Source organism: Kordia sp. (assembly GCF_965283645.1).
Taxonomy (GTDB): domain Bacteria; phylum Bacteroidota; class Bacteroidia; order Flavobacteriales; family Flavobacteriaceae; genus Kordia.
Map to the genome: position 1 here is coordinate 4,137,881 of NZ_CBDIPG010000001.1, position 57,671 is coordinate 4,195,551.

Consider the following 57,671-nt stretch of genomic DNA (forward strand, 5'->3'; position numbering starts at 1 on the left):
GGCATACAGAAGTTCAAGGATGTGGTGTTCCAAACACATATCAAGTAGATCCGGATACGGTTGCTCTTTGTTAATCGTTAGCATAAAATACATTTAGTAAAAACGAACTTCGGTTCAGTCATGGTCGAAAGAAATTCCGACTATGACTGACTTCGGTTCGTTTTTTTGTGTAAAAACTGTTATATATTTAGTGTATGAAAATAAAATTTACAAGAGTTCTATATTATCTAGGAATGTTTGCATTAATTATTGGATATTTCTTCAGGATCCAGCATTGGCCGTATGGCACAGAAATCATATATAGCGGACTTGGAATCGTGATCTTCTCAGGAATTATCTCAGCAATTCAATATCAAAAACAAAACAAATAGAAACATAGTTTTATCACACTTATCCAATCAATGCAATACCATCCGCAATCAATTCTGCGATTTCAGGACGCACTTCTTGTAAATGTTGTAAACGAGTTTGAATGTTTTTGTGTAGATCTTCGCTATTTTTTGTCAATTCGTACAATTCAATCAACAATAACCAATCTTTTGAATGATTCTTGGTAAGCTTTTCAAAAACGACGTTCAATGAAATAGCTGTATCTTTTCCTGTTCTAAAATCGCGAACTTTCGCATACAAAACTTCCAAATCTTGATTTTCTTTAGAAATAGCAATTTTAACAGTTTGCGTGTTCGAAATAAAATGAGTTGTATCAAACGATCGGTAATCAGCCGCGCCAGCATATGCAGAAACAATCTTTTTACCCAACGCTAAATCAAACGTTCCGTATTCAGGTTTAAACAATACTTCATCTTTATATGTAACAGTGCAATCGGTAAATTGAATTAAAATCAATTTTCCGTTAATATTTCGAATTCCGGTAACATTTAAACCTTCTACTTTAATGCCACTTTCATATTCAAAAGCAATGCGTTCGCCATCGTAAAAATTATACGCTTTCAAATCTCGTGGACTCATATCTTCAATCGCCAAATTAATTCCTTTCAATTTTCCTAAAGGAGAACTAAAACCATGCGGATGTGTCAACACGCCATGCCCAATTAATTCCTTCTCACGATTTGACAAAGCTGTTGGTCCTTCTGTTCTAAAAAACACAACTTCATTATCTTCATTCGTAATCATTTCTGTGAAAACTCCTGAAACTTGCAGCCCTGTACTCAATTCAATTGTTCCAATCTTTTTAGATTCAATCAACTTTCGCAAACCTCTAAAACCACCTTTTCGCAATGCCATGGTGGTTGTAAATTCTTCCAAAACCTGCATCAAATATGAAAAATCAGGTGTAACATACAATTGTGGTTGTGGTTTGGTAATATCAAACTCTTGATAAGCGGCATCAACGGAATACGGAATTTTTTTTACTTCAATTGTCATGCACCATTTGCTTTCACCAATAGAAGAAAGCAACCCTGCGCCATAAATTTTTGGGTCATTTACATCACCAATCAAACCATATTCAACTGTCCACCAATGTAGATTTCGAACCATTGCCATTTCGGACAATTCTACTTTCTTAGCTTGCAATTCGTTTACACGTGCTTCAGCGGTTTCAATTTCAATTTCTGTACTTCCTGGTGCTTCCTTCACGATAGAAAGTTTCCGAACAGCTTCATACATATCATTATCATGCGCAGACAAAATTGCTTTGGCGCCAATTTCTCCAAAACGACGTAAATACTCAGCATAATCAGGATTTGCAATAATAGGAGCATGCCCAGCCGCTTCATGTATAATATCAGGAGCTGGTGTATATGAAATATGTTCCAACTGACGAATATCACTTGCAATAACCAATACTTTATATGCTTGAAACTCCATAAATGCATTAGGCGGAATAAATCCGTCAACAGCAACTGCCGCCCAACCGATTTCTTTCAAAATACGATTCATACCATACATACTTGGAATTTCATCGATAGAAATCCCCGTTTTCTGTAAACCATCCAAATATGAATCATGTGCAACTGTACTTAAATATGAAACACTCTTTCGCATTACATAACGCCAAACTGCTTGATTTATAGCGGTATAATCGTTATAATTCTGTGGTTTAATGTATTGTTGCAAATGTGGTGGAAGTCTATCCAACAAAGGATTTGTTTCAATATGCTGATTCATGGAGTAATTTTTCACAAAGCTATTAAAATAACTCATAATAATTGCGCTTAAAATTGTGATGTATAAACAGGTAAAATCAAATCTCTTATCTTAGCAAAAAAGTACTATGCGATTTCCCATATTCTCAACTTTCATTTCGCTTTTTCGTGGTGCTAAACCGTTGTTGTCAAAAAATGTGATGCCTTTTTTAAAAAATGATTCCTTTAATCATTTTAAAATAAATAGCTTTCTTGATAAAATTTACATCTACGATTATTATTTTGAGATTGATCACGAGCCAGAAAATTTCCTGTTATATAATGATCGTTTCAATGAAAAAGTAAAAACTATCAAGACGCTTGTTTACAAACTATCTGAGCATACTTCCGAAAAGAAAATCATTGGCAAAAGAACGGATGAGTACAATGAAGAAAAATTATTAATAAAAAGAAAAGATGCGGCTACTAATAGTCAAAAAGAGTATTGCTACACCTACAATCAAAAAAAGCAATTGACAGAAGTATATGAAAAAAAAGTATTTGATAACAATGATGAGGTTAAAGAAAAATTCATTGAAATTAAGTATAAAAAAAGTGTAATAAAAATGTATGAGAAATTTGAAAAAGAACATCTTTTTAAGCGATTAATGACGTATTACATTAAAAATGGATTAGTTGTGAGATCAGAAGATAATTTACAAATGTTCAATGCTTACAATACCACAAACAGTATAGTTTATAAAAAAAATGGTTATAAAATAAAAAACTCAATTGCTAGATCAGTATATTTTAGAACGCTAAAACATGATGCATCGGAAAGGGAAATAGAAGTACGATACGAAAAAGATGAACTTGAATATACGAGAATTTTATACAAATACAACGCAAACAATGATATTACAGGAGTAAAAGTACTTTCGTTGGAAGAAGATGGAATATACTTTAAAGAACCTAAATTGGCATTCGAATATGTCATAAATTACGAATATGATGCATATGGAAACTGGATATCTATGCGTTATGATAGACTAAATGAAGACAGAAAATTCTTATTCCTAAGAACTATAAGTTATTACTAGAAATATGACACAAAAAACTGAAACTCGAAAAGAAGAAATTGTACGTATTGCTGAAATGCTTTTCAAAAAAAAAGGATACAGCGCGGTAACCATGCGCGACATTGCACAAGCAATGGGAATTAAAGCGGCAAGCTTATACAACCATATCCAATCCAAACAACAAATACTATCTGAAATCATCATTGCTATTGGTGAAGAATTTACACAAGGAATGGCAAAAATTGTTACAGCCGAACTCTCAAGTATTCAAAAACTAGAACAAATCATAGGCTTGCATGTTCACATCACCATGAAAAATCCTTCCAGAATGGCAACTATGAACAACGATTGGATGCATCTTGAAGAAAAGATTGAATACTACCTAACATTACGAAGAAACTACGAAGAAAGCTTCCGTCAAATCTTAAAAATAGGAATCACAAAAGGTGAACTAAAAGAAGTGAATCCTGAAATCATACTATTCTCTATCATATCTACATTACGCTCTCTATATCTATGGATTCCAAAAAAGGAAGATATTGACAAACAAAATTTAATATCGTCATTAAGTAACGTATTGCTAAAAGGTGTAACGCTATGAAATACTGAAATTTATAAAAACACACACGAGTAAATTGCATTAAGAATACTGAGATTTTATGCAATATAATTCGTAAGTTTGTAGTACAAATCTTAAAAACCTACAACAATGAGAAAAGAATCAATGAGCAAAATTAGATTTAAAAAGAGAAAAATCTCAAATCTTAACCAAATTAAAGCTGGCGGACCACCACCGCCACCAGGAAGCAATTCTTGTGTACAAGAAATAACATGTGTAAGCTGTGAAGAGGCAAACATGTAATTGAATAAAAAGTCCTTATCGAATACTAAAAAGAGCGCAAATTGCGCTCTTTTTTACATATAAGCATTTGATTCATAATATTTAACATAACTTTAGTTGCAAGTCAAACTAACAATCGTTAGTTTTGTGTAAACAACTAAAAAAGTACATGGCAAAGTTTCATGAAATCGAAGTAGCTGAAGTATATAAAGAAACTTCAGACTGTACAGTAATCGCATTCAATATTCCTGAAAATATTCAGGAAGAATTCAAATATACACAAGGACAATACCTTACAGTTCGTAAAATGATCAACGACGAAGACATTCGCAGGTCATATTCACTCTGTTCAAGTCCTGTAGACAATCAATGGAAAGTTGCCGTAAAGCAAATTCCAGGCGGTATATTCTCAACCTATGCAAACACAGAATTAAAAGCAGGTGACAAGCTTGATTTAATGACGCCAGCAGGGCATTTCTATGTGGAAGTTGATCCAAGTGGAAAGAAAAACTACATTGCGTTTGCCGCAGGAAGCGGAATTACGCCAATGCTTTCCATCATAAAAACACACTTAGAACTTGAGCCACAAAGCACATTCAAGCTATTCTATTTGAATCGCACCGTAAAATCTATTATCTTTAAAGAAGAAATAGAACAACTGAAAAACAAATACTTACAGCGTTTCAATATCTTTTATTTTCTAACGAAAGAACAACGTGACATCGAATTTTTAAATGGACGATTCACACCAGAAAAAATTCAAACACTCACAAAAACGTTCATCGATATTACTGATACTGCCGATTGCTTTATTTGCGGACCAGAAGACATGATTTTTCTAATCAGAGACGAATTGGAAGCCGCAGGATTGCCAAAAGAAAACATTCACTACGAATTATTCTTCTCAGGCGACAATAAAGCATCAAACGCACACATCGCAGAAATATTAGAGCAAAAAGTAGACGGAACAGATGTAACAATTGTTGATGGTGGAAAAGAATTTCATTTCATCATGGAAGATGAATATGATAACATCTTAGACGGTGCATTAGCCGCAGGAGCCGACTTACCATTTGCCTGTAAAGGTGGCGTGTGTAGCACCTGCAAATGTAGAGTTGTAGAAGGTTCTGTAGAAATGAAAATCAACTACGCATTAGTAGAGTCAGAACTCGCGAGCGGATTGGTACTATCATGCCAAGCCGTTCCAACTACAGAAAAAGTTATTGTAGACTTTGATGTGTAGACAACTAATTTGGGCGTTACCCTTTGGGGGCAGGCTTTCGGTAGTCGCTTTTTGAAAACTGTCATTCCTGCGTAGGCAGGAATCCATTTCTCAAAAGAGCTCCAACAAAACCTCAATCCTTAACGTTGAAGTTCCTGACAAATCGGGAATCTCACGAAAGTGGAAACCAAAAAAAGTAGTAAAAGTGTCACATCAAGCGCAGTCGAGATGCCTTGTCAAAACAAGATGACTCAAATGCTTAAAAGTGATTAAGAAAAAAAGAAAAAGAAAAGAAAAGTAAAGTCTAAGTGAAAACTTCAAAAATTTACACCTAGCATCTTTAATTTAAAATTTAGAACTATGAGTGAAGCACAATTAAAGAATTTGGAAGAAATATTTGAGCAACGCATTGCAAATGACGAAAAGATTGAGCCAAAAGATTGGATGCCTGAAAAATACAGGAAAACTCACATCAGACAAATATCGCAACATGCGCATTCTGAAATTGTAGGAATGTTGCCAGAAGGAAACTGGATTACCAGAGCACCTTCATTACGTAGAAAAGTAGCCTTATTGGCAAAAGTACAAGATGAAGCTGGTCACGGATTATACTTATACAGCGCATGTGAAACCTTAGGAATCTCTCGCAACGAACTATACGACCAACTACACTCTGGAAAAGCAAAATACTCAAGTATTTTTAACTATCCAACGGTAACTTGGGCAGATATGGGTGCAATTGGTTGGTTGGTAGATGGTGCGGCAATCATCAATCAAGTACCATTATGCAACACTTCATACGGACCATATGCACGCGCAATGATTCGTGTATGTAAAGAAGAAAGCTTTCACCAACGTCAAGGATATGAAATCATGCTAAGTTTATGTAACGGAACGCCAGAACAAAAAGAAATGGCGCAAGATGCATTAAACCGCTGGTGGTGGCCATCACTAATGATGCTTGGGCCAACGGATGCAGAATCTGTGCATACAGAACAATCAATGAAATGGAAACTAAAACGTAAAACAAACGACGAATTACGCCAACAATTCATTGATCAGACGGTTCCACAAGCCGATATCTTAGGAATCACAGTTCCAGATCCAGACTTAAAATGGAATGAAGAAACTGGTCATTACGACTTCGGAGAAATCGATTGGGATGAATTTTGGCAAGTTGTAAAAGGACACGGACCTTGTAACAAAGAACGTATGAACGCACGTGTTGGCGCTTGGGAAGAAGGCGCTTGGGTGCGTGATGCGGCTATGAGTTACGCAGAAAAACAACAAAACAAAAAAGAAAATGCAGCGAAAGCTGTGTAGCTCTATTTATTGTTCCTGCGAAGACAGGAACCTAGGTGTATTTTAAATTTTTACTCAGATAGGAATCTAAAATACAAATAGTACAATACTAACTAAAAAGATACCCACTTTAGTGGGCAATAAATATGGAAAAAAAATGGCCCCTTTGGGAAATATTCGTCAGAAGTAAAAACGGATTAGAACACAGACACTTTGGAAGTCTTCATGCGGCAGATGCAGACATGGCGTTGGAAAATGCAAGAGACGTGTACACACGCAGAAGCGAAGGTGTAAGTATTTGGGTTGTAGAATCTAAAAACATTACAGCTTCAAATCCTGAAAACAACGGAGAATTGTTTGAACCGGCACACGATAAAATATATCGTCACCCAACGTTCTATACATTACCTGACGAAATAAAGCATATGTGATGCGAAGTGTACTTTGAAGTTTAACAACAAAATATTCCCGTTTTCACGGGAAATAAATATGAAAACAAATCTATACAACTACATACTAGAGTTGGCCGACAATTGCTTAATAGCTGGTCAACGATTAGGAGAATTATGTGGACACGGACCAAGTCTTGAAACAGACATTGCATGTACAAATATTTCACTAGATTTATTTGGACAAACGCGAAGCTATTTTCAATATGCGGCAGATATTAAAGGAGAAAACGCAACAGAAGATAGTATTGCATTCTTACGAAATGAACGCGAATACAAAAATGTATTGCTAGTAGAACAGCCAAATCGTGATTTTGCATATACAATTGCAAGACAATATTTATTTGATGTATATCATTTATTATTGCTTGAAAAATTGCAATTCAGTCAAGATATCACACTAAGCGCAATTGCGAAGAAATCAATCAAAGAAGTATCATATCACGTGCGTTTTACAGGTGATTGGGTCAAGCGTTTAGGTGACGGAACTGAAATTAGTCATGAAAAAATACAAACTGCTATTGACGGACTTTGGACCTATACCAACGAATTATTTGAAGTTACGGAAGAAGCAAAAACAGTGTCTGAAGAAGGAATTGGCGTAGATGTTTCTACACTAAAAGATGCATACTACGAAAAAGTAACTTCACTATTACAAGAAGCAACAATTCAAATTCCAGAATCGAAATACTTTCAAAAAGGAGGAAAATCAGGAATTCATACAGAACATATGGGATACTTGCTTTCTGATATGCAATACATGCAAAGAGCGTATCCAAATATGAAGTGGTAATATTTTTAAATTATCAAAAATATTACCACTTCATAGTGAACTTGATTCAAGATCTCATCAATATTAATTATGATTGCAACCAATCAACATATAGACAAAGCACTCATTCCAATCTTGGAAAAAGTATCGGATCCAGAAATTCCTGTACTATCCATTATGGATATGGGCGTTGTGCGTTCGGCAACTGTTATTAATGGAGTTGTAGAAGTAAATATTACACCAACATATTCAGGCTGTCCGGCTATGGATGTCATTGGTGATGATATTTCAAAAGCGCTCAAAGAAAATGGGTATGAATCTAAAGTAAAGTTAGTTTTAGTGCCAGCTTGGACAACGGATTGGATAACGGAACGCGGACGAAATGCACTTCGTGAATACGGAATTGCACCACCACTTAATGCTGATGCAGACAAAGAAGCATTATTGGGAGATAAGCGTATTGTAAAATGTACCAATTGCAATTCATCCAATACAAAACTAGTGAGTCAATTTGGTTCCACAGCTTGCAAAGCATTATTCAAATGCGAGGACTGTTTAGAACCGTTTGATTACTTTAAATGCTTGAAATAAATGATAATTCCCGAGCAATCGGGAATCTCTATATAATAATAGTAACAAGAAAAACATGAGTAACCAATCAATTACTACAACTCTTAAAAATAACGTAGCATATATAACGCTCAACCGCCCAGAAGTATTCAACAGTTTCAATCGTGAAATGGCATTGCGATTACAAGATACGCTAGATCAATGTGAGCAAAATGATGAAGTAAGAGCGATTGTACTAACAGGTGAAGGAAAAGCATTCTGTGCAGGACAAGACTTAAAAGAAGTTACACATCCAGAACTCAATCCAGGATTCAAAAAAATACTAGAAGAACATTACAATCCAATTATCAAGCGAATCCGAAATATTGAAAAACCAATTATTGGAGCAGTAAATGGAGTAGCGGCAGGCGCAGGCGCAAACATTGCATTGGCATGTGATATTGTAGTAGCACATGAAAAAGTAAGCTTTATTCAAGCATTTAGTAAAATCGGATTAATTCCAGACAGTGCAGGAACATTCTTTTTACCACGATTAATCGGGTTTCAAAAAGCAACGGCATTAATGATGTTAGGAGACAAAGTTGGTGCTGTAGAAGCAGAAAAACTTGGAATGTTGTATAAAATACTACCACTAGAAACCTTCAAGGAAGATGTAACAGCGCTGGCCGAAAAACTAGCAAAAATGCCAACGAAAGCATTAGGTTTAACGAAGAAAGTATTAAATCAATCACTTTCAAATGATTTAGAATCACAACTTGCGTTAGAATCAAAACACCAAATAGAAGCAAGTGAATCAGAAGATTACCGTGAAGGTGTAGCTTCGTTTGTTGAAAAACGAGTGCCTAATTTTAAAGGAAAATAAGTATCAAACCAGAAAATCTAAAACTTTAAATATTAAATGTAAAAGGTGAATAAATCAGCATTTAACATTTATAATTTAACATTTATAATTTATGATTAAAAACGTTGGAATAATAGGTTCAGGAACTATGGGAAGCGGAATTGCGCAAGTTGCCGCAACTGCTGGATGCATAGTAAAACTATACGACACAAAACAAGTCGCTTTAGACAAAAGTAAAGCCGCTTTAGAAAAAATATTAAATCGATTGGTCGAAAAAGGACGAATTGATACCGCAGAAAAAGAACGCATTCAAGGAAACATAATCTATGTAAATGCGCTCAAAGACTTAGGTGATTCAGACTTAACAATTGAAGCAATCATTGAAAATCTCGATATCAAACAAAAAGTATTTGTTGAGTTAGAAACCTATCTTTCTGATGATGCAATCATTGCTTCAAACACGTCTTCTTTATCAATTGCTTCCATCGCTTCTGCGTTGAAGAATCCAGCACGTTGTATTGGAATTCACTTTTTCAATCCAGCACCTTTAATGAAACTTGTTGAGGTAATTCCTGCGATTCAAACCTCAAAAGAAGTCTTAGACAAAACAATCAAAACTATTGGCGATTGGAAAAAAGTAGTCGCTGTGGCGAAAGATACACCTGGTTTCATCGTAAATCGAGTGGCACGACCTTTCTATGGAGAATCATTGCGAATCTATGAAGAAGGTTTAGCTGATTTTACTACGATTGATAACGCACTAAAAACACTTGGCGGCTTCCGTATGGGACCTTTTGAATTGATGGATTTTATTGGAAACGACGTCAACTACACTGTAACCGAAACCGTATTTACAGCATTCTATTTCGATTCAAGATACAAACCCTCATTCACACAAAAACGATTATCAGAAGCTGGTTACTTAGGTAGAAAAACAGGAAAAGGATACTACGACTATGATGAAAATGGAAAGAAAATTGAAAATTCGAATGTCACTTCGAACGCAGTCGATAAGTCTCTAAGTGAAACAATATTCAATCGCGTATTAGTCATGCTCATCAACGAAGCAGCAGATGCATTATTCCTAAATATTGCTTCCGCAGAAGATATAGATAATGCCATGACAAAAGGTGTAAACTACCCAAAAGGATTATTAGCTTGGGCAGATGAAAAAGGAATTGCCTGGTGTGTTGAAAAACTAGACGAATTATATGACGAATACCATGAAGACAGATATCGTTGTTCACCATTATTACGCAGAATGAAAAAGGATGGTGTGAGGTTTTTTAAAAATTAGGTTTTAGGTATGAGGAAGTCAAAGTATCATTTTAAATTCGAAGATTTAGGAATATATTCAAAAGCAATGGAATTTGGAGAGATCATAAATGATTTAGTAAGGAAATTTCCAAAAGAAGAGCGTTTTGAACTTACCTCACAATTCAAAAGAGCCGCCGATTCTATAGCTTTGAATATCGCTGAAGGTGCGTCAGGAACAGACAAACAATTTTGTAATTATTTAGCCAATGCTTGGCATAGTGCTCACGAATATATTTCATGTAGTTCAAAAGCTCAAATGAGGAATTATATTTCAAGTGAAGAAGATGAAGAAAATAGAAGATTGATAACAGAATTATCAAAAATGATGACGTCATTAAGAAGTAAGATTTTACAAAGAATAAAATGAATTTAAATGGAATCTAAAAGAAAACCTATTACTCCAAACCTCATCCCTAAAAAGATGCTCAGTCTCGATCCATTTAGTACATGGCTCGGAATTGAAATTTTAGAATGTGTAATAGGAAGATGCAAAGTTGGATTGACTGTCAAAAAAGACATGCTCAATAGCATGGGAAAAGCGCATGGCGGCATCAGTTATTCGTTAGCCGATACAGCTTTTGGGTTTGCTGCAAATACACATGGGAAATATGCAGTTTCAATAGAAACATCTATCAATCATATTGAAGCATTAGAAGAAGGAGACTTCATCGTTGCCGAATCTGTCATCGAAAAAGTAAAAAACAAACTCGGTTTCAATATCATCGAAGTCAAACGTGGTGATGAACTCATTGCGCTCTTCAAAGGTGTTGTATACCGAACTCAAAAAGAGTGGGAAGAATAAATAACGAATACTGAACCGCAGAATAAAGAATTCTGAAGTGAAGTCTAAAATATATAACAATACAGAATTTTGAATGCATGTAGAAAATAAAACTTCAACATTCAAAAGAAATAGAATCAAAATATATAATTAAAATAGAGACATAGATATCGAATCAATAAAGTGAATTAGAAGCTCAACTTCATCATTCAATATTTTATATTCGATATGCAATATTCAAAAAACATGGAAGCATACATCATAGACGGAGTTCGAACTCCAATAGGGAAATTCAAAGGAACACTAGCTACACAACGAGTTGACGACTTAGGAGCTTTGGTCATCAAAACAGTTACTGATCGAAACCCAAACATTCCAAAAGACGCCTACGACGATGTCATTATCGGATGCGCCAACCAAGCAGGAGAAGACAACCGAAATGTAGCACGTATGTCGTTGCTACTAGCGGGATTACCATACACAGTTCCTGGTGAAACAGTCAACAGACTATGTAGCTCAGGACTATCGGCAATCATTCACGCAAATCGTGCTATAAAAGCTGGCGACGGCGATCTATTCATTGCTGGTGGCGTGGAAAACATGACGCGCGGGCCTTACGCAATTGCAAAACCATCAAGCGCATTTGGTACAGATGCAAAAATGTATGATACAAGTTTTGGCTGGCGATTTGTCAATCCGAAAATGCATCAAGCCTACGGAACTGACGGAATGGGCGTAACAGCAGAAAATTTAGTAGAAAAATATAATATCTCCAGAGAAGATCAAGATGCATTTGCTTACAGAAGTCAAATGAAAGCAACAAAAGCACAAGAATCTGGACGACTAGCCAAAGAAATCGTCGCTGTAGAAATTCCACAACGTAAAAAAGATCCAATCATCTTCAATCAGGATGAATTCATAAAACCAACCACAACACCAGAAATCTTAGCCAAACTAAGAGCGGCTTTCAAAGCAGAAGGCGGAAGTGTCACAGCAGGAAATGCCTCTGGATTAAACGATGGCGCAGCGGCTACAATCGTAGCTTCCGAAGCGGCTGTCAAAAAATACAATCTAGAACCAATGGCGCGCATTGTAAGTTCGGCAGTTGTGGGCGTTGAGCCACGCATCATGGGAATTGGTCCTGTAAATGCATCCAACAAAGCATTACAAAAAGCAGGATTAACGATGGACGATATGGACATAATTGAACTCAACGAAGCGTTTGCGGTACAAAGTTTAGCCTGCATTCGCGAATGGGGATTGGCGGACGATGATGAACGAATCAACCCAAATGGTGGCGCAATCGCAATCGGTCATCCGCTTGGCGTTACAGGAACGCGCATTGCATATGCTGCGGCGTTGCAATTGCAGGAAACGGGCAAGCGTTACGCGCTCATTACCATGTGTATCGGTGTCGGACAAGGCTATGCGGCAATCATTGAAAATGTGAATATATAATATAATTTGGGCGTTACCTAAAGGTCGCGCTTTCGGCTATATCTTTTTTGAACTATTGTCATTGCGAAACAAATTTGTAATTTGTTGTAGCAATCTGCCAAAAAGAAGCAGATTACTTCGTCGCAAACTCCTTGTAATGACGTAACAAAACAAAAAAGGATGCCGCCTCAATCGCTAACGCAGAAAAGCTAGAATTGAGATATTAATATATAGAATTGAGAAAAATTTAGAAATTGATAAGTTTATAATTTAAAAGAAACAAATCAACAAAAAACACATAACTGATAACAGAGCGCAGCGACCAACCGACAACACACAACGGAGCGTAGCGACACAACAACAAGCATATGATCTTACAAAGCTATATCAACGGACAATGGACACAAGGAACTGGCGACGGTTCTCCAATGTTTGATGCCGTAACCGGAGAAACCATAGGGTTTGCAACTACAGAAGGACTCGATATTCCTGCAGCACTTGCGTATGGAAGAACAAAAGGAGGCGAAAAACTTCGAAAAATGACCTTTCAAGAACGTGGAAACATGCTCAAAAAGTTAGCAATGTATCTCAACAAACGAAAAGAACAATTCTATGATATCAGTTACAAAACTGGTGCAACGCGTGTAGACAGTTGGATTGATATCGAAGGTGGATTTGGAAACCTATTCGCAAATGCTTCGCTTCGTAAACTATTTCCAAATCAACCCTATCACGTAGAAGGCGATCCAATCGATTTGTCCCGTGGCGGACGATTTATGGCGCATCACATTCTAGTACCAAAACGTGGAGTTGCAGTACACATAAACGCATTCAACTTTCCAGTTTGGGGAATGTTAGAAAAATGTGCCGTAAACTGGATGGCAGGAATGGCGGCAGTAGTATTGCCAGCGCCACAAACAGCATACCTAACGGAAGCCGTTGTAAGAGTTATTGTAGATTCTGGAATCTTGCCAGAAGGCGCATTGCAACTACTAAGCGGAATGACAAAAAGTATTCTTGAAACTGTCGAATCGCAAGATGTCGTAACCTTTACAGGTTCTGCACATACAGGTCGCATCCTAAAAGCACATCCGCGATTGACACAAGAAGCAGTTCCATTCACAATGGAAGCAGATTCTTTAAACTGTTCTGTTTTAGGAGAAGATGCAGTGCCAGGAACACCAGAATTTGACTTATTCGTCAAAGAAGTTCGAAAAGAAATGACCGTAAAAACAGGTCAAAAATGTACAGCGATCCGAAGAATCATCGTTCCAGAAAACTTAGTGGAAGACGTGCAAATTGCTTTAGGAAAACAACTAAATAAAGTAACTATCGGTGACCCAAGACTCAAAGAAGTTCGCATGGGCGCATTGATCAACAAAGCACAAGTACAATCTGTAAAAGATCAGGTTTCTAAACTAGCACAAACTGCCGACATTGTCTACGGAACACTAGACACAATCGATGCTGTTGGTGCAGATGGCGAAAAAGGAGCTTTCTTAAGTCCAATCTTATTACGAGAAAACAATCCGTTCAAGAATACAAGCGTTCACGAAATTGAAGCATTCGGACCTGTAAGTACGATCATGCCATACAAAAACATGGACGAAGCTATTGAATTGGCACAAATGGGGAAAGGTTCTCTAGTATCATCTATTTTCACAAATGACGATACAAAAGCCAAAGAATACGTAGTTGGAGCAGCGTCGCATCACGGAAGAATCTTAGTTGGAAATCGTGACATGGCAAAACAAAGTACAGGACATGGTTCACCATTACCATTATTGGTTCACGGTGGTCCAGGACGTGCTGGTGGTGGAGAAGAAATGGGCGGAATGCGAGGCATCAAACATTACATGCAACGTTGCGCCATTCAAGGTTCACCGACGACATTAACCGAAGTTACAGGCATCTATCAGGCGAATGCCGAATACAAAGAAACTGAGAAACATCCATTTGCATATCATTGGGAAGATATCGAAGCTGGAATGTCGTTGAAAACACACAAACGTACCGTTACAGATACAGATATTATTAACTTCGCAAACTTAACGTGGGATCATTTCTATGCGCATACTGACATCACTTCGTTGGAAGGAAGTATTTTTGAAAAACGTACTGCACACGGATATTTCATTATTGCCGCTGCCGCAGGATTATTTGTGTATCCAAACAAAGGACCTGTTGCTGCAAATTATGGCTTAGAAGAATGTCGTTTCTTACGTCCAATCTATCATAATGATACCATTTACGTACGATTGACTTGTAAAGAAAGAATTGACAGAGATTCACGCGGAAAAGAATTACCAAGCGGAATTGTAAAATGGTTCGTTGAGGTATTTGATCAAGAAGATGAATTGGTCGCAATTGCTACGATTTTGACGATGGTTCAAAAGAAAAACCCATTCGCAACTATTAGCAAAAAGACTGTTCAAAACTACTTAGGAAAGTTGACAGAAGACACAAAACCAGTTTGGGGAACCATGTCGCCGCAACAAATGGTAGAGCATTTAGAATATTCTTTACGAGTAGCTTCTGGAGAAATCCAAGATTTTGAAATAGAAACACCGGAAAAGTATCTAGAAAAAGTTCAAGACAGTTTGTATACGCACGATAAAATGCCACGGAATTTTGATGCGCCAAAACTATTAGAAAAACTAATTGCAGAAGCACGTTACGAAAATCTGGCGGAAGCCAAAACGAAATTATTAGCAGCGTACGATGCATACGAAATGTATTTCAAAGAAAATCCAGAAGCAACCACGAAAAATGCTGTTTTTGGACATTTAGATAAATTTGAATGGAATTTGATGCATACGAAGCATTTCAATCATCATTTTGAACAATTCGGTTTGCTTTAGGCAAACCGAATTGTTCAAAGCTCCCGAGAAATCGGGAGTCTCACAAAGCTAATTGAAAAGTAAATTTGAAGTAAAATTCCCGAGAAATCGGGAGTCTCACAAAGCTAATTGAAAAGTAAATTTGAAGTAAAATTCCCGAGAAATCGGGAGTCTCACAAAGTTAATATAGGAATCAATTAATAGAAGCATTCCCGAGAAATCGAGAATTTAAAAATAAACAAAAGAAACAATCTGTGGAACAACATTCCGTATACATCATCACAAATAAACCAAAAGGTGTTTTATATATTGGAATTACTAAAGATTTAAAAAGAAGAATTAGGCAACATAAAAACAAAGTTCACCCAACTACATTCTCCGCAAGATATAACTTAAATGTATTGGTGTATTTTGAACATCATGAAACCAAAGAAAGTGCATTGTTACGAGAAAAGAGAATGAAAAAATGGAATCGTGATTGGAAAGTTGAACTAATTGAAAAAGAGAATCCAAATTGGGAAGATTTAGTATCTAAAATAAAATAGCGCTAACAAGAACAAGATTCCCGTTTTCACGGGAAATAAGTATAACTATTAACAAGATTCCCGTTTTCGCGGGAAATGAATATGACAGATCCATACGTAAAACAAAACATACAAAACGGTGTAGCAACCATCGAATTTTTTCATCCAGCGCACAACTCGTTGCCTGGTGATATCTTAGCCAAATTAGCACAAACCATTACGGATGCAGGAACGAATGACGAAATCAAGGTCATCATTTTAAAAAGTGGACGCGACAGAACATTTTGCGCAGGCGCAAGTTTTAAAGAACTCATTAATATCAACGATGCAGAAACGGGAAGAATCTTCTTTTCAGGATTTGCAAACGTGATCAATGCTATGCGTAAATGTCCAAAATTCATTATTGGACGTGTGCAAGGAAAAACTGTCGGTGGCGGTGTCGGATTGGCTTCTGCGGTAGATTATTGCATGGCGTCAAAATTCGCTTCTATCAAGCTAAGCGAACTCAATGTGGGAATCGGACCGTTTGTGGTTGGACCTGCTGTAGAACGCAAACTTGGTTTAAGTGGAATGTCGCAAATTGCCATTGACGCCAATAGTTTTTACGATGCAGAATGGGCGAGAAGCAAAGGCTTATACATGAAAGTCTACGAAACAAATGATGAGTTGGACGAAGCTGTAACTGCTTTTGCGAACCATTTATGTACGTATAATCCAGAAGCAATGGCAGAAATGAAAAAAGCATTTTGGACAGGAACCGAAGATTGGGACAACTTACTAGCGGAACGTGCTGTAATTTCGGGACGTTTGGTGTTGAGTGACTTTACAAAAGAGACGTTAAAGCGATTTGCTTAATGGTAGATTTTAAGTTTTAGTAATGAGAATTGAGATTTTCTCTCGTTACTAAATATGATTCCTCAAAACATCATTTCGATTTCTATGATAAAAGTAAGCGATTTTGATAATTACAACTAACTAAAAAAGATTCCCACTTTCACGGGAAATGAATATGATTTACGAATTCAAAGGATACATACCCGTTGTACACGAAAGTAGTTTTGTACATCCGTTAGCGGCAGTGACAGGAAATGTGATTATTGGAAAAGATTGTTACATTGGTCCAGGCGCGGCAATTCGTGGCGATTGGGGAGAAATTATCTTGGAAGATGGTGTAAATGTACAAGAAAATTGTACCGTACATATGTTTCCAGGAAAATCGATTGTGTTGAAAGAAAGTGCGCATATTGGTCATGGAGCTATTATTCACGGCGCAAATATTGGTAGAAATGTACTTGTTGGAATGAACACAGTAATCATGGACGATGCCGAAATTGGTGATGAAAGTATCATTGGCGCGATGGCGTTTGTGAAAGCAAAAACTGTGATTCTAAAACGCAGTTTGGTGGTTGGAAATCCTGCAAAAGTAATCAAGCAAGTCAGTGACGAAATGATTGCTTGGAAAACGAAAGGAACGCAGTTGTATCAAAAATTACCAAAAGATTGTCATGAAAGCCTCCGTGAAGTGGAGCCTTTACGCGAAGTTCCAAAAGAGCGTCCAACGCAAGAAGCGTTTTATAAAACGTTACGTGATTTTATGGAGTAAAATAGAAGTCTTTTACTCATAAAATTTAACAATTATTATAAAATATGCGCATCTACTTTAGCGTATATTTGAGTACCATGAAGTTTACCTTTTTTACCATATTATTAATTTTAGGAATCTTACAAGGTTCTATTTTCGTTATACTTTTATACAGAATTAAAGATAGAAACAAACAAGCAAATAAGTTTCTGTCTGTATTTATATTCATGCTTGTCATCACGATGTTGGGCAGAGTTCTTATTGATACGAATTTAATAAAGAAATTGCCAAATTTTTTAGCGTTACCGGATGCGATTATATTTTTATATGGTCCAATTTTGTATTTCTACTTTAAGAAACTCATCTCAACATATGTCTTCCGCAAAAAAGAATTCATAATTCATTTAATTCCAGTATGTATATTTTTACTATCGGAAATTCCATTGTTATTAGAAGAATCTAATCCGCTACGGATAGTATGGACAGAACATACTCGACTTCGGTATATTTTGATAGAAGGTAGCGCTGTTTTCTTGAATATATTTTACTTGGTATTAAATATCAGACAATTGCAACGTTACAAGAAAAGCTCTCAAAACAATTTCTCATTCAAACAATCTCCAACCTATCTTTCGGTAATTTTGATATTAATAGGAATATGTCTAACAGCTTGGTTTTTCTCGTATATATCTTGGATTTCAGGATATTACAATCCGTTGAGCATGTACGGATATATAGTTATATGGTTTACAATGGTTTTTTTGACGTATGTATTGGCATTTTTTGCAATGATTCAACCTAAATTATTCAAAATGCCTGTAGAAATTAAGAAGGAGAAACAAACATTGTTAAGTAGTGATGAATCGATGGTATTAAAGGAGAAGTTGACAACTTTGATGTTAGATAAAAAACCATATCTAAAACCTAGATTAACACTTCAAGAATTAGCAGAAATGATAGATGTTCGTATCAATATTGTTTCGTATGTGATTAATGAAGAATTCAAAAAAAATTTTAATGATTTTGTCAATGAATATCGCATTCAAGAATTTATACATCTTGCTAAAAAAGAAGAAAATAAAAAGTTGACAATTCTAGGATTAGCGTATGAAGCTGGATTTAATTCAAAAACAACGTTCAATACTACTTTTAAGAAGAAACTGGGGAAAACACCATTTCAGTTCGTGAAAGAACAGAAAAAACAGTAACTAATGAGTTCCAAATCATGATTTTGAACGATTTCCACTAGATGAGTTTATATAATTGCAATAGTAAAAACTATAAAAATGCAATTATGAAAAACGTATTAACAATCGTAAAAACCGTTATTTTAATCTTCATTTCTATACCTATGTTGAGTTGTTCAGACAGTTCTTCGGATACTATAGATATAATGTCTCCAAATCCTGATACAGGACAAAACCCAACTGATCCGACAGACCCAGTAGATCCGCCAACATCTTCTGTGCAAGTAACTACGCTTACTTCTCTTAAAGCAGCAGATGGATTAGCAATTGATAGTAATGATAATTTATTTGCAGCAAGTTATGGAACTTCCAAAGTGTATAAAATTGACGCCAATCAAGCGGTATCTGTATTTATTGAAAATCAACCTGGAGCTGCAGGAATGATTTTTAATGATCAAAATGAATTATGCTTGGCAAGATACAATGTGTCAGACATCGTTAAAATTTCAGATCAAGGAGTTGTGACAGGAACACTTGTTAGTAATGTTCCAGGAACAATTGCATTAGCATCTGATACTAATGGAAACTTATATACAAATAACAATACAATTGGTACCATCACTAAAATTGATACTAGTGGAAATAAAACGACCATCAATCATACAATAATCAATAATAGCAGTGTAACGCTAGATGGTGATAATAATATATATGTATCTGATTATGAATCTGGAAAAATCATTAAAATTGATGCACAAACCAATACGGTTTCAACATTTACCAATTTGCCTATAACTGGTGGCATAGGATTTATTATTTATTCTAATGGATATTTTTACGCAACGGCTATTACAGATAATGTTATTTTCAAAATAAATATGCAAGGAGTTGCTACAATTATTGCAGGAAAAAAAGGTGTTGCGGGAAGTGTCAACGGAAATGGTGATGTAGCAACATTTAATACGCCTAATGGTATTGTGACTTCCACAGATGGAAATACTTTATATGTGGCACAACACGGCGGATCGGGTGCGATACGCGTAATTACAGGGTTTTAAACTGAAAGAGCAAAAGCCGTTTCTTTTGAAATGGCTTTTGTGTTTTAATAAAAAGTATATTCATACGTAATTGTAAACTTTAATTTGTCTTTTTTAAAAACGGTTGCTTTACGCAATAATCCATTCGGTTTATAAAAATACTTAAAGGTAAAATGGTCGTCCAAACTCATGCAAGGATCACTGTGATAATCGTATTTTTCTTTAATTCTACCTTTTGCATCATAAGTGATTTTAGTTAAAAAATATTCAATAGGTTTTTTATATTCTGCATACTCTTTGTTTCTAAATACAATATACTTTGTATCGTATTCTTTTTTTTGAATTAAGCGTAATTTAGAGTCATATTCATAACAAATACTATTTACGACTTCATTATTTTCATAATGTATTTCATTTGTTAAATTATTATAAAAATCATGTTCGTAAGATTTAAAAGTAGTGTATGGAGTATCTGATTTGTTGTTTGAGTTTATCGAGATATGTTTGATCAAGCGATCTTTAGCATCATATAAATTTTTAAATCGATCACGCCCATCAAAAATAATCTCATTGAGTGAATCATACGTGAAAAGCAATGTATCTATTTTGGAAGTATCACTTTTATGTATCCAAAATGAAGCAATTTTTTGGTTTTTATCATTGTATTGATACTTGGAAAAACCACCCAAGCGTCCCATATTCCATTCTGTTACATTTCCTCTTTTATCAAAAGATTTAAAAAAAGTTGTACAGCTTTCGCTAGAATTATAAAAACAGTGCCTTTCTACAGAAGATTTGACCTTATTTTTTACGATTGCTTCTTTGTTGTTTTCAACTTGACCTTTTACAAAATGTATTGACAAAAAACTTAAAATGAATAAAAAACTAAATCTCATAGATATTTTTAATTAATAAAACTCCTTCTCCTCAACAACCAAAGTCGTCAATTCAACAGTATGTCCATCCAAATCTTTCGTATAAATGGAATGAAAATAATGATGATCTTGAAAAGAATACGTAAGTCCCAACTCTTGATAATGTTGTTGTGCTTGCGCGAATGCTTCCTGACTGACGTGAAACGCAAAGTGATCAATTTTTACATTCTTAGATGTTCTATCAAATTTCGGATCATTCGTATGTGCTGGAAACAAGGCAATTCCAGTTTTACCTGCCAACATAAAAATAGGAAACTCGCCCCATTTTGAAAGTTGATACCGTTTCAAACCTAACACTGTTGAATACCAAGCTACGGAAGCATTCAAATCTTTCACACGAATTGCAACATGATCTAAAAAATCTAATTTAAAATTTACCATAACTTTTGAAGCGCTAAATGATCTCGTTGTCATCCTTGTACAAACATAGGATGACACAGTAATATTCTATAAATATACTAAGAAATAAAAACTACAAACCTTCCAAATTCAACTCATGCGTCTGTTTTCCTTTTGACAACGTAATGTAGCTTTGTACACTTCCCAAATACGGAAGCAACGTCAACTTAGTAATGATAAACTTCTCATACGCTTCTACATCTTCTACGACAAGTTTTAGTAAATAATCAAAATTCCCTGTTACACGATGACATTCCACAACTTCAGGGAAATCGTTAATTTGTTTCACAAACTTCTCCAAATAACTGCGTGTATGCCCTTGAAGCGTTATACCAATAAAAACTGTTTGCTTCAAACCTAACTTTTTAGCGTTCAACAACGCAACATAATCATCAATATAGCCTTCCTTTTCAAGCTTTTTAATTCGCTCAAAAACAGGCGTTGTAGACATCTGTAATGCTGAAGCCAAGCTTTTAGTTGTACGATTACTATTTGTTTGTAATAACTTTAAAATCTTCAAATCGATCTGATCTAGTTTCATAACTATTCGGATAAAAATTATATAAAAACCGTGTCAAACAGCTTCTAAAAGAAAAAAACATATTAAAAAATCAAAAATAAAGAAAAAAACACTATTAATAAAAACCTATTGTAGTGTATTTGTTTTTGTATATAAGAAAAACAGTATTTTTGTTCTCCTTAAATAATACACGCTCATGCCTATCATACCGTTGAAAATGCCCAAAATGGGAGAAAGTATCTCGGAAGCCACTATTATAAGTTGGTTGAAAAATGTTGGAGATACAATTGAAATTGAAGAAACCATTTTAGAAGTAGCAACGGATAAAGTTGATTCGGAAGTGCCATCACCATGTACAGGTGTGATTACCGAAATTCGTTTTCAACCAAATGATGTAGTACCTGTTGGAGAAATTATAGCACTTATTGACGCTTCTGAAACATCGAATACTGAACAGGAAATATCAAATGATGAAGTAAAAAAGGAAGTTCCAAAAGCACCAAGTGTACAAACGACAAACAATTCAGAATCTAAAATTCAAGATTCAGAGTTCATAAGAAATCCAGATGCATTTTTGTCGCCACTTATCGTAAGTATTGCCAAAAATGAAAACATGACTATTGAAGAAGTGCAAAGCATTCCCGGAACTGGTGAAGGCGGACGCATTCGTAAAAGTGATGTATTCAATTATCTTAAAAACAGACAATATCCATTGGCAAGTCGCCCACAAGCGCAACCAAAAGTAGCTAAAAGCAGTTACAATCCGCCGCCAATAAAATATGTAGAAGGACATGACACTGTGGTAGAAATGGATCGTATGCGAAAAATGATCGCAGATCACATGGTCTATTCCAAACATACGTCGCCACACGTAACTGCGTACATTGAAATAGATGTAACAAACCTTGTAAACTGGAGAAATGCACACAAAATTCCATTTCAAGAAAAATACAATCAACGGTTAACATTTACACCATTATTTGTAGAAGCGGTTGCAAAAGCAGTAACCGATTTCCCAGGAATCAACGCTTCGGTATCGGAAGACGGAAAGAAAATCATAGAACGTAAAGATATCAACATCGGAATGGCAACAGCATTACCAAGTGGAAACCTAATTGTTCCTGTGGTACGAAATGCTGATGAAAAAAATCTAAAAGGATTGGCAACAGAAGTAAATCACTTAGCAAATGCTTCTCGTGAAAACAAACTCAAGCCAGAAGAAATTCAAGGAAGTACCTTCACAATTTCAAACGTTGGGACGTTTGGTAGCCTCATGGGAACACCAATCATTAACCAGCCAGAAGTTGCAATACTAGCATTAGGAATCATCAAAAAACGCCCAGAAGTCATCACAACGGACAAAGGAGACGAAATTGCTATCCGAAGCATGATGTATCTGTCCTTATCATTTGACCACAGAGTCGTTGACGGTTACTTAGGTGGATCATTCCTAAGAAAAGTTGGTGACTACCTAGAAGCGTTCGATCCAAATAGAAAAATATAGATAAACTGAAAAATATAAAATTCTAAATGTAAAATGTAAAAGTTTAAAAAATGCATGAAACATGGACGAAAAATAAAAACCTCAATACTCATTACTAACAGCTCACTACTAAACTAACATGGCACACAACATACACATCACAAAAGCAACGGAATCTAACGTTTCAAAACTCGATTTTGACAACATTCCACTAGGACGAACTTTTACAGATCATATGTTCATCTGTTCGTATGAAGATGGAAAATGGCAAACGCCAAAAATTGAACCTTTAGGAATGATTCCAACGCATCCAGCGGCAATGGCATTGCATTACGGACAAGCCATTTTTGAAGGAATGAAAGCTACGGTAAATGGAGCAGGAGAACCTTTGTTATTTCGTCCAGAAGAAAATGCAAAACGCTTAAACTTTAGTGCGCGTCGCATGGGAATGCCCGAATTTCCAACAGATTTATTTGTAGAAGGACTAAAAGCAATTGTCAACATGGAACGCAGTTGGATTCCGCCACAAGAAGGAAGTGCGTTGTATTTACGTCCATTCATGTATGCTACCGAACCGTTTATCGGAATGCGTGCGGCAACAAGCTATCACTTCATCATCATTGCCTCACCAGCAGGTCCGTTCTTTACAAAACGCATCAAACTATACGCAGAAACAAAATACATTCGTGCGGCTGAAGGCGGAACAGGAGAAGCCAAAGCAGCAGGAAACTACGCAGCGGCAATTCGTCCAACAGAAATTGCCAAAGCAAAAGGATTTGATCAAGTATTGTGGTTAGATGCACATGACTTTGAATACATTCAAGAAGTTGGAACCATGAATATCTTCTTCAAAATCGACGGGAAATTCATCACGCCAAGTTTAGATGGTGCAATTTTAGACGGAATCACACGTAAAAGTGTCATTGACATCTTGGAAGATAACGGTTATGAAGTAGCGCAACGTCCAATTACACTAAACGAAATCAAAGAAGCGGCTACAAACGGAACACTAGAAGAAGCATTCGGAACAGGAACTGCGGTTGGTATTGCTATGATTCAAGCTATTGGGCACAAAGAAAATGAAATTCACGTATCTGACGAAAGTCCGGTTGGGCAACTAGTTATGGATACCATTAACGGACTTCGTTCTGGAAAACTAAAAGACACACACAACTGGATGGTTTCGGTTGTAGAATAACATAAAAATAAGTTGGGCGTTACCACCATGAAAAATGGCGGTCGCGCTTTTCGCTGTATCTTTTTAAAAAAGTAGTCATTGCGAGACAAATTTTAATTTGTTGTGGCAATCAGCTACTAAAAAACAGATTACTTCGTCGCTTACTCCTCGTAATGACGAATATTAAGTTTTAAAAAGGATGCCGCTACAATCCCTAACGCGGAAAAAAAGCCATGAGCTATTAGTATTGAGCCACGAGATTTTCTCAACTCTCACTGCTAAAAAATAAAACGTCACTTTGAGTAAATTTGTGCCACAAATTTGTATCGAGAAGTACTTTGAAACAAAATGTAAAAAGACATGAGCTATTAGTATTGAAGCTTTTTAAAATACCAATGTCAGTTCGAGCGCAGTCGAGAACTATTTGGAACTAAAACGGTCTCAACTCTCACTATTAATACCTCACTACTAAAAAAAATATGAACAAAAACACACTACAAAAAGGGTTCTCATTGCTTTGCACTGCCAAAGCAATGGCAACACTATACGAAGACAATTTCAAGCAAGTATCCAAATATGTGCATGCAACGTCGCGCGGACATGAAGCCATTCAATGTGCGTTAGGAATGCAATTAGTACCACAAGACTATGCATTTCCGTATTACCGTGATGATGCTATGTTACTATCTATAGGAATGCGTCCGTATGACTTAATGTTGCAACTTCTAGCAAAAAAAGAAGATCCTTTTTCGGGTGGACGTACATACTATTCGCATCCAAGTTTAAAAGATACGGACAAACCAAAAATCCCACATCAATCTTCGGCAACAGGAATGCAAACCATTCCAGCTACAGGAGCCGCAATGGGAATGAAATACAAAGAGGTTCAAGGAATAGAAGATCAGGCGGCAAAAGATTCTCCGTTTGATGAAACACGTAATTTAAAACCAATTACGGTTTGTTCATTAGGAGATGCATCTGTAACCGAAGGAGAAATTGCAGAAGCGTTTCAAATGGCGGCACTAAAGCAGTTGCCAATATTATACTTAGTACAAGATAACGGTTGGGACATTTCGGCGAATGCCGCAGAAACCAGAGCACAAAATGCCGCAGAATATGCAGCAGGTTTCATCGGTTTAGATGCTGTTTCTATTGATGGTGCAAACTTCATTGAAAGTTATGAAACCTTAGAAAAAGTAATCAAAACCATTAGGGAAGAACGTCGTCCAATCTTAGTACATGCCAAAGTTCCGTTACTAAACCATCATACATCTGGTGTGCGAATGGAATGGTATCGTGACGATTTGGAAGAAGCGCGTTCGCGTGACCCATATCCAGTCATCAAACAACAATTATTAGACAATGGTTTCTCAGCAACTGAAATCGAAAAAATAGAAGCAGACGCAATTATACAAGTCAAAGCAGATTTTGAACAAGCATTATTAGCAGAAGACCCAACACCAGCAGATTTGTTCACGCATGATTTTGCACCAACGTCCGTAACTTCGGAAGTAGGCGAGCGAAGTCCTGAACGTGAAGAGAAAGTTGTCATGGTAGATTGTGCTTTATTTGCCGTAGAAGAAATCATGCGAAAACACAAAGAATCTTTGTTGTACGGACAAGATGTTGGTGGGCGTTTAGGTGGAGTTTTCCGTGAAGCGGCAACTTTAGCGCAAAAATTTGGAGACGATCGTGTATTCAATACACCAATTCAGGAAGCTTTTATTGTAGGTTCTACTGTTGGAATGAGCGCTGTTGGACTAAAACCAATTGTGGAAGTTCAGTTTGCCGATTATATTTGGCCAGGACTCAATCAGTTATTTACAGAAGTAAGTCGTTCATGCTACCTATCAAACGGAAAATGGCCAGTTTCTATGATTTTACGTGTACCAATTGGTGCATACGGAAGCGGTGGACCATATCATTCATCTTCAGTAGAATCTGTATTAACAAACATTAGAGGAATCAAAATTGCGTATCCAAGCAATGGAGCCGATTTAAAAGGATTGATGAAAGCGGCATATTACGATCCAAATCCTGTGGTAATATTAGAACACAAAGGTTTGTATTGGTCTAAAGTGCCAGGAACAAAAGGCGCAACTTCGGTTGAACCATCAGAAGATTATATGTTGCCATTTGGAAAAGCCAACGTATTACAAGAAATTTGGAAACAAGACGAAAAAGAAACCATGACCATAATTACTTATGGAATGGGAACACATTGGGCAATGAACGCTTCGGAAGGACAGCGCGAACACATTGAAATTATAGATTTACGCACCTTATTTCCATTAGATGAAGAAGCAATTATTGCATCTGTAAAGAAAACAGGAAAATGTTTGGTTGTAACGGAAGAACCTGTAAACAATTCGTTTGCAAGAGCTTTGTGCGGAATGATTCAAGAAAAATGTTTCAAATATTTAGACGCGCCAGTCATGATTATTGGTTCCGAAAATATGCCAGCCATTCCACTAAATAGTACATTGGAGCAAGCCATGATTCCATCTACAGAAAAAGTAAAAGTAAAGATTGAAGAGTTGATGAAGTACTAAATTTTCATATTTTAAAAATCAATTTTCAAGCTGATTGCGGTATTAAATAGTATTTATGCAATATGGTTTGTATGCTACTAACCATATAATTTGTTGTATATTATAAAATTCTGTTCGTATTGCAATGCTTCGTTAGCGAACAGGATTAGTTTTATTCTTTCTAAACGCAGCTATATCTATATACTAAATATAAAAAACATGAAAATTGTAATTCTATCTCAAAACCCAAATCTGTATTCTACCAAACGGCTCTTAGAAGCTGGAACGGCAAAAGGACATGAGATGGAAATCATTGACCACTCTAAATGTGATCTTATTATTGAAAAAAAGAAACCTGGACTTATCTACAAAGGAAAAGAAATAGTAGGTGTTGACAGTGTTATTCCACGTATCGGATCGTCAATTACTTTTTATGGAACAGCTGTAGTTCGTCAATTTGAAATGATGAAAGTTTTTTCAGCTGTAGAATCGCAAGCATTAGTGCGTTCTCGTGATAAACTGAGAAGTCTTCAAATTTTATCTAGAGCAGGTTTAGGATTGCCAAAAACTGTTTTTAGTAATTATTCTAAAAATGTAGGCGCAATTATAGACAATGTTGGTGGTGCGCCCACGGTTATTAAACTTTTAGAAGGAACACAAGGTCTTGGTGTTGTATTGGCAGATAATAGAAATTCGGCAGAATCAATATTGGAAGCTTTTAACGGTTTAAAGGCGCGAGTAATTGTGCAAGAATTCATCAAGGAAGCAAAAGGCGCAGATTTACGTGCATTTGTGGTAGATGGTGTTGTTGTTGGTGCAATGAAGCGTCAAGCTAAGGAAGGAGAATTCAGGTCAAACCTGCATAGAGGCGGTTCTGCTAATATAATTGAACTTAGTGACGAAGAAGAAAATGCTGCCTTAAAAGCCGCAAAAGCTTTGGGACTTGGCGTTGCAGGAGTAGATATTTTGCAATCAGCTAGAGGACCTTTAATTTTAGAAGTAAATTCGTCTCCAGGTTTGGAAGGTATAGAAGCCGCTACAGGAAAAGATGTTGCAGGACAAATTATTAAATATGTAGAAAGAAATGCATAATAACATAGAGGTTTTAGGGAAGTCGATATCTCAAGGAAAAGGATTGCAAATTAACTTAGATATTGCAAAATTACACACACGAACCAAAATAGAAGTACCTATCATTATTGAGCGTGCAACTGAACCAGGGCCTACAATTTTAATAACTGGAGGTATTCATGGTGATGAGGTTAATGGTGTTGAAATTGTACGGAAGTTAGTTGCTAAAGGTTATAACAAACCAGAAAAAGGGATGATCATTTGTATTCCTGTAGTTAATATTTTTGGTTTTTTAAATCTAAGTCGTGAATTTCCTGATGGAAGAGATTTGAATCGTGTATTTCCAGGATCTAATAGAGGTTCATTAGCGAGTATTTTTGCTTATAATTTGATGAAAGAAATTGTGCCGCTTGCCGATTATTGTTTGGATTTTCACACAGGAGGCGCCAATCGTTTTAATGCGGCTCAAATACGAATTAATGAAGGTGATAAAGAAAGTTTGGAATTGGCAAAAATATTTGAAGCTCCATTTATAATGCAATCCAAACAAAGAGAGAAATCGTATCGAGAATCTGCTATAAAATTAGGTAAAAAAGTTTTATTATTTGAAGGCGGAAAATCACAAGATATTAACAAATCGATTACTCAAATTGGAGTGAATGGCGCATTAAAAGTAATGCAACACTTAGGAATTAGAGATTTTAAGAATGAGCTTGCGCAAGACGCTGAAAAAACGGTAGCTCCTATAATTATAGAAAAATCGAAATGGATACGAGCGCGTTATTCTGGCATGTTCCGAACAAACATTGTATTAGGTAAGTTATACAATAAAGGAGATAAAATAGGAAGTATTTCTGATCCTTTTGGATACTTTGAAAGAGATATAAAAGCGCCAAACAAAGGGTATATTTTCTGTTTAAACGAAGCGCCAATTGTTAACAAAGGAGACGCTATTATTCATATGTCGGTAGAAAAATAAGTGTAATCAAAAAAATAAAAACCTCGAAAACTTACATGTCGAGGTTTTTTTATTTTATAAAATGTATGTTTAAAGAATTCGATCAAAAACATCATTGACGCAACCAATTGCTCCACAGGAGTTGTTTGTTGCATCACATACAGGTCCACATGTAAAACCTTGAGTAGGTTGACATGCAGGCCAAGAACCTGGATCTGGGTCTGGGTTTGATGGCGGACAAGGATTGCAACTAAATGTGCATCCAGGTCCAATGCTACCGCAACCTGGATCAAAAATAGTAGGACCTTGAGTTCCACCCTTAGCTTTTGATAGACTGTCTAAAGAAGCAACGCTAGATTTAGAGAGATTAAGTTTTCCGAGTTTTAAATTCTTCTTTTTCATTTGTAAAGTTTTAAGTTGTTGAAATATACTTAAAATCATTGAGCATGCTAAAAGGGAATTCAGTAATTCTTTTAGGGTTTAATGCAATAAATTCTAAAAATACATCATTCTACAATTGTTTTAATGAGCTTATCATTCTTATAAATATACTGTTGCAGAACGTTTCCTTCTTCATCATAAATGGTGTATTCTCCATGAAAAAGTCCATGTTTGTAATAATACTCTTCTTTCAATTTTCCACTTTCAAAATACTCTCTCCAAGGACCTTCAGCCAAACCTTTATCTCTGTAAATACCTTCTATTTCAATAGCACCAGATTCGTAATAGATAGTGCTTTTTCCAAACTTTAATCCGTCTTTATAATTATCAACGAATTTCTTATTTCCGTTCGGATGGTAATATATATTCTCACCATCTACAATTTTTCCATTTGCATATTCTGTACTGTAATGCAGCGCGCCGCCACTATGAAATTCTTTGCAAACACCATGTTTCTTTCCGTTTACATACCTATCTAAACCAAGCACTTCCCCATCTGCATGAAAACGATAATAGACACCTTCTAAAATTCCAGCTTTGTAATATTGAATACTTGAAATAGCATTAGTGCTATTAAACGAAAACCATACACCTTCTTTCTTTCCGTTGGTTAAGATGCCGAAACTGTTTTCATCTTTTTCAATATCGTATCGTTTTTCAATAGCAATTTCAGCGAGTTTCTGCTTTTTTCCGTTAACGTAATATTTCTTTTTATGTTTCCCATTACGTCTAAATGAAAACCAAAGATTTTCTTTTTTACCAGCTACCAGCGTGCCAGCTTCTCGTACACGGTTCTTTTTATCAAGTTTGATGTAAAAATCGCTTTGCGCCATGCACATACTTGTCAATACAAAGAAAATTGTGAGTGTTAGGAATACTTTTTTAATCATTTCTGCAAAAGAATTTTAGAAAAGTAAAGATATGAAAATGTGATAAAACGAAGTTCTAAGAAAAACATAAAATAGTGTGTCTTTCGTTTTAAATTAGAAGATATGTCTAGTTCTAAATAATTGATATAGATTATTAAAGGATTGAATTTAGAACTTAAACCTTAACAATGATGTCAATGTTAAGGTTTTTGTTTTGTGCGTTTTCAGACAAAAAAGAGAAAAATTTTATTGACATAAAAAAACCTCGAAGTTATTCCCTTCGAGGTTCAGTTTTCATATGTGAATCTTGTTTATTGTGCTGCTGCCAATGGCGGATATTCTTTCATAATCTCAGCAACAAACTTCTGAATACGTTCTTGTTTTTTAGACATTTTGCTACGCAATAACGTTCCAGTACCTTTTCCTTGCCAAACCAATTCTTTTTGTTTTGTATCTATCAAGTCAATATATAAAACACCTTCTATACGTGTGTTAACAGTATTCATCATTGGACCACCGCCCCAAAACCAAGGATTCATTCCCCAGCCCCAGCCGCCGCCCCAACCCCAGCCCCAGGCGTTGTTGTTGACATTGATGCGTTTGTTTGCTTTAGTCATTATGTTTACCAATAGGTCTGGATTATCTGATTTTACAAAACCTTTTGCCAGCATTTCTTTTTCTATGGAACGAAGAATTCGTTTCTTATCCAAATCTGAAATTTCTGCTTTGTCAATTCCAGTTTTATAAAATGCAAATGTTTTGTACGAATTAAAATCAGCTTGTTGATCGTAGTCAGAGGCTACTCTGATCGAGACACAAGAGGTAACTAGTAGTAACGCGACTACTGGGAAAAGTAATTTAATTGTTTTCATATCACTGCTCTTTTTTTGGGTTAATATATTTTCTTAATCATATTTTACTCTAACAACGCATCATCAACAATGTTTGGAAGTGTTACTTTTAAATTTGGTTCTACTTCCATAGCACGTTTTATAGCAAATATAGCTTCTTCATTTCGTGCCCAACTTCGTCTTGCGATTCCGTTATTTACATCCCAAAATAACATCGAATGTAAACGTCTTGATGCTTCCTTACTACCATCAAGAACCATGCCGAATCCGCCGTTGATAACTTCGCCCCAACCTACACCACCACCGTTGTGAATGGAAACCCAAGTTGCACCTCTAAAACTGTCTCCAATGACGTTATGAATAGCCATATCAGCCGTAAATTTTGAACCATCATATATGTTTGAAGTTTCTCTGTACGGAGAATCCGTTCCTGAAACATCATGATGATCTCGCCCTAAAATTACAGGTCCAATATCACCACGTTCAATAGCTTCATTGAACGCTTGTGCAATTTTCATACGACCTTCCGAATCTGCATATAAGATACGCGCTTGCGAACCTACCACAAGTTTGTTTTCTTGCGCACCTTTAATCCATTGGATATTATCCGCCATTTGCTGTTGAATTTCTTTTGGCGAAACTTTCTTAATTTCTTCCAACACTTCACAAGCAATTTGATCAGTTTTTGCTAAATCTTCAGGTTTTCCAGAAGCACAAACCCAACGGAATGGTCCAAAACCATAATCGAAACACATTGGTCCCATAATGTCTTGTACATAACTTGGATATTTAAAATCGATTCCGTTTTCCGCCATAATATCCGCGCCAGCGCGTGAAGCTTCTAGCAAGAAAGCATTTCCGTAATCAAAAAAGTAGGTTCCTTTTTCGGTATGTTTGTTTACTGCGGCGGCATGTCTGCGTAAAGTATCTTGTATTTTTTCTTTGAATAATTCAGGATTGTTCGCCATCATTTCATTAGATTCCTCATACGATAATCCAATTGGATAATAACCGCCAGCCCACGGATTGTGTAACGATGTTTGATCACTTCCTAGATCGACATATACGTCTGCTTCATCAAACTTCTCCCAAACATCCACAATGTTTCCTTGGTATGCAATGGAAACAATTTCTTTGTTCGCTTTCGCTGAATTTACTCTGGTAACCAATTCGTCTAACTCATATACAACTTCATCAACCCAACCTTGTGAATGGCGAGTTTCTGTAGCTTTCGGATTTACTTCTGCACAAACTGTTATACAACCTGCAATGTTTCCAGCTTTTGGTTGTGCGCCACTCATTCCACCTAAACCAGCGGTTAAGAATAGTTTTCCAGCTAAACCTTCTCCGTTTTTAGAAATTTTTCGTCCACCATTTAATACTGTAATTGTGGTTCCGTGCACAATTCCTTGCGGACCTATGTACATGTAGCTTCCTGCGGTCATTTGTCCATATTGCGTTACGCCAAGCGCATTAAATTTTTCCCAATCGTCTGGTTGTGAATAATTAGGAATCATCATTCCGTTGGTAACAACTACTCTTGGAGCGTCTTTATGTGAAGGGAATAAACCAAGCGGATGTCCTGAGTACATTACTAATGTTTGCTCTTCATTCATTTCAGCCAAATATTTCATGACTAGTAAGTATTGTGCCCAGTTTTGGAACACGCCACCATTTCCACCATAGGTAATTAATTCATGCGGATGTTGTGCAACTGCGTAATCCAAGTTGTTTTGAATCATCAACATAATTGCTTTTGCCTGATTCGTTTTGCCTGGATATTCGTCTATTGGACGTGCATACATTTTATAATCGGGACGAAAACGATACATATAGATTCTTCCATATGTTTCCAATTCGTTTTTGAATTCTGGCACTAATATTTCGTGGTGTTTTTTATCAAAATAGCGCAATGCATTTCGCAACGCTAGTTTCTTTTCTTCAGCAGTTAATATTTCTTTACGCTTTGGTGCGTGATTGATGTTTGGATCGTATGGTTTTGCGTTTGGTAACGTATCTGGTATTCCTTGTAAAATATGTTCTTGTACTGTCATTTGTAAGTTTGATTGTGTAGTTATTCATAAATGTTTAAAAAAGTAAATTTTTCAACATTTGCTAGGGATAGCGAATATCTACACGATGAAACTGTGCAGTAGCTTTTTTATACTTCATAAAGATAAGATCCATGAATGTTTATTTTCTTTTTTTGTTAAATCCGTATGGACAATGTCGGCAACCACTTTCACAACAGTAACCTCTTTTAAGGTGAAATTGTTCTGTAAACACCTTATAACCTTCGGGCGAAAGGTAAAAATCGCCTTCTTCTATAGGAATTAATTTCTTCATTTCTACAAAGGTACTTAAATTGGCTCAAATTTTGAATGGCTTTAACTATGGTTTTTGTGTCAAAATATCTAGTTCCGAGAGGTTTTCGAGGAATTACATTGTTTCCTTTTATTTTTTTGCGTCATGCGAAAGATAAAAAGAACATTATTTTGATTTATCATGAACGGATTCATCTACGACAACAGTTAGAATTGTTAATTCTTCCTTTTTATATGTTGTATGTGTTAGAATGGTTGGTGAAATTGTGTTATTACAGAGATCGACGTAAAGCGTATCTCAATTTGAGTTTCGAACGTGAAGCTTATCAGAATGAATCAAATTTTAATTATTTGAAACAACGCAAATGGTTTCAGTTTTTGAAGTATATATGATAAATTACTTCAAATTATAAATTTTACATAAAAAGAATCGTTAACTCATTGAAACGATGTGTCTACTCATTCCCGCTTTTCTAGCTTCTTATTAATCAGCAGTTTTGTGATGAACTCATAAATTAGGGACTCATGAAAAAAAAGCTATATGTTCTATTCTACTTCATCAGCATCACTGTATTCGCACAGCAAATACCTAAAGTTACGTTGTCAGATGACAAACAACTAAAATTAACCGATTTAAAAGTAAATGTTGCTATTGTAGGAAACCTTGCCGTGACTACCTACGATATGAAGTTTTACAATGAATTGGATAGAACTTTGGAAGGCGAATTGGTTTTCCCGTTGGGAGAAGGACAAGTAGTTTCAGGGTTTGCCATGGATGTAAACGGTAAATTGAGAGACGCTGTGATTGTAGAAAAAGAATTGGCACGCGTTGCCTATGAAACTACCATTAGAAGAAAAATTGATCCAGGATTATTAGAAAAAACAGAAGGAAACAATTACAAAGCACGTGTATATCCTATATTTCCTAAGAAATACAAGCATATTGTAATCAAATTTGAACAGGAGTTGAGTACACTAAATAACATGCAAACCTACGAGTTACCATTAGGTATTGCAGAAAAGTTAGATACATTTTCGGTAGAAATTTCGGTTTTCAATGCGCAACAACCTATTGTAAGTAAAACAAATTATAAAGACTTCTTTTTCAAGCAAAATACGGGAACTTATAGTGCTTCAATTTCAAAAAAAGCACATGCGCCTATGAAGCCAATTGTAGTACAAATTCCAAATACTACAAATCAAGAAAGTTTATCAACACACAACGGTTATTTTCAGTATTACAAAGCTTTACAACCAACTTCCCGATTAAAATCAAAACCAAAAAAAATAACCATACTTTGGGATGCGTCCTATTCTATGCGTTACAGAAATTTGGAAAACGAACTTACGATCTTAGCAGATTATATTGACTATTTAAAAAATGTAAAAGTTACGCTTGTCGTATTTAACAATACCATTCAAAAACAAGAAGAAATAAAAATTAGAAAAGGTGATGTTTCAATGTTAATCAGTCGTATAAAAAATGTAAATTATGATGGTGGAACAAAATTAGATATCTTCAAAAACTTAACAATAAAAGCAGACGAAATACTCTTGTTTTCAGATGGTTTGGCAAATTTAGGAGATTTTGTATTGAACAAAAAAATACCTGTGTATCCAATTAATTCGTTGGTTTCTTCAAATCATGAAAACTTAATTAAAATAGCAACGCAATCTAGTGGAAGCTATATCAACTTGACACGTTTGGCAACATCAGAAGCAACAAAATTGTTAAAAGAAGAAACGTATCAGTTTTTAGGTGTCAATCACAATGAAAATGCATATGAAATCTATCCGAAACAACGTATGAATGTTTATCAAGATTTTTCAATTACAGGAAAATTTAAAGTAGCTACAACTATTGAATTATTATTCGGATATGGCGGAAAAGTAACGGAGACCATTCCTGTAAAGATAGCAAGAACACAAGGAACAAAGGTTGTAAAACGCTTGTGGGCGAAACAAAAACTAATCGATTTAAATCGTGATAAAGAAGAAAACAAACAGTTAATTATTTCATTAGCACAACAATACGATTTAATCACGGATTATACATCTATGTTGATTTTAGATCGAATAGAAGATTATATACAGTATCGAATAGAACCGCCAAAGGAACTCATGGCGCAATACAAAGAACGTTTATCATGGTTAAAACAAGAAGAAGCTAGCGAAAATACACGGATTATTGCACAAAAGAAAGCATTGAAAGACACCTATGTTGATCTTTTAAAATGGTATGATATTAATTACAAGCCAAAAGAAATAAAAAAGCCAGTACAAGAAGTGAAAACAGCAACAGTAATAGAAACAACAACAAATATAACTACGCGTGTTGAAAATAATACGCAACAGCACACTGCCAATCCGTTACGTAATATCTCAGGAACAGTTACTGATGAATCTGGTTTGCCATTGCCAGGTGCTACAATAACGGTTAGAGGAACTTCCGTTGGTGTCACTACTGATTTTGATGGTAATTACAGTATTAGCATGCGAACAGGAGAAGTTATTGAATTCAACTATATAGGTTATTTGCCTATAGAACACACCATTAATGCAACGGATAGTCTTTTAAATATGGAAATGAAGCTTGGAGCTAAGCTAGAAGAAGTTGTTGTTGTAGCTTATGGAAGCGAAAAGCGTTCTAAGGTTACTTCCGCTGTTTCGTTTGTAAAAGCAGCATCTATAGAGCGAAATCCGAATACTTCAACAAATCAAGTATTACAAGGACAAGCGGCAGGTTTGCGAATCTCAAACGATTATGAAAGATTAGAGTTTACAGTACAAAATGATTCCCAACAACCAGGCGCAAAAAGTAACATTGTACTTAGAGGCCGCGCTTCGATTAATGGAAATGTTAAACCGTTATTTGTGGTGGATGGAAAAGTAATGTCTACTAGTAATTTTATAAACTTAAATACAAATGATATTAAAAATGTTTCAGTATTAAAAAATACTACCGCTACAGCATTATATGGAAATAGCGGCGCAAATGGCGTTGTCATAATTACGACTAAAAATGGTTTCACTGAAAATAAAGAAGAAATTGAAGCCTTAGAAGAAAAAATAGCGGATACAATAGAAATGAAATCTTGGGACGCAAATCGGCCATATATCAAAGAATTAGAAAAAGAAACTACGATTGAAGCTGCGTATAAAAAATACTTAGAAATCAGAGAATCATACGCAAATATGCCAACGTTTTATTTAGATGTTGCTGACTTTTTTCATGAACGAAAAGCACTTAATGTTGCAACAACTGTCATTACAAATTTAATGGAAATTGAACTTGATAATTACGAATTGTTAAAAGCAATGGCATACAAATTAGAATACTTCAAACGGTATAATATGGCAATTCTAGCCTATGAAAAAGTGTTAGAATTACGACCAGAAGAACCACAATCGTACCGCGATTTGGCGTTAGCGTATGAACAGGTTGGTGAATATCAAAAAAGTTATAATTTACTGTTCAAATTATATGATGGACAATTACTTGAAAAAGATCAAGCGCAACGATTTAGAGGTATAGAGCAAATTGTTTTTATAGAACTGACACGATTAATTTCCATGTATGGGAATGAACTCAACATACCAACAGAAGAGAAAAATAAATTTACAGAAATGCCCGTGAATGTGCGTATTACCATTGATTGGAATCATAACAACACAGATATTGATTTGTGGGTAATTGATCCAAATGGAGAAAAAGCATTCTACAGTCATAAAAAAACTGAAATTGGCGGACGCATGTCAGACGACATCACGCAAGGATATGGTCCAGAAGAATTTATACTAAAAAATGCTGTCAAAGGAGAATACCAAGTCTTTGTAAATCATTATGCAAATAGTGTTCAGAAAATATCGGGACCAACTATTTTAAAAGTGACACTTTACACAAATTACGGAACTGAAAAAGAGCAAAAAGAAATTTCTATTGTGCGTTTAGCAAATACAGCAGGCGAACTCGAAGTTGGAAGTTTATTCTTCAAAAAATAAATTCAATAGCATACGGTTTATAAAATTATGTTCGTTGGATTGAAATCACTCTAAGTAACAATTTGTTTTGTTGTTTCTGAGTGATTTTTTTATGAATTAAAAACAATTGAGAATTCCCGATTTTACAGTATTTTTGAACGCTCAATGCAGTTTCAAACACAACACATACCAATTCAGGAAATAACACTCGATTTTCCTACAAATATACGTTTATTCATCAAGCGTGAAGATTTGATACATCCGTTTGTTTCTGGGAATAAATTTAGAAAACTGAAGTACAATCTGGCGGAAGCCAACAACGAAAAACAAACTACTTTGCTCACATTTGGTGGCGCATTTTCTAATCATATTGCGGCGGTTGCGGCGGCTGGAAAAATTCATGGGTTTCAAACAATCGGAATTATCAGAGGAGAAGAGTTGATCCATAAAATAGATACAAATTCTACGTTACAATTTGCGATCGAAAATGGCATGCAATTAAAATTTGTAACACGTGAAAACTATCGTGAAAAAACGTCAAAAGTATTCTTAGCACAATTAAGACAAGAGTTTGGACGTTTCTATACCATACCAGAAGGCGGAACAAACAGTTTGGCGGTAAAAGGTTGTGCTGAAATTATCACGGAAAACGAAAAAGAGTTTGATACAATTTGTTGTGCAGTTGGAACTGGTGGAACAATTTCAGGAATTTGTAAAGGCGCGTATTCGCATCAAAAAGTGCTAGGGTTTCCAGCATTAAAAGGTGATTTTTTACATGAAGAAATCAAACAATATGTTTCAACAACCAATTGGGAATTAATCAATGACTATCATTTTGGTGGTTATGGAAAAGTTACGGACGAGTTGATTCAGTTTATCAACAATTTCAAAACACAAACAAAAATTCCATTAGATCCAATTTACACAGGAAAAATGCTTTTTGGAATCATAGATTTAATCAAAAATGGACATTTTGCCAAACAAAACCGTATTTTAGCAATTCATTCTGGTGGATTACAAGGAATTGACGGAATGAACACTAAACTCCAGAAAAAAGGAAAAACAACGATTATATAATTATATGCAAAAACACATTATATACACACTTTTAGGGTTATTCTTATTAGCAAGTTGTGGAACACAAAATCGTGTTTCAAAATCAAAAAAGAAAACAAAAAAAACAACACGTGTTGTAAAAACAACAATACCGACAAAAGAGCCTGTAAAAGTTGAGACGACAACTCCAAAAGTTGATGAGGAAATTCCAGAAACATCTACAAAAAGTACTACAGTATTATACATAGAAGCCTATAGTGAAGTGGCAAAAAAGGAGATGGAACGACACGGAATTCCGGCAAGTATTACATTGGCACAAGGAATTTTAGAATCGGGTTCAGGAAGAGGAAAACTGACAATGAAATCAAACAATCACTTTGGTATCAAATGTCACCGAGGTTGGAAAGGACAACGTGTATATCATGATGATGATAAAGATCAAGAATGTTTTCGAAAGTATGCAAATCCGGCATATTCATTCACAGATCATTCGTTATTTTTAACAGGAAGATCGCGTTATGCATCATTATTTAAACTTCCAAAAGACGATTATAAAGGCTGGGCGAGAGGTTTAAAAAAAGCAGGATATGCCACAGATCGTAAATATCCTAACAAGCTAATTGCGTTGATAGAGCGGTATGAATTATACAAATATGATGCTGAAGTATTAGGTAAAAAACCAGAAGATGCTAAAAAAGTAACTACACACAACGATCGTTATACAGTTTCAAAAGGAGATACATTATACGGTATTGCGAAGAAACATAAAATAACGGTTGCGAAATTGAAATCTTTAAATGGACTTGAAACGAATGAGATATTTGTAGGTCAAGTTTTATTTGTAAAACCACTTCCGAAAGACTTTTAGTCAATAAAAAAATAGAATAGAATGGAATATAAACGTAGCAGTGCGTTATTTGCGGAAGCACAAAAAGTGATTCCTGGTGGCGTAAACTCACCTGTTCGTGCGTTCAAAGCAGTAGGCGGAACACCAATTTTTGTCAAAGAAGCAACAGGAGCTTATATCATTGATGAAGATGATAAGCAATATATAGAATATATCAATTCTTGGGGACCAATGATTTTAGGTCATGCGCACAAACCTGTAATTGATGCCGTTGTAGAAAAAGCAAAAAAAGGAACTTCGTTTGGAATGCCAACTGAGATTGAAACGAAAATTGCCGAGCTAGCAGTTTCTATGGTGCCAAATATTGACATGATTCGTTTTGTAAATAGCGGAACAGAAGCGTGCATGAGTGCTGTTCGCTTGGCGCGAGGATTTACAGGAAAAGACAAAATTATCAAATTTGCAGGTTGTTATCACGGACATAGTGATGCATTCTTGATTCAAGCAGGAAGTGGTGCGGTTACTTTTGGAAGCCCAAACAGTCCTGGCGTTACAGCAGGAACAGCAAAAGATACCTTGTTAGCACGTTACAACGATTTGGAAAATGTTAAAGAAATCATTTCTCAGAATGAAGGTGAAATTGCTTGTATCATTATTGAACCAGTTGCTGGAAATATGGGATGTATTCCACCAGTTGAAGGCTTTTTAGAAGGATTACGAATATTATGTGATCAGCACAATATATTATTAGTTTTTGATGAAGTCATGACAGGTTTCCGATTGGCAAAAGGTGGCGTTCAAGAATTGTTAGGTGTTGATGCTGATATTGTTTGTTTTGGAAAAGTAATTGGCGGCGGATTGCCCGTTGGCGCTTTTGCAGCTCGACAAGAAATTATGGAGCATTTGGCTCCGCTTGGACCTGTATATCAGGCAGGAACATTAAGTGGAAATCCGTTAGCAATGGCGGCAGGATTGGCAATGTTACAAGAATTGAATACAGGAGATGTTTTTAAAAGTTTGCATGCTAAAACGGAATACTTGCACAAAGGAATTGCGACTGTATTAACAGAAGCAAACGTAACACATCAAATTAATCGTATTGGATCTATGATTTCGGTACATTTTTGTGATGAATCTGTTATTGATTTTGAATCATCTGCAAAAGGAAATAATGATTCGTTTAAGAAGTTTTTTCACGGATTATTAGATCGAGGAATTTATATTGCACCATCAGCTTTTGAAACTTGGTTTTTATCAGATGCCTTATCGTATGACGATTTAGACAAAACGATAAAAGCTATAAAAGATGTTGCCAAAACATTATAACAGCTAGAAAAATATAGGTATAAAAAAACTCGGCTATTTGCCGAGTTTTTTTATGATATGTAACGTTATTTATTCTTTAGTTTGCGCCTGCGCCTTTTACTTTTTCATGTCTCATTTTCTCTTTCATGAAAGATTTTTTAAATTCTGTACGTTGTGCAGGTTCTAAAAGGTCACTAACTTTTTTTCTTGCTAAATCAAGAGCATCAGCATTTAGTACACGATTTTCCTTTTCGTATGCTAAGAAAATTTCATAAACTTTCTTTGATTGCTCTGCGTTAAGTTCTAATGTTTTTTGTAGTTGGACAGTTCTGTCCTTTGCTTTTAATGCAGCACTTTCTTGTGCAGTTGCTGTTTGAATTCCTAAAAACAATACACATACAAAAGTGAATAGTGTAATATATTTTTTCATAACTGTTGTTGGTTGGTGTTAGCTAAATAATAACTCAATAATACTAAAATTGTAGTGAAATAACAAAAAAGAGAAGCTTTTTAACTTCTCTTTTTTTTGTCCCTAATTATTTTCTACCTGAGTGTTTTCTCTTTTTCCCTTGCTTTCTTTTGCCTTTACGTGCCGCCATTTTCTCCCATCTTTCATATTGATCTCCCGAAAGAATTTGCTTCATACTTTGCTTGTAAGCAATTTTAGCATCTAAACGTTCATTTGCCATTGCATATTTTTCTTCGCTAGTTGGCTTTTCTTTTTTGTCTTTGTCAGCTTTGCGGGCTTCCATTTTTTGCTTTCTAACTTTTGCTGTTGCTGTATTTAAAGCGAGCACACGTTGTTGTTGATTTTCGGATAAATCCAAAGCTAATGTCAACTGTTTTGTTTTCAATTCGGCCATTTGTTCTGGCGTCAAATCTTTCATGTGTTTTTTGCCTTTTTCTTTTCTCATTTCTCTTCGCTCTTGGCGATCTGTTTTGTCAGTTCCTTCTTGCGCCGCTACATTTAATGTGAAAATTAGTGCAAGTGCATATACTATGTTTTTCATTTTTTTATTGTTTTAAATTATTTGCTTCTAGGACTTAAAACATATAGGAAGGTTTAATCGAAAATTGATTTTAGGATTTGTTTAACGAAAAATAAAAAGATTTTCATGTGCAATGATTGATTGAATTTTTGTTCTTGAAAAACATCATTGTGTTACTGTCATGATTGATTATTTATGCTGAAAACTAAAGGGGATTTTGAATTTATATACGCTTCAAAATTTTTGTAAAAGGTCTTTTTTCAGCTATGTAATTTAGTAGAAATAGTGCAATTAAAATATAAATTAGCCCAATAACAAAAATACCAACAAATCCGAAGCTGGCAAAACCATGAATAAAATTGCCATAGGTAACACCGTAATATTCTTGTAAATAGGTTGATGTTGCACTTTGACCAATATCATTAATTTTGAGTAGGTAATACATCAAACGTGCAAAAAGTAAGATTGTGATTAGTAAATGAATTTTAATATGATTCATAATACTAGGTCTTTTTATGATGTATTTTAAGGTTGGATTTTCCTTTTTTAGTGTATTAAAAACGGCATTAATTTTTTCGTCATTGTCAATAAATAATGTCTTCTTAGTGTTTTTCTGATGAATTTCGATTTTGTTTTTGTGAAAAATAACCTGTTCAATAGTAGCAAAATGAATTTCATTCAAATCTTTCGGAAGTTGATCTGCTTCTATACTTTTTAGTTGTTGTGCTACATCGTCTTCTTTTTCGGTACTAATGTATATCGTTTTATTTTTTACAAGAATTAACGAATTGTCTGTTGAATTGGGAAATGTCCAGCGATTTTGCATTTAGAGGTTGTTTTTGTAGATACGAATATCGCCAGAAATATTATTAAAACCATTAAACCCAGTAATTTCTAGTTTCCCTTCTTCTAACATTCCATTTTTAATATTTAAGAGATAAATTCCATTGAAAGATTTGGTAAATCCTTCGGCATCTCCTTTAAGGTCTGAAAATACATTGATATAGGCTAGTGAATCTTTTATGATTTTTTTTAATGTGTATGTTGTCGTAACTTCATTAAATATGACATCATCAATAGGTCTGGTTCGTTTCCATGAATAGCCTGGTTGAATTGTATCATTTGGTAATTCAATGAAGAAGTTATTAATGTCAAATAGCAATTCCATTTTTTGATTACTATGTAGATATTTGAGGTTTTCTATGACTTTACCCTGTTTATTTATTTTAAAAACTACAGGGCGATCTATGAAATTTCGTTGGTAATATTCATTCGTTTCTTTGTCTAATGCCGAATTACTTTTCCAATACATTTTTTTGATTTCGGCATTCACTTCCAATACATTTTGTTTGGTGCTAACTACTTTGAAATCTATTTCTTGCGTAATTGTCAACTTCTTAGATTCCATGCTAAAAGCATACGTATATGTTTTCTCTTTCGGAATTTTATACGATAGTTTTATTTTTTGATTGTTTTGCGAACAGCTTAGAAAGCTTAAGGTTATAAGTGCTATTAGGAGTTTTTTCATGATTTGTATTTTTTGATTTTTGGTTGGTGGCCTCAGCTACCGCACGATTGAATCGTGTGGAGTTTTACTAATCTAAATTTTGAAATACTACGATATTTTCTAACAAACCTTTTTCGTCAGTATAATCAATAGCACTGCTATACATATAATCTTCCGGTCTAAACACTAAACCAGCTTTTACAGGGTTGTTGTGTATATAGTTTATTTTCTCATGAATTACTTTGTTAGTCCATAATTCAATAGGTTTGTTATCATGTCTCCAAAATTGATATTGATCCACGTTAGATGATTTAGAAGCAGCTTCTTTAAATTTGTCTAATAAAAATTCTCTTCTACTTTCTTTAGGGTTATTTTGAACAGCTTTTACAATGGTTTTACTTGTGAATCGTTTAAAATCGCCCAATAGCAATTGTGGTTCTCTGTTTCCCACACTTCTAAAAATTAAATGAACATGATTTGTCATAATGCACCATGCTACAAGCTCCATACCTTTTTCTTTTTGACAATAAAATAAGCTATCTACTATTATATTTTTATATTCATTTCTTATGAAGACATCTAACCAATATACTACTGCAAAGCTTACAAAATATAATCCTTTTGGGTTATGAAATTTATAATTTCTGCTCATGTTTTATTATTTCAGCATTACCACACGATACAATTGTGCGGTAGCGAGGGGGTAATAACTCTTTGCAGTATTCTTCTGTGTAATTCATTTATTATCTATATCTTCGAAATTCTACAAAATACCTCCCATCTTTTGTCTTTTTAATGTCAAAAAAAGCTTGTTTATGCCTAAACTCATATGGTTCTCCTGTTAAATCATCTATTTCCATAAATATTTTATTATTAGATATTTCTGTCTCATCTTCAAAATCAAACCCAATTATCCAAAAGGTTTTGATTTTATTTTTGGCTTCATCATAAGTAATTTCATTAGGTAAGAACCCTGCATTATAAACATTATCTAAACCTTTTATTTGTTCTTCTTTACTGTTAAAAATAGCGACTAAGTTTTCATTAGAGTTATATTCCCATCCTATATCTCTCATTGTTTTTTTTGCTATTTTTATTATTTCGGTCTCTGTATAATTCATATTATTAATTTTAATTATCTATAAATATATTTTAATCCTTCCATTTCATTGTTAATATCAAATTTAATTTTAGCTCCTTTTCTATTAGCTTCAACTACTAAGTCTTGAACATATTTATATGAATCATATAGCTCTTTCTGAGTCCATCTAGATTTTGTTTTCCAGATTTCATTCCATACTACTATTTCTTCTTGAGCATAATGAACTTTTGGCATTTTGTTGAACCAATATTTCAGATGCACGATTTCATGGAAAACAGTTAGCTCTGAAGCATTTTCTGACCTTAAGAATAGTTGAGGAGGTGGCCCTTGATTAAAGCTTCCTAAGACTCGTCTATTATCCCAATCTTCTAGTTTACTTATCCTTTTCCCATTTCTTAAAATAGTTTTTTTTGTCTTTAAAGTATGATCGACATCTACTAATCTTAATCTTACTTTATATTTTTGAAAAAGAAAATCTTTAAATAAATCTAATTGTTTTTTATTTAGTAACCTTCCTCCTGAAAGATCAAATAATTCTTCTATTTTTCTAAATAATTCTCTTCCTTCTGTAATTTCCTCTAAATGCCTACTAGTCTCTAAAGCTTCTTCAGCTTCTACAATTTCCTTACTTTTTTTAGTAGCTCCTGTATGGTCTCCTTTTTTAACGATTTCCTCTGCTTGCTTTTTTATGTTAGGAAATTCTGGATGTGTTACAATTTCTCTAGCCGTTTTAGATAAAGAAGCATGTAAAGCCGCGCTTAATTCTCCTGACAAACTTAACATTTCTAAGAAAAAGAGATATTTTGCAATGGTGTTCCCAAGTGTAGTGTCCTTATATCCTAATAACTTGATAAGACCGTTTCCAATTCCAGAAGTAATTTCAATATAACCAGCAAATCTTTTTGCTCCCGCAATGAATTGTGTTGCTTGTTTTGTTCGTCCAATTAGTTTATGACCGGCATTTAAAATCTTATATAAACGCCCAGCTTTAGCAATATTTAAAAATCCTGAAGCCGTGGTTAAAATGTCTATAGCATATTCTCCAGCGGTAATAACATTGCTCCAAAAAGCTCTTTCTTCTCGGGCTAACATTACAAATGCAGGCAATACTGCAAAGTAAGAATTTTTGTTGTCTTCTGAATCTTTAAATATAAAATGCGGATTATCTTCATTAAAAATATAAATAGGGGCATACGGATCATATAATAATCGTTCTTCTTTTGATGTGCGGAATGGAATAGTGGTTTCAGTATTTCGATCTATTTTTACTTTAACTTGTTTCGTGATTTTATACGTAAGATCTATTTGGACTTCATCGGAAGCTGTGAGATACTCTATTTTTGCATTATCATGATGAAAACCAATAGTTTTATCTGATTTATAATTTAGATAGGGTTCGCAAAGATCAGAAATTTTGGTGTTTTTTTCTGTAATGTCCTTATAAACGGTTTGTTTCCATACACTCCAAAGAAATCGAACATATTTGTCAAAGTTACTAGTGTGCATTTTACTAAATAGATTATAGAAATAAGAAACGTTATTAGTATCTCTGCGAATTAATAATTCATCTAAAAATAGCTTGGGACTTCTTATTTTCTCTAGAATAGCGTTTAATAATTTTAATGTCACATCCTCCTTGTTCAATCCGAAATTGGTAATTCTCCCCTTTAAGGACTTATCAAGAACCTTCCATAAGGTCTCTAAATGTATATGTTTTATAAATACAGTTGGCGCATAAAAAAATAGTTCTAATGTTTTTTCTAAATTATTTTTATAAAAACTGAATTCTTCACTAACGCACTTTATATATTGATCAATAAATAGTTGCCGAATACCTCCATTATGTAAAGATATATTTGCATCAGGATTAATGGTTCTCATGATTTGATTCATGAGTTCATACATATCTAAAGAATCTGTAGTGTCAAGATTTTCAAAGCTATTACTATAAAAAATAGTACGATTTATGAAATATAAAAAGGTTCCTAGGTATTTAAACTCTAGCGTAACTGCTGCCTTTTGAAATTTCATATCGAATCTTAAAAATTCATCCAATACATATTTGTACTCTAATACAAATGTACCTGCACGTTTCCTTATCGTAGGGAACAAATATACATTTCCCTTAGTCTGTATAATTTCTACATCTATATTTCTATTGGTGTAGTTTTTTGGAATTTTTTTATGCTCAAATTCTTCAGGATGAAAGTCTCGACGTGTTACCTTTGTTTCTTTCCCAAAATGATTTATATATTTTATGATATATCTTCCACTACTAATTCCTACATCTTTTGGATTATATGTAAACACATCTGCATAGGCAAAAGCAGATTTTAAGGTTGTATTATATATAATTCTGTTTCTATCATCATCATACAAATATCTTTCTAGATCTCCAGCTAATGAAATGAACGTAAAATTATTGTCATCTAAAGGAACCCAATCAAAATTTGTAAAACTTCTATACAGTATTAAATCTCCTGATGCAGAAGGAAATATACGTTGAATGTAGTAGTTGATACTATTTGGTTTATCCAACGTATCAATTACTTCGATGGCTAAAAGGTCACTACTTTTGTATGATATCCTAAGATCTAAAGGTTGAAAAACACCTAAATCTGTCAAATCAGATTTTTCAACTTCTATTTTAGTATTTACAAATGGGCTATTAGAATCATAATTTTCATCATTGATATCTACGAAAGTATTATTGTAGTCAAAATTTTCATCAATTACATCTACCAGCCTTTTAGTATCATTGGCTTGATCTTCCTCTAGACGTCGGTGTATTTGTAGATATTGAATTAATGGTTCAATATTGCCTGCTAATGCATTTGTTTTAATCATGTTTCTTTTTCTTTTACAGGATTAATTAATTGATCATTTAGATGAACTGTAAGCGAATCACTAGGAAACAACTCTACCAAATGCTTTCTATGCTGTAAGGCGTCATTAGTTTGTTGTTTGCTAATGATACTTAAGTCAATGTGATAGTTTTTGGCTGTTGTCCAAATGTGTGTGTTAATGATTGGGAAGTTGCATACCATAATGATATCCCAATCTTTTCCGTCTAATTTGTTCCAATCTTGTATGGGCGTTTTGGCTCTGCTTCCATATAAATAAATTTGATGTACAGGCGTAATTCGCTCAACGTATTGTTTTAGCTCATGGAGAATGTATGGCAGCACTTTTTCAGGCTGCCATATCATTTCTAATTGTATTGTACTCATTATTGGAACCTAGCCAATGGAAGTAATACATCAATTTCTCCATCTGTAAGTGATGTAGCGTATCTGTCTTGTACACGTTGTGTGTATTTCGTTGGCGAACTCACAATAACACCTTCAGAGTTGATAGTCACTTTTAATACATCATGCGCAGGATCATTTGTTGCTACTTCAATGTCTGGTTTTTCAAATGTAAATGTTGAAATACGTGCATAATCTATTTTGAACTGTAATCCCATCGGATTTCCTCCCGTATCATATACGTGTTGTGCTTCTATTCCAGAAATCAAAGATATTTTCTTTGCAAGCTCTTGATATACAACACCAGCACTATCTTTAGAATTCCAAGCGGCATCACGCTGAATTATTATTTCTTGATCCATACATTTATATGTAATCGGAAATACTTCTGCATCATCTAAATGAAATACAGTTTGCATTTCTGTACCAAAATTTCTTAAAAAGGATAGTTGAATCTCCTTTTTAGTAGTTGTACCATCACCAACCTGTAAATCATTAAAAACTGTCGTATCATTCAAAATATTACTATTGCATTCTGTCTGATCTGACTCAATGAAGTCATTGATATCATCACATTCGCATGGCAATGCTTTTTCAACTTTTAAGCCTAAACTGTCTGCTTGCAAAATAGTTAATGAAGTAGGTACACGTGTTTTCCAAGCTTTTCCTTCTTTTACACCTACTGGTTTGTCAAGTTCATCCATAATTGAACGATATAATGGATTGTCCAAAACAGGCAATTCTCCACCATTCCAAATGCTTCCTGTTGCCATGTAATGTAAAACGGCTTTTTCAAAACCTGGACGTACCGTTAACACAACTCTTGCCAATCCAGCTTGCATAAAACTTCTGAATAAAGAATCGTTGTTTTCGAAGTTGTATAATTTATTCCATTCTCTACGATTTCCCCAATAGAAAGGATAGAAGTTATAGGACATGATTTCCCACTCAAATGCTTGTTCCATAAACTTGGCAAACGAAGCATACGCATCCAAAGATTTAGTTACCGTTACGTTATGTGTGTCTAATGCGTCACCTAAATACATTTTTTTGCCAAATGTATTTTTTGCGGTAGGCGATTGATCCATTAAATATGATAAACAGTTTTTACGTAATACCATTTGCTCAATTTGACGATAGAATAAAGGATTTGATTCCTTCATTTCTGCAACTTTAGTTTCTTCTTGTCCTTTTTGAGCGATATATTCAGCAAGTTTGTCTTCATATGCCGCAATAATTGCATTAAAAGTTTCTAATTGCCACCTTTCTATGGTTTCATCCAATCTTTTTAATTTGATACTTACATTTGAGTTTCCTGAAAGGTGTGAGTAAGAAGAAAAAGAAACAGGAATGTTTGTCACAAATTTAGAAAGTGATCTTGTTGCGTTTTGTAACATTCTTACACCACCCACTATGATATATGTTCTACCTTCGCCTCCATCTTCACTATCAACCCATTCTGCTTTTGCTTCTACAGAAAAATATCCTTCTGGAATTTCTAATTCTGTATGCTCTCCATAACGTTCATTTGTGTCTCCAATAACTTCTGCAGCTTTGTATGAAAATGCTTTTCCTATAAACATCTCTTCCACAGGTGGCTGATTTACTTCTGCATTGTATTTTGCAGCCAAAACTTTATAGTTTTCTGCTGTAATTTTTGAAGCATTACTGATTTTTTCATTATTGATAACAATTGTTCTCGGATCTAACGGTTCAGTAAGAATCATTACATCACTATTGTCATCTTCTGTCATTGAAGTTAGTGCTAAACGATGCAATTTAGAAGGTTGCGGAATGGCAAATTCGTACATCAATCGTCTACCATAATTATAGATTTGATTTTTGTACACTTTGTCAATCCATCTGTATACGCCAACAACATGTTTGTCACCTTTTCGGTTGTCGAAACCATGAGAATTGTTTTCTTCAAATTCTTCAATAATTTTACTAATACGTTCTTCTTTTACACGTTGTACGACACGATCCATTACTCTAGCTGTAACTTCTTGAGCTTCCGTCATGGCTTGATTAATACTGTCTTCACTTGAGGTATGCGTAGCAAAGTTAGCACCTGTATTTATATTGAAACTAAATCCAGTACTTGAATTTTTCCCAATATTAGAATTTACAAAAGCAGCTGAATCTTGTGATTCTGAAATTACTTGTGATATTTCATGTTGCATTTCAAAACGATCTGTCGTAGTTGTATCAGTTAAGCGTTCTTTTTCTGTTTCTGAACTTGTAGATGTTGTGTTTTCAGAAGAACGTAATCTACGTGTAGATTTTTCCTTGTATTCACGTGCCATTACATTTTCAATATGTGACACTTCACCTTCGGTGTAACAATGTACACTTTGTTCAACTTTTCTATAATCAGCAATTCCCAATTGACGCATTCCGTAACCAGAAGGAACAAAATTTCGATCATTTGAAATAGGCGTGCTATTATCTACAGAAATGCTTCCTAAATTACATGAGTTTGGTTTTAAAATACTGTCATGTGTAAGCACAGTTCCATCTAGTAATGTGACAATCGCCTTTAAACGTAGGTTTGCATGTTGCGCGGTTGGAATAGTTAATACATCACTTAATAAACTTACTTTGACAGAAGTTAATGTATTTGTTAAAATAGTAAATGAAGTACTGCTGTGTAATAAGTTGTCTGAGATATCAAAAATTTCAGCACTTATCGATTGGATTGCAAATAATGCCTCTTGAGAAGGATTTGTAATGTCTGCAAAAAATCCCCAATAGGCTAAGTTTGTCTCTTTGTTAAAACGTCTTCGAGAGCAAAACGAAGCAATAATTTTTGTAGGATCATTTTCATGATTGCTCACAGGAAGAATTGTTCCGTGAACACTTATAGATTTCTTATGAAAATCCGTGTTTTCATATACACTAGTAGTTAACTTTTCTGTTTCTTGAACTATTAATTTTTTTGCTTGCGCAAATGTATTAATTTGAGAAATAGGCTTTAGAAACGAAAGCGTTTCGTACGCAAGCGTTGAAAATACAGTAGCTGCATTTTTTGAGTCAATTTCATCTCTAAACGAAAAAGAAAATATAGGCAAATCAGGATATTTTACAGGCGCAGGTTGATCACAAGGATTAACATTTGAAGGGGCATATGCTTTGTCTCCTCGTAGCGTACACCAAGCATCTTTCGCATCTTTTATATCTTCTTCATACTTATCTAGCAATGCTTTTACAGTTTCATCATGACTTGTTTTAGCGGCTTTATACGCGGCATCATAATCAGTTTGATATGAAGAGTGTAAGGTGTCAACTTCGTTTGCAACTTTTTCTAAACTTTGTAATTCTTGACTTGCAATACTTGCTATTAATGTTTTTGGCAACGAAACAACTTTATATGGCGTGTTGTCTACAATTTCTTCATTATCAGTAGAAACTTCTTCAGAAAAATCAAATAGCTCTTTTGGTAAAATTACTTTTGCATAGATAATAGTATGTGCTAAAGCTGTTTTTTCTTGTATATCCAATTCTTCTCCTCTAGGAAAATGTGTAACAACATGACTTGCTTTTAATAAGTGAATCGCAGCTTCTTTTGCGTAGAAATCTTCTTCGGTAACAAACTGATAAAATATGTTATTCCAAAGTGTTCCATCATTGAGAAGTGGACTAACTCCAATTGTTTGTGCTTCAATTTCGTAAATGGAAGCCGTTGTTCTGTTTTGCAATAACCATTCAGAAAATTCGAATAGTTTAGTGTCCAGTTTTTTAATTTCTTCTTTCGTTAGTGCACGATAATTTTCAGCTGTATTTTGCAGTTGTTGCCATTTAGAAACTTCAAAAGGTTTGTTTTCCATTTCATCATAGAAATCATCGTCTTTTGCATCTTCAGAAGGAAAAATGAATCGTAATTCTTTGTTGTTTTCTTCGCTTAAATCAGGGCTTCTTAAGCTCGTAAAGCGAAATAATGTTTGTGAAATTTGATCTTTCATAAAATTTAAATAATAATTGTTATACGTTAAATTTTGGCATGCGTAATGCTTGTTCAATCTTTTTTGAACTGGTAAATAAGGATGTAATTTGGTTGGATAGGGATGAATATTCTTACCGAAAGTAGTGTGTAAATAAACGCACTATGCTATAGATTTCATGAGCGTTGAATACTTTTCATAAGCGTTGCGTTTTAACAAAAAATTACCATAACTTTTAGTAAAATAAAGTCTTAGCGTAGAAAGTCAATGAAGAAGATTTGATGTATATGTATAAAAAAAACACCTTCAATTCCAGAAAATATGGCGGTGTTTTTAAAATTTTATAGAGAAAGAAGGTTACTTTTCCACAGCATCTTTCATAGAAACATCATTGGCGATAATATCGGTTAAGACATGTGTGCCATTTTCAATATGTACAACTGCATAAATGGCATCATTTTTTTCAGTACGATTTAATTCTCTGGCAAGTACTTCTGCATCATACGCTTTTGATTCTTCCATATAATACCGATCAAAAGGCAAATTGAAATGAACAACATTATTATTGTAGTAATTAATATTTACAATAATATAGTCAAACTCACTAGTTGGAATTTTTTCTTTTGTCAGATTTTCTAAAACAGCATACCCATTTTCATCTTTGGAAAAATAAGCGTATCCTTTTTCATAACTATCCCAACTTACATCTGTAGATTCAAACGAATTTATTTGATACGTTAATGTGATATATTTTCCTCTAAACGGATCATTTGGATCCACAGGAGCCGTTTTAAATTTGTACACATTGTCGGAAGCAATGGTACGTTCGTATTTGTATACTATTTGTGCTGATGCAACAATTTGTGCCAATACCATGATTCCAAAAAGTGCGTATATATATGTTTTTTTCATGTGTTCGTTATTATTTTTTTAGATGTCACATGTGTTCGCTATTTGTCATTTCGTAAAATGATTAAAAGTTTAACATGCTCGGTTCATGTGTTCGTTATTATTTTTTTAGATGTCACATGTGTTCGCTATTTGTCATTTCGTAAAATGATTAAAAGTTTAACATGCTCGGTTCATGTGTTCGTTATTATTTTTTTAGATGTCACATGTGTTCGCTATTTGTCATTTTGTAAAATGATTAAAAGTTTAACATGCTCGGTTCATGTGTTCATTATTATTTTTTTAGATGTCACATGTGTTCGCTATTTGTCATTTCGTAAAATGATTAAAAGTTTAACATGCTCGGTTCATTAGTTCTTAATTTTAGTTTTCTGTTTTTTTAGCATAATGTAATTCGCGGTGAAAAACCCTGCGCCAATTAATATGAATAATAATCCACGTACAGGAAAGGACAAATCTGTATCAAAAAATCGGCATGCAATTAATATCGTAATAATGAGCATTCCGTAATTGAGAATTCCAAAACTGAGCGAATCTGTACCAATTTTAATTGCCATAATTCCTAATGTGAATAACAATATGTTTACCAAAACAGTTGGTAATACATCATCAAAAAGCCCAAACATAAAGATGATTGAAAAGATTAAGAATACATATTGAAACAAATTCACGCTTTTTCCCTCTTTTAATTTGTCACTGAAATAAAGTGTGAAACCTGCAATTATGAACAATATTACTGCACAATAAAACTCTAACGAATCGAAATGTACATTGTTAAATTCGTGTCGCCATAAAGATCGAAAACTTAAACTCATTAACACAATAATAGTTCCTAACGAGCCTAAAAAACGATAGCCGTTTTTAAGTAATGACTTATTCTTGAAAAATGGAAGTTGTCCGATATTGTATAAAATTCCAAACAATAAAATGTACATTAAAAAGCCAACACCTTCGCTTCTGTCAATACAAACGGGCAGTGAAATAATTACACTCAACGGAAACAGCCAATGCAATATGTTTACAGCTGGCGATTTCACATTGTCTTTAATCATTTTAATATAACTCGGTAACGGAAACAACAACAATAAAAAGTACAAATGCGGAATGGTTGTAGTACGACCATAACCAGCTTCAAAAGCATAATATGTAATGAAAATTAAATGTAATACAATTGCTGAGGTTGATTTGGTAAGATATAGTAATGGAACACATAAAACGATCCAAACTAGTAGAAACGATTCCAGATCGCCAGAAACATTATAAATCTGGCTCACTAGCGAAATACACGCGCCAACTCCGAAAAATAGAAATACGATTGAAGTTTCTTTCCAGGTCTTGCTTTTGTTTTTATAAATACTAAAGCCCAAAGCTATTTGACCAATTATCATTGGTAGAAAAGCTAGAAATACTTTTGTCAGTCGTGAAAAATTATCCCAATTATGCGCCATAATCAAAATGATTCCTAATCCGATTAGTGTTGCGCCTAAAATTCCAAAAATGGTAAACAATCGGCTTGTGCCAGCTACTTCATTTTTTGCATAATAGGTTTTTATGTTTTGAGCAATTTCATCCGAAATGATGTTATTTTCGATCAATTCGGGCAATGCTTGTATAATTTTTGAACTCATAAAGTTAATTTTTAAGTGTATTCATTAATTATATACTTCGTAAGTATTTGCTGTTTCTATCAGGACTCCGTCTTCATCATATATTTTTCTTTTTTCAACTACTTCTTCTCCTTTTGCATAAGTGGAAATAAAAGCAATGTTTCCATTTTTATGATAACCAATGGAAGTTCCTGTAAATTTTTTATTCTTATAAAGTTGATAGCATGTTGTCTTTTCTTGTGGATGTAAAAATAGCCAACTAACTATATCAGGATTTGTTTCGCATTCTTCCGTAAGGAATTCATGTTTTAAGTTTCCATTTCCATCACCATTTTCACCATATTTTGAACAAGAAATGCAACTAAGAATTAGCAGAAAAATAAATACTCTTTTCATGATACTAATGTATTAATTAATTTTTCATTAAATGTAAAACCTCGCAACACGAATACTAGTGTGCTACGAGGTTTCTGGTAATCAACCAACATTTATCCTTCTTGTTGTTTTAATGCATGTAAATCTCTGGTGTTTTTTTGTACGGCTACCGAAGCAAATAAACTTAGTGCAAACGACATTCCGTAAAATCCTTTTTCGCTCAATGCTAATTCGGCATTCCACAATCCGACTATTAATAATAGGATGGAAGCTACTGTTGTAAACCAACTAATTCCGTAATAAATATCTGTGACAGGAATTCCTTCCATTCGGTCTCTTACTGCTTTCTGGACAGAAACTACTGAGAACAATCCGAATAGTAAAATGGTAAAGTAATATCCTTTTTCGTTCAATTCCATGCCAGCATTCCACAATCCTACGCAGTACGCAACCATTCCAATTAATAATGCCGCCCATGATGCCGAAATAAAAGCTGGCGTTGGCTTAAAAGGATTTTTCTCTTCTTTTTTAATTTCTATCGGTTTCTTTTTTTCTTCTTCTAATGTTGAAAATTTTTGATTTTCCATAATGGTATAATTTAAATGTTACTTGATTTAATTTTTGTTTTTGATTACAGGACAAATATGCGATGGTATTTTTAGCTGTAAAACTCTATTTTTCAATAAAAAGGATTATATTTATAATCAATTATGTATTTTAATTAACTGATAATTAGTTATTTAAACATTTTAAAACAGACGATATAATGATTGCAATTGACGTAATGATTTCTCAGTTTTCTAAAGAAGAACAACAAGAATTCATAAAATATCTTACCTATAAAAACAAACGTCACGATACGAAAAACGTGCAATTGTTTAAGTTGCTTCTAGCAAATTATTCCGCAAAGGAAATTCCTAAAAAACTATATGGAACCGATAATAAAAGCGCGTATCATGCTTTGCGAAAGCGTTTGTGGAGTTCACTGCTCGATTTTATGGCAACGCAAAGTCTCACACATGAAGTTTCAGACGAACTCGATATTACCAAACGTGTCTTAGTTGCCCGAAATTTATTATTACAAAAACAATTTAAAACGGCTTTTAAAGTATTAAACAAAGCAGAAAAAAAAGCACGCGATATTCTTCATTTTTCATTACTAAATGAAGTGTATCATACACAAATACAATATGCGCATACAACTTCTTTTGCGCCACCGTTGGAAACACTCATTGAAAAATTTACCGCAAATCAAAAAGATTTTTTACAAGAAGAAAAGCTAAATATGGCATATGCTGTCATTAAAGAAAATGTGCAAAAAGTAGTGTATCAAGGTGAAATTATCTCGTTTCAACAATTAATTCAAGAAACTTATACACGTTTTGGTATTTCGCAAGAAATTGGCTTGACGTATAAATCATTGTATCAATTAGCGCAAATGGTAAGTTCGGCAGCTTCTGTAACAAAAGATTTCTTTACAATTACACCATTTCTGTTGGAAAACTACAAAGATATTTCCAACCGATTGAAACAAACCGACAAACATTTATTTTACCATATCAAGCTATTATACATCATTGCAAACATCTTTTTTAGGAAGAAAGCATTTGTCGAAAGTTTAGAATATTTAAACTTGATGCATCAAGAAATGGAACGACAAAAAGGAAAATATTATAAAGATTTGTTGTTGTCGTATCAATGTTTAGTTGCGTTAAATCATAACTATTCAGGAAATGCTACAGAAGCTATTTCAATTTTAGAAACCATAAGTCAGGTAAAGAAATTTGATTTAGAAGTTATGTTAGATGTACATTTGAGTTTAATTGTATTTTACTTTCAACAAGGCGAATTTAAAAAAGCACAACAAGTATTCTCTAAATTTTATCATACCGATAAATGGTACGAAGAAAAAGCAGGAATTGAATGGGTTGTAAAGAAAAACTTAATTGAATTGTTATTACATATTGAATTAGGAAACATTTCCTATGTAGATTCACGTTTTACAAGTTTTCAACGAAAGTACTATCCGTTCCTGAAAAAATCGGGAGAACAACGTGTAATTACCTTTTTAAAATTTGTAAAAAGCTACTATCAAGCACCCGAAAACGTGACTTCAAAAGCATTTTTGTCAATGGTAGAAGCTTCCTTTGTATGGAAATCACCAGAGCAAGAAGATATATTTGTAATGAGTTTTTATGCTTGGTTGAAAGCCAAAATGAGCAAAGCAGATTTATATCAAACTACGTTAGATTTGGTGAAAGCCAGTTAAGTTTATATTTAAATTACTTACCTTCGATTTGACGTCTTTTGTAGTTCTAAAAAAACGTACGTTAACTATTCAAATCATCTGAATCATCAAACGATTCGTACGATGTTTTAATCTTCAAATAATAATTGATATATTTTCGTAAATAGTTGTAATTTGGACTTGCATCTCGTTTTTCTTTAGAGATAAATTGAAAGAAATAACGTTTGTTTTTATGTTCTACAAGCGTAGCCACACCGTATACAGTATTATTTTTTGTTGAAATTGAAAACTCAGTTTCGTTTATAGCTAAATCACCAATATTGGACTCTTTCGGATATTGATACATAAAATAACCATCATAAGAATTTTCGGCAAGTTGTTCACGTATAATGCTCCATTGTTCACTCATTGATTGATCTGCCACTTTTTCCTTAACATCATAAAAGAAGTGATATTTTGAATAAGATGCTAAAACAGGAACGTCAGGAAATTCTTCCGAATCGTACACATGAAAACCCTTAAACAAGCGCACTTGTATATTAGGCGTAATAGTTATAATAGAATCTTTGGTGAGTTGTGTAACTTCTACTAATTCTTTTTCTTCTCCAATAATAAAATGAGCCGCATTGATCTTTTCTCGTTTTTTTGGTGGTTGCGTCGTTACAGACCTATCTTTATATGTTGGACTGTATTCCACAGGGAAATCATCAGAAGTAGTATCGTAATCTGAGTCGCCAATATTTGCTAAAATTCTAATAAGGAAAAGAAAAGCAACAACTGCAATTGGCCATACAATTTTTGGAAAACCACCTTTCTTTTTTCGGTGTGTAGTACGTTTTTTGTAGGCTTTGTCTCCTTGAGAAAATACTTCGTACTCCAATGGTCGCTCTGGAGTTTGGGGCGTATTTTCATATACAGGTGTATTCTTTGTGGGCGTGTTTCTAAATTCAGGTTTTGGTATTCTTTCTACTGAAGTTTCTTTTTTTCTTTCGTCTTTATTGCTAACTCGTGTAGGTTCGTTTTTATCCTTTCGTTCAGTACTTTTGGTGCTAAACTTAAGTTTTCGCTTATCATCTTTCTTGTCGCGCGAACGTTTTTTATCATATCTGGAATCTCTGGAACGCTTCAC

General features: G+C 34.4%; 54 protein-coding genes (1 of these 54 cut by a window edge). 31 read left to right on the forward strand and 23 right to left on the reverse strand.

Translation table 11 applies throughout. The features are described 5' to 3' along the window. Together ACQ654_RS18415 and ACQ654_RS18420 are read left to right on the forward strand one after the other, a co-directional pair. On the forward strand, positions 1-74 hold the 3' portion of the coding sequence (locus ACQ654_RS18415) for a hypothetical protein (RefSeq protein WP_430411812.1). 184 nt of this gene lie to the left of the window's left edge; the window shows 74 of its 258 coding nt (coding positions 185-258); its start codon lies beyond the left edge, outside the window; its stop codon occupies positions 72-74. Between the two features lie 159 nt (positions 75-233). Further along, on the forward strand, positions 234-371 hold the full coding sequence (locus ACQ654_RS18420; protein ID WP_430413037.1) for a GldL-related protein: 138 nt from the start codon (positions 234-236) through the stop codon (positions 369-371). Between the two features lie 19 nt (positions 372-390). Here ACQ654_RS18420 and ACQ654_RS18425 read toward each other — a convergent pair whose 3' ends face one another. Beyond that, complete coding sequence (locus tag ACQ654_RS18425; RefSeq protein ID WP_430411813.1) at positions 391-2,130, reverse strand: aromatic amino acid hydroxylase; 1,740 nt, start codon at positions 2,128-2,130, stop codon at positions 391-393. Between the two features lie 106 nt (positions 2,131-2,236). On the opposite strand from ACQ654_RS18425, the gene ACQ654_RS18430 reads away from it, so the two are divergent. The 19 genes from ACQ654_RS18430 (at position 2,237) to ACQ654_RS18520 (ending at position 19,889) form a co-directional block, all read left to right on the forward strand. Further along, positions 2,237-3,187, forward strand: a complete 951-nt coding sequence (locus ACQ654_RS18430) for a hypothetical protein (RefSeq protein ID WP_430411814.1) — start codon at positions 2,237-2,239, stop codon at positions 3,185-3,187. A 4-nt stretch (positions 3,188-3,191) separates the two neighbouring features. Further along, the gene (locus tag ACQ654_RS18435) at positions 3,192-3,767 is read left to right on the forward strand and encodes a TetR/AcrR family transcriptional regulator (RefSeq protein ID WP_430411815.1); all 576 of its coding nucleotides are present in this window, start codon (positions 3,192-3,194) and stop codon (positions 3,765-3,767) included. A gap of 108 nt (positions 3,768-3,875) precedes the next feature. Beyond that, entirely contained in the window at positions 3,876-4,028 is a 153-nt protein-coding gene (locus ACQ654_RS18440) for a hypothetical protein (RefSeq protein ID WP_430411816.1), read from the forward strand. A 148-nt stretch (positions 4,029-4,176) separates the two neighbouring features. After that, the gene (paaE, locus tag ACQ654_RS18445) at positions 4,177-5,250 is read left to right on the forward strand and encodes a 1,2-phenylacetyl-CoA epoxidase subunit PaaE (protein ID WP_430411817.1); all 1,074 of its coding nucleotides are present in this window, start codon (positions 4,177-4,179) and stop codon (positions 5,248-5,250) included. A gap of 339 nt (positions 5,251-5,589) precedes the next feature. Further along, positions 5,590-6,552 carry a 1,2-phenylacetyl-CoA epoxidase subunit PaaA gene (paaA, locus tag ACQ654_RS18450; RefSeq protein ID WP_430411818.1) on the forward strand — a complete coding sequence of 321 codons (963 nt, stop codon included), beginning with the start codon at positions 5,590-5,592 and terminating at the stop codon, positions 6,550-6,552. Positions 6,553-6,677: 125 nt separating this feature from the next. Continuing rightward, positions 6,678-6,962: a 1,2-phenylacetyl-CoA epoxidase subunit PaaB gene (gene paaB / locus ACQ654_RS18455; RefSeq protein WP_430411819.1), complete on the forward strand. Its 285-nt coding sequence runs from the start codon at positions 6,678-6,680 to the stop codon at positions 6,960-6,962. Between the two features lie 58 nt (positions 6,963-7,020). Beyond that, the gene (gene paaC / locus ACQ654_RS18460) at positions 7,021-7,773 is read left to right on the forward strand and encodes a 1,2-phenylacetyl-CoA epoxidase subunit PaaC (protein WP_430411820.1); all 753 of its coding nucleotides are present in this window, start codon (positions 7,021-7,023) and stop codon (positions 7,771-7,773) included. Positions 7,774-7,842: 69 nt separating this feature from the next. Next, complete coding sequence (gene paaD, locus ACQ654_RS18465) at positions 7,843-8,343, forward strand: 1,2-phenylacetyl-CoA epoxidase subunit PaaD (RefSeq protein WP_430411821.1); 501 nt, start codon at positions 7,843-7,845, stop codon at positions 8,341-8,343. Positions 8,344-8,398: 55 nt separating this feature from the next. Next, the gene (locus tag ACQ654_RS18470; RefSeq protein WP_430411822.1) at positions 8,399-9,184 is read left to right on the forward strand and encodes an enoyl-CoA hydratase-related protein; all 786 of its coding nucleotides are present in this window, start codon (positions 8,399-8,401) and stop codon (positions 9,182-9,184) included. 91 nt (positions 9,185-9,275) lie between these two features. Continuing rightward, complete coding sequence (locus tag ACQ654_RS18475) at positions 9,276-10,460, forward strand: 3-hydroxyacyl-CoA dehydrogenase NAD-binding domain-containing protein (protein WP_430411823.1); 1,185 nt, start codon at positions 9,276-9,278, stop codon at positions 10,458-10,460. Positions 10,461-10,469: 9 nt separating this feature from the next. After that, positions 10,470-10,847, forward strand: coding sequence for a four helix bundle protein (locus ACQ654_RS18480; RefSeq protein WP_430411824.1), 378 nt, complete (start codon positions 10,470-10,472; stop codon positions 10,845-10,847). A 6-nt stretch (positions 10,848-10,853) separates the two neighbouring features. Beyond that, the gene (locus tag ACQ654_RS18485) at positions 10,854-11,282 is read left to right on the forward strand and encodes a PaaI family thioesterase (RefSeq protein WP_430411825.1); all 429 of its coding nucleotides are present in this window, start codon (positions 10,854-10,856) and stop codon (positions 11,280-11,282) included. A 225-nt stretch (positions 11,283-11,507) separates the two neighbouring features. Beyond that, a complete protein-coding gene (locus ACQ654_RS18490) occupies positions 11,508-12,719 on the forward strand; it encodes a 3-oxoadipyl-CoA thiolase (protein WP_430411826.1) in 1,212 nt (403 codons plus the stop codon). Between the two features lie 347 nt (positions 12,720-13,066). Further along, positions 13,067-15,559: a phenylacetic acid degradation bifunctional protein PaaZ gene (gene paaZ, locus ACQ654_RS18495; protein ID WP_430411827.1), complete on the forward strand. Its 2,493-nt coding sequence runs from the start codon at positions 13,067-13,069 to the stop codon at positions 15,557-15,559. A gap of 233 nt (positions 15,560-15,792) precedes the next feature. Next, positions 15,793-16,083: a GIY-YIG nuclease family protein gene (locus ACQ654_RS18500; RefSeq protein ID WP_430411828.1), complete on the forward strand. Its 291-nt coding sequence runs from the start codon at positions 15,793-15,795 to the stop codon at positions 16,081-16,083. An 81-nt stretch (positions 16,084-16,164) separates the two neighbouring features. Then, complete coding sequence (locus tag ACQ654_RS18505) at positions 16,165-16,917, forward strand: enoyl-CoA hydratase/isomerase family protein (RefSeq protein ID WP_430411829.1); 753 nt, start codon at positions 16,165-16,167, stop codon at positions 16,915-16,917. 154 nt (positions 16,918-17,071) lie between these two features. Then, a complete protein-coding gene (locus ACQ654_RS18510) occupies positions 17,072-17,665 on the forward strand; it encodes a transferase hexapeptide repeat family protein (protein WP_430411830.1) in 594 nt (197 codons plus the stop codon). 77 nt (positions 17,666-17,742) lie between these two features. Continuing rightward, positions 17,743-18,852 carry a helix-turn-helix domain-containing protein gene (locus tag ACQ654_RS18515; protein WP_430411831.1) on the forward strand — a complete coding sequence of 370 codons (1,110 nt, stop codon included), beginning with the start codon at positions 17,743-17,745 and terminating at the stop codon, positions 18,850-18,852. A gap of 86 nt (positions 18,853-18,938) precedes the next feature. Beyond that, positions 18,939-19,889: a hypothetical protein gene (locus tag ACQ654_RS18520; RefSeq protein ID WP_430411832.1), complete on the forward strand. Its 951-nt coding sequence runs from the start codon at positions 18,939-18,941 to the stop codon at positions 19,887-19,889. A gap of 44 nt (positions 19,890-19,933) precedes the next feature. Here the strand turns inward: ACQ654_RS18520 and ACQ654_RS18525 are convergent, their stop codons facing one another. The 3 genes from ACQ654_RS18525 to ACQ654_RS18535 all read right to left on the reverse strand — a co-directional run bounded on the left by ACQ654_RS18525 (position 19,934) and on the right by ACQ654_RS18535 (position 21,743). Continuing rightward, positions 19,934-20,764 (reverse strand): hypothetical protein, encoded by an 831-nt coding sequence (locus ACQ654_RS18525; protein ID WP_430411833.1) that lies wholly within the window; start codon positions 20,762-20,764, stop codon positions 19,934-19,936. Between the two features lie 12 nt (positions 20,765-20,776). Next, positions 20,777-21,184 carry a VOC family protein gene (locus ACQ654_RS18530; RefSeq protein ID WP_430411834.1) on the reverse strand — a complete coding sequence of 136 codons (408 nt, stop codon included), beginning with the start codon at positions 21,182-21,184 and terminating at the stop codon, positions 20,777-20,779. Between the two features lie 91 nt (positions 21,185-21,275). After that, positions 21,276-21,743 carry an Lrp/AsnC family transcriptional regulator gene (locus ACQ654_RS18535; RefSeq protein ID WP_430411835.1) on the reverse strand — a complete coding sequence of 156 codons (468 nt, stop codon included), beginning with the start codon at positions 21,741-21,743 and terminating at the stop codon, positions 21,276-21,278. A 205-nt stretch (positions 21,744-21,948) separates the two neighbouring features. On the opposite strand from ACQ654_RS18535, the gene ACQ654_RS18540 reads away from it, so the two are divergent. From ACQ654_RS18540 to ACQ654_RS18560, 5 genes are all read left to right on the forward strand, one after another. Next, a complete protein-coding gene (locus tag ACQ654_RS18540; protein WP_430411836.1) occupies positions 21,949-23,226 on the forward strand; it encodes a dihydrolipoamide acetyltransferase family protein in 1,278 nt (425 codons plus the stop codon). A 118-nt stretch (positions 23,227-23,344) separates the two neighbouring features. After that, entirely contained in the window at positions 23,345-24,403 is a 1,059-nt protein-coding gene (locus ACQ654_RS18545) for a branched-chain amino acid aminotransferase (RefSeq protein ID WP_430411837.1), read from the forward strand. Positions 24,404-24,861: 458 nt separating this feature from the next. Then, positions 24,862-26,934: an alpha-ketoacid dehydrogenase subunit alpha/beta gene (locus ACQ654_RS18550; protein WP_430411838.1), complete on the forward strand. Its 2,073-nt coding sequence runs from the start codon at positions 24,862-24,864 to the stop codon at positions 26,932-26,934. A 198-nt stretch (positions 26,935-27,132) separates the two neighbouring features. Then, entirely contained in the window at positions 27,133-28,005 is an 873-nt protein-coding gene (gene rimK / locus ACQ654_RS18555; protein WP_430411839.1) for a 30S ribosomal protein S6--L-glutamate ligase, read from the forward strand. Further along, positions 27,998-28,963, forward strand: coding sequence for a succinylglutamate desuccinylase/aspartoacylase family protein (locus ACQ654_RS18560; protein ID WP_430411840.1), 966 nt, complete (start codon positions 27,998-28,000; stop codon positions 28,961-28,963). The genes rimK and ACQ654_RS18560 overlap by 8 nt, the downstream gene beginning before the upstream one ends. A gap of 69 nt (positions 28,964-29,032) precedes the next feature. Here the strand turns inward: ACQ654_RS18560 and ACQ654_RS18565 are convergent, their stop codons facing one another. From ACQ654_RS18565 to ACQ654_RS18585, 5 genes are all read right to left on the reverse strand, one after another. Then, positions 29,033-29,344: a hypothetical protein gene (locus tag ACQ654_RS18565; RefSeq protein WP_430411841.1), complete on the reverse strand. Its 312-nt coding sequence runs from the start codon at positions 29,342-29,344 to the stop codon at positions 29,033-29,035. A gap of 104 nt (positions 29,345-29,448) precedes the next feature. Then, a complete protein-coding gene (locus ACQ654_RS18570) occupies positions 29,449-30,273 on the reverse strand; it encodes a toxin-antitoxin system YwqK family antitoxin (protein WP_430411842.1) in 825 nt (274 codons plus the stop codon). Positions 30,274-30,563: 290 nt separating this feature from the next. Then, entirely contained in the window at positions 30,564-31,124 is a 561-nt protein-coding gene (locus ACQ654_RS18575; protein WP_430411843.1) for a DUF4136 domain-containing protein, read from the reverse strand. Between the two features lie 44 nt (positions 31,125-31,168). Continuing rightward, on the reverse strand, positions 31,169-33,157 hold the full coding sequence (locus tag ACQ654_RS18580; protein WP_430411844.1) for a urocanate hydratase: 1,989 nt from the start codon (positions 33,155-33,157) through the stop codon (positions 31,169-31,171). A 139-nt stretch (positions 33,158-33,296) separates the two neighbouring features. After that, positions 33,297-33,449: a DUF5522 domain-containing protein gene (locus tag ACQ654_RS18585; protein ID WP_162200418.1), complete on the reverse strand. Its 153-nt coding sequence runs from the start codon at positions 33,447-33,449 to the stop codon at positions 33,297-33,299. A gap of 503 nt (positions 33,450-33,952) precedes the next feature. On the opposite strand from ACQ654_RS18585, the gene ACQ654_RS18590 reads away from it, so the two are divergent. From ACQ654_RS18590 to hemL, 4 genes are all read left to right on the forward strand, one after another. Continuing rightward, positions 33,953-37,429: a VIT domain-containing protein gene (locus tag ACQ654_RS18590; protein WP_430411845.1), complete on the forward strand. Its 3,477-nt coding sequence runs from the start codon at positions 33,953-33,955 to the stop codon at positions 37,427-37,429. Between the two features lie 144 nt (positions 37,430-37,573). Further along, a complete protein-coding gene (locus tag ACQ654_RS18595; protein ID WP_430411846.1) occupies positions 37,574-38,485 on the forward strand; it encodes a 1-aminocyclopropane-1-carboxylate deaminase/D-cysteine desulfhydrase in 912 nt (303 codons plus the stop codon). Positions 38,486-38,489: 4 nt separating this feature from the next. Next, complete coding sequence (locus ACQ654_RS18600; protein WP_430411847.1) at positions 38,490-39,332, forward strand: glucosaminidase domain-containing protein; 843 nt, start codon at positions 38,490-38,492, stop codon at positions 39,330-39,332. 21 nt (positions 39,333-39,353) lie between these two features. Then, a complete protein-coding gene (hemL, locus tag ACQ654_RS18605; RefSeq protein WP_430411848.1) occupies positions 39,354-40,637 on the forward strand; it encodes a glutamate-1-semialdehyde 2,1-aminomutase in 1,284 nt (427 codons plus the stop codon). Positions 40,638-40,713: 76 nt separating this feature from the next. Here the strand turns inward: hemL and ACQ654_RS18610 are convergent, their stop codons facing one another. From ACQ654_RS18610 to yiaA, 13 genes are all read right to left on the reverse strand, one after another. After that, the gene (locus tag ACQ654_RS18610) at positions 40,714-41,046 is read right to left on the reverse strand and encodes a hypothetical protein (protein WP_430411849.1); all 333 of its coding nucleotides are present in this window, start codon (positions 41,044-41,046) and stop codon (positions 40,714-40,716) included. A gap of 106 nt (positions 41,047-41,152) precedes the next feature. After that, positions 41,153-41,626 carry a hypothetical protein gene (locus ACQ654_RS18615; protein WP_430411850.1) on the reverse strand — a complete coding sequence of 158 codons (474 nt, stop codon included), beginning with the start codon at positions 41,624-41,626 and terminating at the stop codon, positions 41,153-41,155. Between the two features lie 202 nt (positions 41,627-41,828). Beyond that, positions 41,829-42,431 carry a hypothetical protein gene (locus ACQ654_RS18620; protein WP_430411851.1) on the reverse strand — a complete coding sequence of 201 codons (603 nt, stop codon included), beginning with the start codon at positions 42,429-42,431 and terminating at the stop codon, positions 41,829-41,831. After that, positions 42,432-43,133 carry a hypothetical protein gene (locus ACQ654_RS18625; RefSeq protein WP_430411852.1) on the reverse strand — a complete coding sequence of 234 codons (702 nt, stop codon included), beginning with the start codon at positions 43,131-43,133 and terminating at the stop codon, positions 42,432-42,434. Between the two features lie 67 nt (positions 43,134-43,200). Further along, on the reverse strand, positions 43,201-43,764 hold the full coding sequence (locus tag ACQ654_RS18630; RefSeq protein WP_430411853.1) for an REP-associated tyrosine transposase: 564 nt from the start codon (positions 43,762-43,764) through the stop codon (positions 43,201-43,203). Positions 43,765-43,855: 91 nt separating this feature from the next. Then, on the reverse strand, positions 43,856-44,233 hold the full coding sequence (locus ACQ654_RS18635; protein WP_430411854.1) for a hypothetical protein: 378 nt from the start codon (positions 44,231-44,233) through the stop codon (positions 43,856-43,858). A gap of 14 nt (positions 44,234-44,247) precedes the next feature. Then, entirely contained in the window at positions 44,248-47,061 is a 2,814-nt protein-coding gene (locus ACQ654_RS18640) for a hypothetical protein (protein ID WP_430411855.1), read from the reverse strand. After that, positions 47,058-47,444 (reverse strand): hypothetical protein, encoded by a 387-nt coding sequence (locus ACQ654_RS18645; protein ID WP_430411856.1) that lies wholly within the window; start codon positions 47,442-47,444, stop codon positions 47,058-47,060. The genes ACQ654_RS18640 and ACQ654_RS18645 overlap by 4 nt, the downstream gene beginning before the upstream one ends. After that, positions 47,444-51,424, reverse strand: coding sequence for a hypothetical protein (locus ACQ654_RS18650; protein WP_430411857.1), 3,981 nt, complete (start codon positions 51,422-51,424; stop codon positions 47,444-47,446). Before ACQ654_RS18650 ends, ACQ654_RS18645 begins: the two co-directional genes overlap by 1 nt. 336 nt (positions 51,425-51,760) lie before the next feature. After that, complete coding sequence (locus ACQ654_RS18655; protein ID WP_430411858.1) at positions 51,761-52,315, reverse strand: GDYXXLXY domain-containing protein; 555 nt, start codon at positions 52,313-52,315, stop codon at positions 51,761-51,763. A gap of 347 nt (positions 52,316-52,662) precedes the next feature. Then, a complete protein-coding gene (locus ACQ654_RS18660; RefSeq protein WP_430411860.1) occupies positions 52,663-53,940 on the reverse strand; it encodes a DUF2157 domain-containing protein in 1,278 nt (425 codons plus the stop codon). A gap of 24 nt (positions 53,941-53,964) precedes the next feature. Then, entirely contained in the window at positions 53,965-54,315 is a 351-nt protein-coding gene (locus tag ACQ654_RS18665) for a hypothetical protein (protein ID WP_430411861.1), read from the reverse strand. 92 nt (positions 54,316-54,407) lie between these two features. Continuing rightward, entirely contained in the window at positions 54,408-54,881 is a 474-nt protein-coding gene (gene yiaA / locus ACQ654_RS18670) for an inner membrane protein YiaA (protein WP_430411863.1), read from the reverse strand. A 179-nt stretch (positions 54,882-55,060) separates the two neighbouring features. Between yiaA and ACQ654_RS18675 the strand changes: the two genes are divergently transcribed. Then, positions 55,061-56,563 carry a hypothetical protein gene (locus ACQ654_RS18675; protein WP_430411864.1) on the forward strand — a complete coding sequence of 501 codons (1,503 nt, stop codon included), beginning with the start codon at positions 55,061-55,063 and terminating at the stop codon, positions 56,561-56,563. Between the two features lie 61 nt (positions 56,564-56,624). Here ACQ654_RS18675 and ACQ654_RS18680 read toward each other — a convergent pair whose 3' ends face one another. Then, positions 56,625-57,671 carry a hypothetical protein gene (locus ACQ654_RS18680; protein ID WP_430411865.1) on the reverse strand — a complete coding sequence of 349 codons (1,047 nt, stop codon included), beginning with the start codon at positions 57,669-57,671 and terminating at the stop codon, positions 56,625-56,627.

Excerpts from the sequence above, each read along its gene's own strand:
- ACQ654_RS18485 (WP_430411825.1), top strand. The coding sequence starts at position 10,854 with ATGGAATCTAAAAGAAAACCTATTACTCCAAACCTCATCCCTAAAAAG.
- ACQ654_RS18630 (WP_430411853.1), bottom strand. The coding sequence starts at position 43,764 with ATGAGCAGAAATTATAAATTTCATAACCCAAAAGGATTATATTTTGTA.
- ACQ654_RS18665 (WP_430411861.1), bottom strand. The coding sequence starts at position 54,315 with ATGAAAAGAGTATTTATTTTTCTGCTAATTCTTAGTTGCATTTCTTGT.
- rimK (WP_430411839.1), top strand. The coding sequence starts at position 27,133 with ATGAAAATTGTAATTCTATCTCAAAACCCAAATCTGTATTCTACCAAA.
- ACQ654_RS18510 (WP_430411830.1), top strand. The coding sequence starts at position 17,072 with ATGATTTACGAATTCAAAGGATACATACCCGTTGTACACGAAAGTAGT.
- ACQ654_RS18490 (WP_430411826.1), top strand. The coding sequence starts at position 11,508 with ATGGAAGCATACATCATAGACGGAGTTCGAACTCCAATAGGGAAATTC.
- ACQ654_RS18420 (WP_430413037.1), top strand. The coding sequence starts at position 234 with ATGTTTGCATTAATTATTGGATATTTCTTCAGGATCCAGCATTGGCCG.
- paaC (WP_430411820.1), top strand. The coding sequence starts at position 7,021 with ATGAAAACAAATCTATACAACTACATACTAGAGTTGGCCGACAATTGC.
- ACQ654_RS18535 (WP_430411835.1), bottom strand. The coding sequence starts at position 21,743 with ATGAAACTAGATCAGATCGATTTGAAGATTTTAAAGTTATTACAAACA.
- ACQ654_RS18620 (WP_430411851.1), bottom strand. The coding sequence starts at position 42,431 with ATGCAAAATCGCTGGACATTTCCCAATTCAACAGACAATTCGTTAATT.
- ACQ654_RS18540 (WP_430411836.1), top strand. The coding sequence starts at position 21,949 with ATGGGAGAAAGTATCTCGGAAGCCACTATTATAAGTTGGTTGAAAAAT.
- ACQ654_RS18635 (WP_430411854.1), bottom strand. The coding sequence starts at position 44,233 with ATGAATTATACAGAGACCGAAATAATAAAAATAGCAAAAAAAACAATG.
- yiaA (WP_430411863.1), bottom strand. The coding sequence starts at position 54,881 with ATGGAAAATCAAAAATTTTCAACATTAGAAGAAGAAAAAAAGAAACCG.
- ACQ654_RS18590 (WP_430411845.1), top strand. The coding sequence starts at position 33,953 with ATGAAAAAAAAGCTATATGTTCTATTCTACTTCATCAGCATCACTGTA.
- ACQ654_RS18470 (WP_430411822.1), top strand. The coding sequence starts at position 8,399 with ATGAGTAACCAATCAATTACTACAACTCTTAAAAATAACGTAGCATAT.
- ACQ654_RS18525 (WP_430411833.1), bottom strand. The coding sequence starts at position 20,764 with ATGAGATTTAGTTTTTTATTCATTTTAAGTTTTTTGTCAATACATTTT.
- ACQ654_RS18430 (WP_430411814.1), top strand. The coding sequence starts at position 2,237 with ATGCGATTTCCCATATTCTCAACTTTCATTTCGCTTTTTCGTGGTGCT.
- ACQ654_RS18595 (WP_430411846.1), top strand. The coding sequence starts at position 37,574 with ATGCAGTTTCAAACACAACACATACCAATTCAGGAAATAACACTCGAT.
- ACQ654_RS18435 (WP_430411815.1), top strand. The coding sequence starts at position 3,192 with ATGACACAAAAAACTGAAACTCGAAAAGAAGAAATTGTACGTATTGCT.
- paaD (WP_430411821.1), top strand. The coding sequence starts at position 7,843 with ATGATTGCAACCAATCAACATATAGACAAAGCACTCATTCCAATCTTG.
- ACQ654_RS18425 (WP_430411813.1), bottom strand. The coding sequence starts at position 2,130 with ATGAATCAGCATATTGAAACAAATCCTTTGTTGGATAGACTTCCACCA.
- ACQ654_RS18475 (WP_430411823.1), top strand. The coding sequence starts at position 9,276 with ATGATTAAAAACGTTGGAATAATAGGTTCAGGAACTATGGGAAGCGGA.
- ACQ654_RS18575 (WP_430411843.1), bottom strand. The coding sequence starts at position 31,124 with ATGAAAACAATTAAATTACTTTTCCCAGTAGTCGCGTTACTACTAGTT.
- ACQ654_RS18545 (WP_430411837.1), top strand. The coding sequence starts at position 23,345 with ATGGCACACAACATACACATCACAAAAGCAACGGAATCTAACGTTTCA.
- paaZ (WP_430411827.1), top strand. The coding sequence starts at position 13,067 with ATGATCTTACAAAGCTATATCAACGGACAATGGACACAAGGAACTGGC.
- ACQ654_RS18625 (WP_430411852.1), bottom strand. The coding sequence starts at position 43,133 with ATGAAAAAACTCCTAATAGCACTTATAACCTTAAGCTTTCTAAGCTGT.
- ACQ654_RS18655 (WP_430411858.1), bottom strand. The coding sequence starts at position 52,315 with ATGAAAAAAACATATATATACGCACTTTTTGGAATCATGGTATTGGCA.
- ACQ654_RS18600 (WP_430411847.1), top strand. The coding sequence starts at position 38,490 with ATGCAAAAACACATTATATACACACTTTTAGGGTTATTCTTATTAGCA.
- ACQ654_RS18520 (WP_430411832.1), top strand. The coding sequence starts at position 18,939 with ATGAAAAACGTATTAACAATCGTAAAAACCGTTATTTTAATCTTCATT.
- hemL (WP_430411848.1), top strand. The coding sequence starts at position 39,354 with ATGGAATATAAACGTAGCAGTGCGTTATTTGCGGAAGCACAAAAAGTG.
- paaE (WP_430411817.1), top strand. The coding sequence starts at position 4,177 with ATGGCAAAGTTTCATGAAATCGAAGTAGCTGAAGTATATAAAGAAACT.
- ACQ654_RS18550 (WP_430411838.1), top strand. The coding sequence starts at position 24,862 with ATGAACAAAAACACACTACAAAAAGGGTTCTCATTGCTTTGCACTGCC.
- ACQ654_RS18645 (WP_430411856.1), bottom strand. The coding sequence starts at position 47,444 with ATGAGTACAATACAATTAGAAATGATATGGCAGCCTGAAAAAGTGCTG.
- ACQ654_RS18610 (WP_430411849.1), bottom strand. The coding sequence starts at position 41,046 with ATGAAAAAATATATTACACTATTCACTTTTGTATGTGTATTGTTTTTA.
- paaA (WP_430411818.1), top strand. The coding sequence starts at position 5,590 with ATGAGTGAAGCACAATTAAAGAATTTGGAAGAAATATTTGAGCAACGC.
- ACQ654_RS18580 (WP_430411844.1), bottom strand. The coding sequence starts at position 33,157 with ATGACAGTACAAGAACATATTTTACAAGGAATACCAGATACGTTACCA.
- ACQ654_RS18480 (WP_430411824.1), top strand. The coding sequence starts at position 10,470 with ATGAGGAAGTCAAAGTATCATTTTAAATTCGAAGATTTAGGAATATAT.
- ACQ654_RS18530 (WP_430411834.1), bottom strand. The coding sequence starts at position 21,184 with ATGGTAAATTTTAAATTAGATTTTTTAGATCATGTTGCAATTCGTGTG.
- ACQ654_RS18565 (WP_430411841.1), bottom strand. The coding sequence starts at position 29,344 with ATGAAAAAGAAGAATTTAAAACTCGGAAAACTTAATCTCTCTAAATCT.
- ACQ654_RS18440 (WP_430411816.1), top strand. The coding sequence starts at position 3,876 with ATGAGAAAAGAATCAATGAGCAAAATTAGATTTAAAAAGAGAAAAATC.
- ACQ654_RS18650 (WP_430411857.1), bottom strand. The coding sequence starts at position 51,424 with ATGAAAGATCAAATTTCACAAACATTATTTCGCTTTACGAGCTTAAGA.
- ACQ654_RS18640 (WP_430411855.1), bottom strand. The coding sequence starts at position 47,061 with ATGATTAAAACAAATGCATTAGCAGGCAATATTGAACCATTAATTCAA.
- ACQ654_RS18505 (WP_430411829.1), top strand. The coding sequence starts at position 16,165 with ATGACAGATCCATACGTAAAACAAAACATACAAAACGGTGTAGCAACC.
- ACQ654_RS18660 (WP_430411860.1), bottom strand. The coding sequence starts at position 53,940 with ATGAGTTCAAAAATTATACAAGCATTGCCCGAATTGATCGAAAATAAC.
- ACQ654_RS18515 (WP_430411831.1), top strand. The coding sequence starts at position 17,743 with ATGAAGTTTACCTTTTTTACCATATTATTAATTTTAGGAATCTTACAA.
- ACQ654_RS18560 (WP_430411840.1), top strand. The coding sequence starts at position 27,998 with ATGCATAATAACATAGAGGTTTTAGGGAAGTCGATATCTCAAGGAAAA.
- paaB (WP_430411819.1), top strand. The coding sequence starts at position 6,678 with ATGGAAAAAAAATGGCCCCTTTGGGAAATATTCGTCAGAAGTAAAAAC.
- ACQ654_RS18570 (WP_430411842.1), bottom strand. The coding sequence starts at position 30,273 with ATGATTAAAAAAGTATTCCTAACACTCACAATTTTCTTTGTATTGACA.
- ACQ654_RS18675 (WP_430411864.1), top strand. The coding sequence starts at position 55,061 with ATGATTGCAATTGACGTAATGATTTCTCAGTTTTCTAAAGAAGAACAA.
- ACQ654_RS18585 (WP_162200418.1), bottom strand. The coding sequence starts at position 33,449 with ATGAAGAAATTAATTCCTATAGAAGAAGGCGATTTTTACCTTTCGCCC.
- ACQ654_RS18615 (WP_430411850.1), bottom strand. The coding sequence starts at position 41,626 with ATGAAAAACATAGTATATGCACTTGCACTAATTTTCACATTAAATGTA.